This window comes from Methanobrevibacter sp. (assembly GCA_022775905.1).
Classification (GTDB): domain Archaea; phylum Methanobacteriota; class Methanobacteria; order Methanobacteriales; family Methanobacteriaceae; genus Methanocatella.
This window is the reverse complement of the sequence record JALFJX010000012.1, coordinates 1-57,671: the sequence shown is the minus strand read 5'-3', so window position 1 is coordinate 57,671 and position 57,671 is coordinate 1. Positions and strand designations below refer to the sequence as shown.

General features: G+C 29.9%; 65 protein-coding genes, 1 tRNA gene, 1 other RNA gene and 2 pseudogenes (1 of these 69 running past the window's edge). 49 read left to right on the top strand and 20 right to left on the bottom strand.

The genetic code is table 11. The annotated features are described in order from the left end of the window. The 5 genes and pseudogenes from MR875_04325 to MR875_04305 form a co-directional block, all read left to right on the top strand. Window positions 1–261, top strand: the end of a protein-coding gene (locus MR875_04325) for a DUF2117 domain-containing protein (protein MCI6994067.1). Its footprint begins 858 nt before the window's first position; only the last 261 of its 1,119 coding nucleotides appear in the window; its start codon lies off the left edge, out of view; it ends in the stop codon at window positions 259–261. A gap of 17 nt (window positions 262–278) precedes the next feature. Then, the gene (locus tag MR875_04320) at window positions 279–1,253 is read left to right on the top strand and encodes a methanogenesis marker 2 protein (protein MCI6994066.1); all 975 of its coding nucleotides are present in this window, start codon (window positions 279–281) and stop codon (window positions 1,251–1,253) included. Window positions 1,254–1,296: 43 nt separating this feature from the next. Then, on the top strand, window positions 1,297–1,791 hold the full coding sequence (locus tag MR875_04315; protein MCI6994065.1) for a CDP-alcohol phosphatidyltransferase family protein: 495 nt from the start codon (window positions 1,297–1,299) through the stop codon (window positions 1,789–1,791). Window positions 1,792–1,890: 99 nt separating this feature from the next. Beyond that, window positions 1,891–2,661, top strand: a pseudogene (locus MR875_04310) (carbon-nitrogen hydrolase family protein). A gap of 104 nt (window positions 2,662–2,765) precedes the next feature. After that, the gene (locus tag MR875_04305) at window positions 2,766–3,383 is read left to right on the top strand and encodes a CPBP family glutamic-type intramembrane protease (GenBank protein ID MCI6994064.1); all 618 of its coding nucleotides are present in this window, start codon (window positions 2,766–2,768) and stop codon (window positions 3,381–3,383) included. A gap of 115 nt (window positions 3,384–3,498) precedes the next feature. Here the strand turns inward: MR875_04305 and MR875_04300 are convergent, their stop codons facing one another. Continuing rightward, the gene (locus tag MR875_04300; protein ID MCI6994063.1) at window positions 3,499–4,245 is read right to left on the bottom strand and encodes a thermonuclease family protein; all 747 of its coding nucleotides are present in this window, start codon (window positions 4,243–4,245) and stop codon (window positions 3,499–3,501) included. A gap of 126 nt (window positions 4,246–4,371) precedes the next feature. Between MR875_04300 and MR875_04295 the strand changes: the two genes are divergently transcribed. The 9 genes from MR875_04295 to MR875_04255 all read left to right on the top strand — a co-directional run bounded on the left by MR875_04295 (window position 4,372) and on the right by MR875_04255 (window position 12,389). After that, window positions 4,372–5,919: a methanogenesis marker 3 protein gene (locus MR875_04295; protein ID MCI6994062.1), complete on the top strand. Its 1,548-nt coding sequence runs from the start codon at window positions 4,372–4,374 to the stop codon at window positions 5,917–5,919. Continuing rightward, window positions 5,891–6,361, top strand: a complete 471-nt coding sequence (locus MR875_04290) for a methanogenesis marker 6 protein (protein ID MCI6994061.1) — start codon at window positions 5,891–5,893, stop codon at window positions 6,359–6,361. Before MR875_04295 ends, MR875_04290 begins: the two co-directional genes overlap by 29 nt. Before the next feature lie 8 nt (window positions 6,362–6,369). Beyond that, a complete protein-coding gene (locus MR875_04285; GenBank protein ID MCI6994060.1) occupies window positions 6,370–6,825 on the top strand; it encodes a methanogenesis marker 5 protein in 456 nt (151 codons plus the stop codon). A 2-nt stretch (window positions 6,826–6,827) separates the two neighbouring features. After that, window positions 6,828–8,069: a methanogenesis marker 15 protein gene (locus MR875_04280; protein ID MCI6994059.1), complete on the top strand. Its 1,242-nt coding sequence runs from the start codon at window positions 6,828–6,830 to the stop codon at window positions 8,067–8,069. A gap of 23 nt (window positions 8,070–8,092) precedes the next feature. Then, window positions 8,093–8,653 (top strand): methanogenesis marker 17 protein, encoded by a 561-nt coding sequence (locus MR875_04275; protein ID MCI6994058.1) that lies wholly within the window; start codon window positions 8,093–8,095, stop codon window positions 8,651–8,653. Between the two features lie 72 nt (window positions 8,654–8,725). Then, a complete protein-coding gene (locus MR875_04270; protein MCI6994057.1) occupies window positions 8,726–9,592 on the top strand; it encodes a radical SAM protein in 867 nt (288 codons plus the stop codon). A gap of 127 nt (window positions 9,593–9,719) precedes the next feature. Continuing rightward, complete coding sequence (locus tag MR875_04265) at window positions 9,720–10,640, top strand: manganese-dependent inorganic pyrophosphatase (GenBank protein MCI6994056.1); 921 nt, start codon at window positions 9,720–9,722, stop codon at window positions 10,638–10,640. A gap of 254 nt (window positions 10,641–10,894) precedes the next feature. Then, on the top strand, window positions 10,895–11,824 hold the full coding sequence (gene mtnA, locus MR875_04260) for an S-methyl-5-thioribose-1-phosphate isomerase (protein MCI6994055.1): 930 nt from the start codon (window positions 10,895–10,897) through the stop codon (window positions 11,822–11,824). Window positions 11,825–11,942: 118 nt separating this feature from the next. Further along, window positions 11,943–12,389: a hypothetical protein gene (locus tag MR875_04255; protein MCI6994054.1), complete on the top strand. Its 447-nt coding sequence runs from the start codon at window positions 11,943–11,945 to the stop codon at window positions 12,387–12,389. A 33-nt stretch (window positions 12,390–12,422) separates the two neighbouring features. On the opposite strand, the gene MR875_04250 is transcribed toward MR875_04255, so the two are convergent. Continuing rightward, complete coding sequence (locus tag MR875_04250) at window positions 12,423–13,421, bottom strand: class I SAM-dependent methyltransferase family protein (GenBank protein ID MCI6994053.1); 999 nt, start codon at window positions 13,419–13,421, stop codon at window positions 12,423–12,425. Between the two features lie 35 nt (window positions 13,422–13,456). Between MR875_04250 and dph5 the strand changes: the two genes are divergently transcribed. Next, the gene (dph5, locus tag MR875_04245) at window positions 13,457–14,251 is read left to right on the top strand and encodes a diphthine synthase (GenBank protein MCI6994052.1); all 795 of its coding nucleotides are present in this window, start codon (window positions 13,457–13,459) and stop codon (window positions 14,249–14,251) included. Window positions 14,252–14,696: 445 nt separating this feature from the next. Next, window positions 14,697–15,164 carry a MarR family transcriptional regulator gene (locus MR875_04240; GenBank protein MCI6994051.1) on the top strand — a complete coding sequence of 156 codons (468 nt, stop codon included), beginning with the start codon at window positions 14,697–14,699 and terminating at the stop codon, window positions 15,162–15,164. On the opposite strand, the pseudogene MR875_04235 reads toward MR875_04240, so the two are convergent. After that, window positions 15,161–16,095: pseudogene (locus MR875_04235) on the bottom strand (3-hydroxyacyl-CoA dehydrogenase). The gene MR875_04240 and the pseudogene MR875_04235 sit on opposite strands and share 4 nt — an antisense overlap. A gap of 98 nt (window positions 16,096–16,193) precedes the next feature. Between MR875_04235 and MR875_04230 the strand changes: the two are divergent. The 6 genes from MR875_04230 (at window position 16,194) to MR875_04205 (ending at window position 19,235) form a co-directional block, all read left to right on the top strand. After that, window positions 16,194–16,649 carry a hypothetical protein gene (locus tag MR875_04230; GenBank protein MCI6994050.1) on the top strand — a complete coding sequence of 152 codons (456 nt, stop codon included), beginning with the start codon at window positions 16,194–16,196 and terminating at the stop codon, window positions 16,647–16,649. A 282-nt stretch (window positions 16,650–16,931) separates the two neighbouring features. Next, complete coding sequence (locus MR875_04225; GenBank protein MCI6994049.1) at window positions 16,932–17,126, top strand: hypothetical protein; 195 nt, start codon at window positions 16,932–16,934, stop codon at window positions 17,124–17,126. A gap of 116 nt (window positions 17,127–17,242) precedes the next feature. Further along, window positions 17,243–17,410: a hypothetical protein gene (locus tag MR875_04220; protein ID MCI6994048.1), complete on the top strand. Its 168-nt coding sequence runs from the start codon at window positions 17,243–17,245 to the stop codon at window positions 17,408–17,410. A 250-nt stretch (window positions 17,411–17,660) separates the two neighbouring features. Next, on the top strand, window positions 17,661–17,819 hold the full coding sequence (locus tag MR875_04215) for a hypothetical protein (GenBank protein ID MCI6994047.1): 159 nt from the start codon (window positions 17,661–17,663) through the stop codon (window positions 17,817–17,819). An 81-nt stretch (window positions 17,820–17,900) separates the two neighbouring features. Beyond that, complete coding sequence (locus tag MR875_04210; protein ID MCI6994046.1) at window positions 17,901–18,815, top strand: hypothetical protein; 915 nt, start codon at window positions 17,901–17,903, stop codon at window positions 18,813–18,815. Between the two features lie 3 nt (window positions 18,816–18,818). Next, the gene (locus tag MR875_04205; GenBank protein MCI6994045.1) at window positions 18,819–19,235 is read left to right on the top strand and encodes a hypothetical protein; all 417 of its coding nucleotides are present in this window, start codon (window positions 18,819–18,821) and stop codon (window positions 19,233–19,235) included. Here MR875_04205 and MR875_04200 read toward each other — a convergent pair. After that, the gene (locus MR875_04200) at window positions 19,232–19,975 is read right to left on the bottom strand and encodes an archaeosine tRNA-ribosyltransferase (protein ID MCI6994044.1); all 744 of its coding nucleotides are present in this window, start codon (window positions 19,973–19,975) and stop codon (window positions 19,232–19,234) included. The genes MR875_04205 and MR875_04200 overlap by 4 nt on opposite strands. A gap of 184 nt (window positions 19,976–20,159) precedes the next feature. On the opposite strand from MR875_04200, the gene hdrC reads away from it, so the two are divergent. The 9 genes from hdrC to MR875_04155 all read left to right on the top strand — a co-directional run bounded on the left by hdrC (window position 20,160) and on the right by MR875_04155 (window position 25,735). Next, the gene (gene hdrC, locus MR875_04195) at window positions 20,160–21,116 is read left to right on the top strand and encodes a CoB--CoM heterodisulfide reductase subunit C (GenBank protein ID MCI6994043.1); all 957 of its coding nucleotides are present in this window, start codon (window positions 20,160–20,162) and stop codon (window positions 21,114–21,116) included. An 18-nt stretch (window positions 21,117–21,134) separates the two neighbouring features. Continuing rightward, window positions 21,135–22,022 carry a CoB--CoM heterodisulfide reductase subunit B gene (gene hdrB, locus MR875_04190; GenBank protein MCI6994042.1) on the top strand — a complete coding sequence of 296 codons (888 nt, stop codon included), beginning with the start codon at window positions 21,135–21,137 and terminating at the stop codon, window positions 22,020–22,022. Window positions 22,023–22,215: 193 nt separating this feature from the next. After that, window positions 22,216–22,482, top strand: coding sequence for a DUF749 domain-containing protein (locus MR875_04185; protein ID MCI6994041.1), 267 nt, complete (start codon window positions 22,216–22,218; stop codon window positions 22,480–22,482). Next, complete coding sequence (locus tag MR875_04180; protein MCI6994040.1) at window positions 22,479–23,012, top strand: DUF2096 domain-containing protein; 534 nt, start codon at window positions 22,479–22,481, stop codon at window positions 23,010–23,012. The genes MR875_04185 and MR875_04180 overlap by 4 nt, the downstream gene beginning before the upstream one ends. A 4-nt stretch (window positions 23,013–23,016) precedes the next feature. Further along, window positions 23,017–23,706, top strand: a complete 690-nt coding sequence (locus MR875_04175) for a metallophosphoesterase (GenBank protein ID MCI6994039.1) — start codon at window positions 23,017–23,019, stop codon at window positions 23,704–23,706. 137 nt (window positions 23,707–23,843) lie between these two features. Next, the gene (locus tag MR875_04170; protein ID MCI6994038.1) at window positions 23,844–24,743 is read left to right on the top strand and encodes a 2-phosphoglycerate kinase; all 900 of its coding nucleotides are present in this window, start codon (window positions 23,844–23,846) and stop codon (window positions 24,741–24,743) included. After that, window positions 24,733–25,119, top strand: a complete 387-nt coding sequence (locus MR875_04165) for a CBS domain-containing protein (protein MCI6994037.1) — start codon at window positions 24,733–24,735, stop codon at window positions 25,117–25,119. Before MR875_04170 ends, MR875_04165 begins: the two co-directional genes overlap by 11 nt. Before the next feature lie 151 nt (window positions 25,120–25,270). Beyond that, window positions 25,271–25,586, top strand: an RNA gene (gene ffs / locus MR875_04160) — signal recognition particle sRNA. A 65-nt stretch (window positions 25,587–25,651) separates the two neighbouring features. Next, window positions 25,652–25,735: transfer RNA gene (locus MR875_04155), tRNA-Ser, on the top strand. Between the two features lie 9 nt (window positions 25,736–25,744). Here the strand turns inward: MR875_04155 and MR875_04150 are convergent. From MR875_04150 to MR875_04140, 3 genes are read right to left on the bottom strand one after another with little or no spacing between them, the layout of a single operon-like run. Further along, entirely contained in the window at window positions 25,745–26,653 is a 909-nt protein-coding gene (locus MR875_04150) for a cation diffusion facilitator family transporter (protein ID MCI6994036.1), read from the bottom strand. Next, a complete protein-coding gene (locus MR875_04145; GenBank protein ID MCI6994035.1) occupies window positions 26,646–27,767 on the bottom strand; it encodes a pyridoxal phosphate-dependent aminotransferase in 1,122 nt (373 codons plus the stop codon). The genes MR875_04150 and MR875_04145 overlap by 8 nt, the downstream gene beginning before the upstream one ends. Before the next feature lie 58 nt (window positions 27,768–27,825). Then, entirely contained in the window at window positions 27,826–29,376 is a 1,551-nt protein-coding gene (locus MR875_04140) for a radical SAM protein (protein MCI6994034.1), read from the bottom strand. 506 nt (window positions 29,377–29,882) lie between these two features. Here MR875_04140 and MR875_04135 point away from each other — a divergent pair. From MR875_04135 to MR875_04120, 4 genes are all read left to right on the top strand, one after another. Further along, the gene (locus MR875_04135) at window positions 29,883–32,720 is read left to right on the top strand and encodes an Ig-like domain-containing protein (GenBank protein ID MCI6994033.1); all 2,838 of its coding nucleotides are present in this window, start codon (window positions 29,883–29,885) and stop codon (window positions 32,718–32,720) included. A 103-nt stretch (window positions 32,721–32,823) separates the two neighbouring features. After that, entirely contained in the window at window positions 32,824–33,282 is a 459-nt protein-coding gene (locus tag MR875_04130; GenBank protein ID MCI6994032.1) for a phosphopantetheine adenylyltransferase, read from the top strand. Window positions 33,283–33,369: 87 nt separating this feature from the next. Beyond that, entirely contained in the window at window positions 33,370–33,561 is a 192-nt protein-coding gene (locus tag MR875_04125; protein MCI6994031.1) for a 4Fe-4S binding protein, read from the top strand. Window positions 33,562–33,569: 8 nt separating this feature from the next. Continuing rightward, window positions 33,570–34,580, top strand: a complete 1,011-nt coding sequence (locus MR875_04120; GenBank protein ID MCI6994030.1) for a 4Fe-4S binding protein — start codon at window positions 33,570–33,572, stop codon at window positions 34,578–34,580. 17 nt (window positions 34,581–34,597) lie between these two features. Here MR875_04120 and MR875_04115 read toward each other — a convergent pair whose 3' ends face one another. Together MR875_04115 and MR875_04110 are read right to left on the bottom strand one after the other, a co-directional pair. After that, on the bottom strand, window positions 34,598–34,780 hold the full coding sequence (locus MR875_04115; protein MCI6994029.1) for a class III signal peptide-containing protein: 183 nt from the start codon (window positions 34,778–34,780) through the stop codon (window positions 34,598–34,600). Further along, on the bottom strand, window positions 34,773–34,979 hold the full coding sequence (locus MR875_04110; GenBank protein ID MCI6994028.1) for a class III signal peptide-containing protein: 207 nt from the start codon (window positions 34,977–34,979) through the stop codon (window positions 34,773–34,775). Before MR875_04110 ends, MR875_04115 begins: the two co-directional genes overlap by 8 nt. Window positions 34,980–35,175: 196 nt before the next feature. Between MR875_04110 and MR875_04105 the strand changes: the two genes are divergently transcribed. Both MR875_04105 and MR875_04100 read left to right on the top strand, forming a co-directional pair. Next, on the top strand, window positions 35,176–36,330 hold the full coding sequence (locus tag MR875_04105) for a hypothetical protein (protein ID MCI6994027.1): 1,155 nt from the start codon (window positions 35,176–35,178) through the stop codon (window positions 36,328–36,330). Continuing rightward, the gene (locus tag MR875_04100; GenBank protein ID MCI6994026.1) at window positions 36,330–37,049 is read left to right on the top strand and encodes a metal-dependent hydrolase; all 720 of its coding nucleotides are present in this window, start codon (window positions 36,330–36,332) and stop codon (window positions 37,047–37,049) included. Before MR875_04105 ends, MR875_04100 begins: the two co-directional genes overlap by 1 nt. Here the strand turns inward: MR875_04100 and MR875_04095 are convergent. Further along, window positions 37,046–39,055, bottom strand: a complete 2,010-nt coding sequence (locus MR875_04095; protein MCI6994025.1) for an NFACT family protein — start codon at window positions 39,053–39,055, stop codon at window positions 37,046–37,048. The two genes, MR875_04100 and MR875_04095, sit on opposite strands and share 4 nt — an antisense overlap. Before the next feature lie 84 nt (window positions 39,056–39,139). Between MR875_04095 and MR875_04090 the strand changes: the two genes are divergently transcribed. After that, window positions 39,140–39,412 (top strand): hypothetical protein, encoded by a 273-nt coding sequence (locus tag MR875_04090; protein ID MCI6994024.1) that lies wholly within the window; start codon window positions 39,140–39,142, stop codon window positions 39,410–39,412. On the opposite strand, the gene MR875_04085 is transcribed toward MR875_04090, so the two are convergent. Then, window positions 39,407–41,224: a DUF2070 family protein gene (locus MR875_04085; protein ID MCI6994023.1), complete on the bottom strand. Its 1,818-nt coding sequence runs from the start codon at window positions 41,222–41,224 to the stop codon at window positions 39,407–39,409. The genes MR875_04090 and MR875_04085 overlap by 6 nt on opposite strands. Before the next feature lie 542 nt (window positions 41,225–41,766). On the opposite strand from MR875_04085, the gene MR875_04080 reads away from it, so the two are divergent. The 9 genes from MR875_04080 to MR875_04040 all read left to right on the top strand — a co-directional run bounded on the left by MR875_04080 (window position 41,767) and on the right by MR875_04040 (window position 48,585). Beyond that, on the top strand, window positions 41,767–42,816 hold the full coding sequence (locus tag MR875_04080; GenBank protein ID MCI6994022.1) for a hypothetical protein: 1,050 nt from the start codon (window positions 41,767–41,769) through the stop codon (window positions 42,814–42,816). Window positions 42,817–42,843: 27 nt separating this feature from the next. Beyond that, window positions 42,844–43,569 carry a zinc ribbon domain-containing protein gene (locus MR875_04075; GenBank protein ID MCI6994021.1) on the top strand — a complete coding sequence of 242 codons (726 nt, stop codon included), beginning with the start codon at window positions 42,844–42,846 and terminating at the stop codon, window positions 43,567–43,569. Between the two features lie 59 nt (window positions 43,570–43,628). Next, window positions 43,629–43,841, top strand: coding sequence for a nitroreductase family protein (locus tag MR875_04070; GenBank protein ID MCI6994020.1), 213 nt, complete (start codon window positions 43,629–43,631; stop codon window positions 43,839–43,841). Between the two features lie 162 nt (window positions 43,842–44,003). Beyond that, window positions 44,004–44,291 carry a hypothetical protein gene (locus MR875_04065; GenBank protein MCI6994019.1) on the top strand — a complete coding sequence of 96 codons (288 nt, stop codon included), beginning with the start codon at window positions 44,004–44,006 and terminating at the stop codon, window positions 44,289–44,291. Between the two features lie 305 nt (window positions 44,292–44,596). Further along, window positions 44,597–44,812: a hypothetical protein gene (locus tag MR875_04060; protein MCI6994018.1), complete on the top strand. Its 216-nt coding sequence runs from the start codon at window positions 44,597–44,599 to the stop codon at window positions 44,810–44,812. 9 nt (window positions 44,813–44,821) lie between these two features. Further along, window positions 44,822–45,241, top strand: coding sequence for an exodeoxyribonuclease III (locus MR875_04055; protein MCI6994017.1), 420 nt, complete (start codon window positions 44,822–44,824; stop codon window positions 45,239–45,241). Between the two features lie 244 nt (window positions 45,242–45,485). Beyond that, the gene (locus MR875_04050; protein MCI6994016.1) at window positions 45,486–45,842 is read left to right on the top strand and encodes a hypothetical protein; all 357 of its coding nucleotides are present in this window, start codon (window positions 45,486–45,488) and stop codon (window positions 45,840–45,842) included. 462 nt (window positions 45,843–46,304) lie between these two features. After that, complete coding sequence (locus tag MR875_04045) at window positions 46,305–47,579, top strand: DUF4143 domain-containing protein (GenBank protein ID MCI6994015.1); 1,275 nt, start codon at window positions 46,305–46,307, stop codon at window positions 47,577–47,579. Between the two features lie 703 nt (window positions 47,580–48,282). Continuing rightward, window positions 48,283–48,585, top strand: coding sequence for a hypothetical protein (locus MR875_04040; protein ID MCI6994014.1), 303 nt, complete (start codon window positions 48,283–48,285; stop codon window positions 48,583–48,585). Between the two features lie 358 nt (window positions 48,586–48,943). Here the strand turns inward: MR875_04040 and MR875_04035 are convergent, their stop codons facing one another. Continuing rightward, the gene (locus MR875_04035) at window positions 48,944–49,381 is read right to left on the bottom strand and encodes a type II toxin-antitoxin system VapC family toxin (GenBank protein ID MCI6994013.1); all 438 of its coding nucleotides are present in this window, start codon (window positions 49,379–49,381) and stop codon (window positions 48,944–48,946) included. Further along, a complete protein-coding gene (locus MR875_04030; GenBank protein ID MCI6994012.1) occupies window positions 49,378–49,611 on the bottom strand; it encodes an AbrB/MazE/SpoVT family DNA-binding domain-containing protein in 234 nt (77 codons plus the stop codon). The genes MR875_04035 and MR875_04030 overlap by 4 nt, the downstream gene beginning before the upstream one ends. A 347-nt stretch (window positions 49,612–49,958) precedes the next feature. On the opposite strand from MR875_04030, the gene MR875_04025 reads away from it, so the two are divergent. Continuing rightward, window positions 49,959–50,252: a hypothetical protein gene (locus MR875_04025; GenBank protein ID MCI6994011.1), complete on the top strand. Its 294-nt coding sequence runs from the start codon at window positions 49,959–49,961 to the stop codon at window positions 50,250–50,252. 533 nt (window positions 50,253–50,785) lie between these two features. Here the strand turns inward: MR875_04025 and MR875_04020 are convergent. The 7 genes from MR875_04020 to MR875_03990 all read right to left on the bottom strand — a co-directional run bounded on the left by MR875_04020 (window position 50,786) and on the right by MR875_03990 (window position 56,670). Then, window positions 50,786–51,640, bottom strand: a complete 855-nt coding sequence (locus MR875_04020) for a tyrosine-type recombinase/integrase (protein MCI6994010.1) — start codon at window positions 51,638–51,640, stop codon at window positions 50,786–50,788. A 602-nt stretch (window positions 51,641–52,242) separates the two neighbouring features. Further along, window positions 52,243–52,392 (bottom strand): hypothetical protein, encoded by a 150-nt coding sequence (locus MR875_04015; protein MCI6994009.1) that lies wholly within the window; start codon window positions 52,390–52,392, stop codon window positions 52,243–52,245. A 99-nt stretch (window positions 52,393–52,491) separates the two neighbouring features. Beyond that, window positions 52,492–52,671 carry a hypothetical protein gene (locus MR875_04010; protein ID MCI6994008.1) on the bottom strand — a complete coding sequence of 60 codons (180 nt, stop codon included), beginning with the start codon at window positions 52,669–52,671 and terminating at the stop codon, window positions 52,492–52,494. 197 nt (window positions 52,672–52,868) lie between these two features. Further along, window positions 52,869–54,266: a B12-binding domain-containing radical SAM protein gene (locus tag MR875_04005; GenBank protein MCI6994007.1), complete on the bottom strand. Its 1,398-nt coding sequence runs from the start codon at window positions 54,264–54,266 to the stop codon at window positions 52,869–52,871. 757 nt (window positions 54,267–55,023) lie between these two features. Then, window positions 55,024–55,458 (bottom strand): MarR family transcriptional regulator, encoded by a 435-nt coding sequence (locus tag MR875_04000; GenBank protein MCI6994006.1) that lies wholly within the window; start codon window positions 55,456–55,458, stop codon window positions 55,024–55,026. Between the two features lie 41 nt (window positions 55,459–55,499). Beyond that, on the bottom strand, window positions 55,500–55,805 hold the full coding sequence (locus MR875_03995; GenBank protein ID MCI6994005.1) for a hypothetical protein: 306 nt from the start codon (window positions 55,803–55,805) through the stop codon (window positions 55,500–55,502). Continuing rightward, the gene (locus MR875_03990; GenBank protein ID MCI6994004.1) at window positions 55,798–56,670 is read right to left on the bottom strand and encodes an MATE family efflux transporter; all 873 of its coding nucleotides are present in this window, start codon (window positions 56,668–56,670) and stop codon (window positions 55,798–55,800) included. Before MR875_03990 ends, MR875_03995 begins: the two co-directional genes overlap by 8 nt. Before the next feature lie 535 nt (window positions 56,671–57,205). On the opposite strand from MR875_03990, the gene MR875_03985 reads away from it, so the two are divergent. Next, the gene (locus MR875_03985) at window positions 57,206–57,475 is read left to right on the top strand and encodes a hypothetical protein (protein MCI6994003.1); all 270 of its coding nucleotides are present in this window, start codon (window positions 57,206–57,208) and stop codon (window positions 57,473–57,475) included. Window positions 57,476–57,671 lie beyond the last annotated feature (196 nt).

The window sequence follows — 57,671 nt, the reverse complement described above, 5'->3', positions numbered from 1 at the left end:
TATCGGTTTGATATACCTATAATTGGAATAACTGATGGGGATTTAGATAAAGTTGTAGAAGATGGATTTAAAGTTAAAGATTCCATCATTTTTGAAGTTGAAAGTGGTTTTGATGATGTCGTTGGTCGAGATATTAAAACCATAATGTTTGACGGTAAAAAGGAATCATTGAACTTTTCAAGCATTGATGAAGTCAGGGATAAAATAATTGAAATAATAAATAATATTAATTGTAAATACAAAATTAGTTATATTAATTAAAGTAGGAAGTGTAATTTTTGGATTTTAAAAATCTTGTTAAGGAAATTCAAGAGTTTAAAGGAGTATCTCGTAAAAGTTCTATTAATAATGTAATTTCTCTTTTAGAAGAATCATACAATGTTTCAGGAGATGTTGTAATTGACATTGGTGATGATGCTTCAGCTATTGATATTGGAAATAATCAGGTGATGCTTATTGCTGCTGATGGTATATGGGGAGATATCATGAATGTAAATCCTTACTGGGCAGGATACTGTTCTGTTTTGGTAAATGTAAATGATATTGCTGCAATGGGTGGAAAACCTTTGGCTATGGTTAATATTATGTCCATAAGCAATGATGACATCTATGAAGATTTGTTAAAAGGTATCAAAGATGGATGTTTAAAATTTGGAGTTCCAATGGTTGGAGGTCATTTGCATCCTGATGGTGAAGTTGACTCATTAGGGGTGGCTATTGTTGGAATTGCTCAAAAAGATAAAATTATAACCAGCTTTGGAGCTGAAGTTGGGGATAAAGTTATTGTTGCAATTGACCTTGATGGTAAACCTCATGAAATGTTCAGTTTAAATTGGGATACAACTTATGACAAAGATGCACAGCTTGTCAGGGATCAAATTACTGCTGTTCAATACTTGGCAGAGCAGGATTACATAAAATCTGGAAAAGACATTTCAAATCCTGGAATTTTAGGAACATTGGAAATGCTTTTAGAAACTTCCCGTAAAGGTGCTGTTGTTAATTTGGAGGATATTCCAAGAAATGAATCTCTCAGTTGGGCAGATTGGCTTAGGTCATATCCGGGTTCAGGTTTTGTTTTTACTGCAAGTGAAGACAAATGCGATTATATTAAAGAGTATCTTGCAAAGTACTCAATTGAAGCTGCTGTTGTTGGTGAAGTCACAGATTCCAACAGTCTTTATTTGAATTATAAAGATGAGCAAGCAGAAGTATTCAATCAAGAAAAAAATCCAGTTTTTATTTTTAGATAATTTGGGGAAATTTTATTCCTCTTAAACTACTTTTTTGATTTTCATGAAGAATTTGGCTAATTATATTTCAATTTCTAGGATTATTTTAGCTATTTTGCTTTTATTTACAGAACCATTGTCCATATATTTTTTTACAATTTTCATACTTTGTGGAATAAGCGATGTTCTTGATGGTTATATTGCAAGAAATCATGGTGAAAATACAAGTTTTGGGGATAAATTGGATTCATTTGGAGATATTGTTTTTTTCTTATCTTTTTTGATTGTAATAATTCCTGTTTTGAATATTAATTATATGATAATTCTATGGATTATAATTATATTTTTAATTAAAATTTCATCTATTTGCATAGGTTTTATGAAATTTGGAAAGTTTGTAATGTTTCACACTTATTTAAATAAATTAACTGGAGCTAGTTTGGTTTTACTTCCTTTCTTGCTGATCTTAACTGCATCAGACAATATTTTAATCATCTTATGTTTGATAGCTACTTTCGCATCTTTGGAAGAATTGAGTATCATGATTCTATGTAAATAATTAAATCTTGATTGTGATAGTATTTTAAGTTTAAATAATTAATTTTATAAAATATAATATGGATTTGATAATATGAAAATAGCTTTAGCGCAGATGAAAATGAGTGAAGATACTCAAGTTAATTATGAAAAATCTTTGGAGTTTATTCGTAGAGCATCTAATTGTGGGGTTGATTTAGTATTATTTCCTGAAATTCAATTAAATAGATTTTTTCCAAAATACTCTAAACTCAATAAAGATGATTACTCAATAACTATGGACTCTGACTATGTTCATGGAATCTGTGAGGAATGCAGAAAAAATGACATCTATGCAGTTCCTAATTTTCACATTAAAGAAAATGGCAATGAATAGGATATGTGTCTATTCATTGACAATAATGGTAAAATAATTGGCAATCAGAAAATGGTTCATATTGCTCGATTGGAATATTTCTATGAACAGGATTATTATACTCCCTCAGAAGAAGGATTTAATGTATTTGATACTGAATTTGGTAAAATTGGTATTGTAATCTGTTTTGATAGACATTATCCTGAAAGTATCAGAACTAGTGTATTGAAAGGTGCAGAACTAATTTTAATTCCTACTGCAAACACTATTGATGAACCTAAGGAATTGTTCCAATGGGAAATTAGGGTTCCTGCTTTCCAAAATAGTGTAAACATTGCAATGTGTAATCGTGTGGGTATTGAGGATAATATGACTTTTTCAGGTGAATCTATTGTTGTGGACTGTAATGGTGAAATAATTGATATTGCGGGCGATGGTGAAGAATTATTAATATGTGATGTTGACTTGTCTAATGCTATTGATGTTAGAAATGAGAAACCGTATACTGATTTACGTCGAAAGGAGTTATATTTATAGGGGATTTTATGAATAAATAAAATTGGTTTAGATTTAAAGAGAAGAATATTGATTTTCCATTCTATAATGGTGAACCTCAATTATCAATTGGGGATATTGGTGCGTTGATTGTTGGAATTTTGTTGTTTTTAATCATGACATTTATTCCGATTGATTACCATATTAAATCAGTATTATATTTTGTTGTAGGTATTGCTGTAGCATTATTCATAACCAAAGGAAAATTAAATTTATTGTTTAAAAAACCGAAACTTGCTGATATTAAAACAATTTTAATTTCTGTGATTGCTTATTTTGTTTTAAATGGTTTGATTCATAATATTGTATCACTTATTCCTCATCATCAGGATGCTGGTGTTAATGTTGCTTTGACAAATATTCCATTACTGGTTGTCACTGCATTGCAGATTTTTGGTGAAGAGGTATTTAGATTCATGCCATTTATATTGGTGGCATATTTTGTTTATAAATCCACTCAAAATAGAAAACATGCAGTTTTACTTGGTGCTGTAGCTTCTTTGATCATATTTGGAGCATTACATACTTCTGCATATGGAAGTTTTCTTTTTGCAGTGGTGGGTATAACTATTCCAGCAATTGCATTGGCATATTCTTATTTAAAAACTAAAAATATATTTGTATCATATTTGGTACATCTTATTATTGATTTTTCATTAATAATGCTTTTTAATTTGGCTCCGCTTGTTCATGTGGCTACATAAAAAAAGTAAATGATATAATTTTAGTTTTAATTTTTTAGAAGTGACATGAATGTCACTTATTTTTTTATTTTATTTTTCATATTACTATTTCATAATTCAAAAAAAGAAAAAAAGATTAAGGATTACACCTTTTACAAGGTTGATACCCTTGATTTACTGCATCATCTCGGCTTGAAAAAAACACTTTATTTCCAGAAGAAATGTCTTTAACACTAGAGCAGCTTGCTTCGTGGAATTTCCCGGTATTGGAATTGCCTACATAATTAGCAGAATCAGATGAACTTGTTGATTTTGCACTTGTATGTGTTGGGCTTGTTGCAGATGAACTGTGGGTTGTATCTACGTGTGTGTTGTTGGTTCCCCAATCAAATGGGTTAAATTCACTAGGTGGCATGTACATGATTTCTGCAAGACCTTCCTTTAAAAGCATTTCATTAACATTTTTCCCGTCAACAATAACTACGGCCAATGTTCTTCCGTATCTATCAGTACCTTTTGAATCATCAATGTCAATGTCTACTTTTTTATTTAAACATAACTTCTGAACAAAATTCTTTGAAGTAATGTATCCTTCAACACCTCTTTCGGGAGTATTAACTCCAACGAAACGTATTTTTTTACCATTATCCAAGTATATTGTATCTCCATCAACAACTTTTGTACAAACACTGCTTTCTTCAACATGGCAGCTAGTTTTATTATATTTATTCAAAATATCTGAAGCTGAGAGATCATGGTATTTTGAAGTAGGAATGCTATGTGAAAATCCTGTTCCTGTATATGCGCTGGCTATTGAAATAGCACTTATTGCAATTATTAAAATTATCAGTAAAGAAAAAACATGTTTTTTATTAATTCCCATAATTTCTTCCTCCTTAAAATATTGTTATCATTGTGTGTTAATATAATTTTTGTATGTACAAATAAGTTTAATATATAATGAGATTAAAAATATAAAATATTGTAAAATTTTTAATTAGGAGATTGTATGTTAATTAAAATTAATGGAGAAGAAATTGATGTAGCAGAAGCTTCTACAATTCAAGATGTAATTGATGAAACTGATGCTCCATATACTCCTGGTAGTATTGTTTGTTTAATCAAGGGTAAAAAAGAACTTGAAAAAAACATTAGTAAATATAAAATTAAAACTAATAAAGGTTCTATTGTTATCCAATTAGATGAATCTGATGAAGCTAAACCTCTTGTAGATGTCTGGAAAAATCAATATGATGAATTCGTTGATTTGAATATTAGATGGTCAACTACAACTGAAGTGGCTATTGGTCCTATTGTAACAGATTTGGAACCAACTTCAGAGGAATACAAATATGATGAAGGAGATGTAGTTTTAAGTTTGTCTAGTTTTAGTAATGAGTCTACTCATTTAATATTACTTAAAGAGAATACAACCAATGTTTACAGTGTACCTCCATACAATAAAGGTATTTTTGCTCAAGTCATTGGTGGTAGAAAAACTTTAGAAAACTTGACAGATGATGACTTGGTAACTGGTATTGAACCAATTATTGAGAGAAGCACAACAACTGATATAGAATCAATATCTGATTTAACTACTGTTTTGGAAGAAGGTAATGAGTTATACACTTATATATCTTTTGAAGTTGATGAAGAGTCCCCAGTTTGTGTGGAACATTTGTTTGCACTCATTAAAGATGGTAAAATGCAAGTTTCATATGAAAGTGAATCATTTTTAGGGTTCTATGAACTTGCATGTCTTGAAAAACCTAAAGAACATACCACTAAAAGAAATAGGGGAACAATCACTGTTAGAAATGATGGTGTGGGTGTTGGAAAACTTTTCATCTATCGTGAAAATCGGGTCTTATCCCCAAATCACACCACTGTTGGAAAAATAGTGAAAGGTATGGAACTTGTTGATGCTGCAAAAGAAAGTGAATTTATTACAGTTAAAGCAGAACAAGAAAGATTAATGTTATTGAACAAAACTCAAGTTGAAGCTACTAGAATGTTGGTTGAAGCGGGTGTTGAACATATGATTGATGGACTTGTTGATGATGATGCTATTATTGTTGAGCAAAACCCTCAACATACAATCGATATCCTAAGAGAGGGTAAGGTTATTACTAAAGCCATTAACAAAGATGAGTTATGTACAATTAATTTCGTTGACAATGCTCCAAGATCTGTAAGGTACTTTAAGTTATTGAGTGGCCTTTTAGAAAATCCTGTGGGTCAACTTAAAATTCACTTTGCAGTACCGGGTATGCATATTGTTATCTTTGAAGGGGATAAAAAAGCAGCTAAAGGTTTAGTTCCTGAAAATAACCCTGTTGATAAAGTAGTAAGAGGTCAAATAGGAATTACTAATATGGCTTCAAAAAGTGCTGGGTTAATTGGTATCAGATTTGAAGATAATACTGACTTTGGACCTACTGCTGAAACTTTTGAAGCGACAAATATAATTGGAGAGATTACTTCTGATTATGATTATCTTGAAAAATTAAAAGAAGGAGTTGTGGTGTATGTTGCCGAATCTAACAATGAGTCCTGATTTAGGTACAGAAGATTGGGATCCTGATGTAATTACTCGTATGATTTTTATCGGGCCTGGAGCTCATGTAAGTGAACAGCAAGTTGTCAGTGAGTTTCACATGCTTGGCTTACCACTTACTATTAAGAATACTTGTTATGGTTCTATGATTAGTGGAAAAAGTGAAGATGTTTACAAAGCTATTAAAGAGATTAGAAAACTTGATCCTAATCACATTTTCACAAAAGAAAGAGGATTTGCTCCAGGTGACCCTAGAAGATGTAGAGGTCATAGATTTGGTCCTAGAGAAGGTTTCCACCAAATGGAAAAAGAATATAGAATACTTGGTTATGTTTCAGAAGCTTTAGAAAATCCTAAAGAAGTTGAAATCGAAGAGAAAAAACCAATTGCTGTTGACGAATTTAAGAAAATCATGAATGAATGTTTAGATAAAAAAGAATAGGTGAAATTATGGTTAAAATCGCTGTTTATCCTCCAAATTCATTAATCTTAGCAGATTTAATTGAAAGAAAAGGTCACACTCCTTTAGTTCTTCAAAAACAAATTAGACAAAAAATTAAAGACCCGGAGATTGATTCTCCACCAATGAATATTACAGAAGAAGATCCGCTCAACGGACTTAAATATGCTGCAATCGAAGTTCCTTCCGGTGTACGTGGAAGAATGTCCATTATTGGACCTCTTATAGATGATGCAGAAGCAGCTATCGTTGTTGATGGTGCTCCATACGGCTTCGGTTGTATTGGATGTGCAAGAACTAATGAATTATCAATATTTTTACTTAGAAACAAAGGTATTCCAGTTTTAGAACTTAAATACCCTGATAATCAAGATGAAACTTATGTAATGGTGAATGCAATCAATGAATTTATTGATTCACTTGAAGAAACTAGCGAGGAGGAATAATAATGGTAAAAATTGCTTTAGTTTCATGTGGAACCGAATATAGTGGAATTCAAAAAGAAATTGAAAAAGCAGCAAATAAGTTTGGTGCTGAAATTATTCTTCCAGAAATCGATTTAGATTACATTGATGAATCTTACGTTAAATTTGGATTTTCAGCTCAAAGTTCAAGCTTAAAATTAATGATTGCAAGGGCAATGGCAATTGTGGAAGGTAGATGTAAACCTGATGCAGTATTTATTGCAACTTGTTTTAGATGTGCAGAAGCAGCATTGGTAAGAAATGAAGTAAGGAGATTTATTCAGAACAACACTCGTATTCCAGTAGTTACTTATTCATTTACTGAAAGGACAAAAGCTGATGAATTATTCATCCGTATGGAAGCATTAGCTACTACAGTAACTCGTAGAAACATTCTTGCTCGTGAAAAACAAGAAGGACTTACTCTTGGTTTAGATTCAGGTTCAACTACTACAAAAGCAGTGCTTATGGAAAACAATAAAGTTATTGGAACTGGTTGGACATCTACTAAGGACATTATTGAATCTGCAAATATTGCTGCTGCTGAAGCATTTGAAGGCACTGGTTACACTTGGGATGATATTGACGGTCTTGGAACAACTGGTTATGGTAGATTCACTATGGGTGAAAAATTTGGTGCTGAACTTGTCCAAGAAGAATTGTCTGTTAACGCAAAAGGTGCAGTATACTTAGCTGATTGTCAAAAAGGGGAAGCTACTGTATTAGATATTGGTGGTATGGATAATAAGGTAATTACAGTAAACAATGGTATTCCTGATAACTTCACTATGGGTGGTATTTGTGCAGGTGCATCCGGAAGATTCTTGGATATGACTTCACGTAGGTTAGATGTGGATATTACTGAATTAGGTCCTCTTGCTGTTCAAGGTAACTGGAGAAATGCTATGTTGAATTCTTACTGTATTGTATTTGGTATTCAGGACCTTGTTACTACATTGGCTGCTGGAGGTTCTAAAGCGGATGTTGCTGCTGCAGCATGTCACTCCGTATCAGAGCAAGTTTATGAACAACAACTTCAAGAAATCGATATTCGTGAACCATTAATCCAAGTAGGTGGAACAAGTTTAATTTCTGGTCTTGTTGAAGCAGTAAGTGAAACTTTAGGTGGAATTGAAGTTATTGTACCTGAATATTCTCAACATATTGGTGCTGTAGGCTGTGCACTTTTAGTATCTGGTATGGGACATAGACAAGATGATAAATAAATATAATTAAAAGGGTTGATTTGATGTTAGTTGAATGTTATGATGAGAGAGGCGCAGAAGTTTATGAAATCATCATTAAACAGATTTTCCAAGATTTAGTTTTAGGTTCTTCTGTTGATGATTTAAAAGCTTATGTAAATCCTGATGACCCTGTATTTGTTTTAGCTATTAAAATGAGAAAAACTTCAAATGTTATTAAATTCGAAGATGTGGCTAACTTAACTTATAATAAACAAAATGATGTCACTATGATTTTAATTGATAATGAAAATTATCTTCCAAACATTCTTAGGGAATTATGGAAAAGATTTTCTAGAGATGAAATCTATCAACCAAATAGGTATCAACTTGAAATCAAAGGTGATTTCACTGAATTAGGATCTGTTGTAGTGGATGATCCTCATTCTAATTTACAAAGACGTATCTATGATGCAGTATTTAGAATATTGCCTGAAGGATTTAAAATCATTAAAGATTTGTCTACTGAAGATATTATTACTGTCGTAGCTACTGATGAGTTAATCAAAGATGCTTGGATTGATAAAGCTCATGAGTTCATTGATGAGTTGAACAAAGGAATTTAGAAAACTTTATATATTTGTTCGTATCAATACAAAATAACAGGAGTTATATTATAAAAAGGGGGTAATGATATTATGAAAGAACACAAAGGTTCAAGATTTGCACATATTACAAAAGCACACCCATGTTTTAATGAAAAAATGCATGATAAAGTCGGAAGAGCACATGTACCTGTCGCACCAAAATGTAATATCTTTTGTAACTTCTGTACAAGAGATATTAACAATGACGAAGACAGGCCGGGTGTAACAAGTTGTATTATGAAACCGGATGATGCAATTAATCATGTTAATAATGTTACTGCAGATGGTCCAATTTCAGTTGTTGGAGTAGCTGGACCTGGTGATTCACTTGCTAACGAAGAAACATTCGAATTCTTTGAAAAATTAGCAAAAGAACAACAGGATTTAATCAAATGTATGAGTACAAACGGACTTTTACTTCCAAAATATGCAGATAAACTTGCGGAACTTGGAGTAAATTCTGTTACTGTTACAATCAATGCAATAGATCCTGATATTGGAATGGAAATTTATTCTTTCATTAATTATGAGGGAAAAATATACAAAGGTTATGAGGCTGCAAAAATCTTAATTGAAAATCAACTGGAAGGTGTTGAAAAAGCAGCTGCTAATGGTTTGGTTGTTAAAGTCAATTCAGTTTTAATTCCTGGAGTAAATGATGAACATATTGTTGAAATTGCTCGTGAAGTTGAAAAACGCGGTGCAGCTTTAATGAATGTATTACCATTGATTCCATTGGCAAAAATGAAACATTTACGTAAACCTGACTGTTCTATGATGGAAAAAGTCAGAGAAGAAGTTGAAGAAATCATACCTGTATTCAGAGCATGTACTCAATGTAGAGCAGATGCTTATGGTGTTCCAGGTAAGAAAAGCGAAGATCATCATTTAGGAATGACTCCAAATAGTCATTACTAAATACTTTTTTTTATTTTACTATTTTTTTTATAAAAATCCTATTTTATAGCAATATTAAATATGGATGAACTATATACATTAATTATTGATATTAATTTTATTTTATTAATTAATGAGGAAAGATAATATGGTTAAAACTTATGTTTTTGGACATAAAAGTCCAGATAGTGATTCAATTACTTCAAGTTTAGTAATGGCTAACTTAGAAAAAGAATTAGGTAATTCAGAAGCTCAAGCTTACAGATTAGGAAACATCAATAAAGAAACTGAATTTATTTTAAATTATTTGGGTATTGATGCACCTGAACTTTTAGAAAGTGTTGAGGATGATGCTAATGTTATTTTGGTAGATCACAACTCTCCATCTGAATCTGTTGATAATTTAGAAAATGCAAATATTTTAAAAGTTGTTGACCACCATAAATTAGCTTTAGAAACTTCATATCCTTTATTTTTAAGATTTGAACCAGTTGGATGTACTGAAACTATCTTATGTAAATTATATGAAGAAAATGATGTTGAAATCACTAAAGAAATGGCTACATTAATGGTATCAGCTATTATTTCAGATACATTACTTTTAAAATCTCCAACTACAACTGAAGATGATAAGAAAGCAGTTGCAAAACTTGCAGAAATTGCTGAAATTGATGCAGAAGAGTATGGTTTAGAAATGCTTAAAGCAGGAACTGATTTAAGCAGTTTTTCTATTGAAGAAATCTTAGCATTAGATGCAAAACAAATTGACTTTAAAGATGTTAAATCCATTGTTAATCAAGTAAACACTGCTAGCATTCCTGATGTTTTAGAAATGAAAGATGAATTGGAAGCAGGTATAAACAAAATTATTGAAGATGAAAACTTGGATTTATTCATGCTTTTAATCACTGACATTGTAAACAGCAACTCACAAGTCATTGCACTTGGTAAAAATGCAGACCTTGTTGAAAAAGCATATGGTGTAAAATTAAACGATAATATGGTTTTACTTGAAGGTGTTGTATCACGTAAGAAACAAGTTGTTCCAATAATGACTGACAATGCATAAATTTTGAATATTATTAAACAAATGGATTTTCTAGCATTTTTTATAAAAATTTATAAATGATAATGTAAAGAATATTAAATAATGTATTTCTAATACATTTCTAATCAATCCATTTCGGATATTAAATTAGATGGGAGCATAATTATAAAACAACCTTTAATTGTATTTTTATACATTTAAAAAAAGAATTAGAAACTAACATTAATTATGCTTTCTCTTTTTAATGAAACTTTTTTTTAAAACAAGGTGTTAATATGAAAACACTTGAATGGGAAGATAATAAATTAAAACTTATTGATCAAACAAAGCTTCCTGATGAATTAACTTATGTTTACTGTGAAAATTATCAGGATGTAATTGTAGCAATTAGGGATATGATTGTTCGTGGCGCTCCAGCTATTGGGGTTTCAGCTGCTTTTGGAATGGTACTTGCAGATATTGAAGGTGTTGACTTAAACAAGGCTGCTTTAGAAATTAAAGCTGCAAGACCAACTGCCGTAAATCTATTTTGGGCAGTTGATAGAGTTTTAAATAGTGATGATGCTCTTGCTGAAGCATTAAAAATGTATGAAGAGGATATGGAAACCAATAGGGCTATCGGAAAATTTGGTGCTGAAGTCATTGATGAGGGGGACACTATATTAACTCACTGTAATGCTGGTGCTCTTGCATGTGTCGATTATGGAACTGCATTGGGTGTAATTAGAGCTGCACATGAACAAGGAAAGAATATTAATGTAATATGTGATGAAACTCGTCCACGTGGACAAGGAGCAAGTTTAAGTGTCTGGGAAATGCAACAAGAAAACATTCCTGTTAAATTGATTCCTGATGTGGCATCTGGATTTTTAATGTCACAAGGAAAAATAGATAAAGTTGTAATTGGTGCAGATAGGATTGCTCGTGGTGGTGTTGTAAATAAAGTAGGTTCATTTATGGTTGCACTTGCTGCAAAACATCATAATATTCCATTTTATGTTGCTGCTCCATATTCTACATTTGATAATGAAATATCTATTTTTGATACTGTCATTGAAGAAAGAGATGGTGATGAAGTAAGATATTATGGTGGGGCAAGAATCTGTCCTGATGGAACTGAAGTAATTAATCCTGCTTTTGACATTACTCCAAAAGAATTAATTACTGGTATTATAACTGAAAAAGGAATTATTGATCCTATTTAAATAATAATTCCCTATTTTTTACTTTTTTTAACTAATTTTTATATTTTATTCAATGTATATACTATTTATATAAGTTGTTGTAAAATTATAAACAATATATTTTTTGGATGGTATTTAATTGAATAAAAAAATAGTAATATTAATTATTGTTGTAATTATCTCTATTTTAGGATTGTTTTTAGTTTCTGCTGAGAATGACTCTTCAAGTAATTTAAATAGAACAACTTTAAATGTGTCCTCTGAAGGTCCAATTGAACTTTCTAAAATAACAGAAGATATCAAAAACAATTCATATTATGAAGGTTATGATAATGGGAATTTAAAATGGATGGAATCTTTAGGTGATAAGTATGTTTTCACATCTTCTGATGAAATTGTAATTATGGATAAATTGGATGCAGATAAAATTCCTTCTGCTTATGTTTGTGATGCGTATTTTCAAGAGATATTCTCATGTAATGTTTTAGAGAATCGTTCTTTAGGTGCTGGTGATCATTTTAAAGATATTTTGCTAATTAAAAATGTGGAATTCATTGATGAAGAGGTCCATTATACTCAAATTTAATATTTTAGATGTTTGGAGCAACATCTAATTTTTTTAGTTTATTTTTCCATCAATGGCTACATGCCATTCTCCGGGGGATGTTGATTTTACTTTGCGGCAATTAATTATTTCAACTTCTTTTCCAACTGCACTTGCCGCATCATTTAAACGTTTTATTCCTTGTTCATATGAATCAGAAAACTCATAATAATTAATTATTCCACCATCTTCAATTAAATCAATTGCAACATCAAGGAAAGTATATGCAAGGCCGGGTAGGTTCATAATTATTCTATCAAACTTCATGTTAAAGCCAGCACTTACTTGTCTCACGTCGCCACAATATGTTTTGATGTTTCCTTTCAATTTATTTAACTTGATATTTTCATCTAAATATTTGATTGCAGATTCATTGATGTCAACCGCTGTGATGTCAACATTTTTGTTTCGTGCTATTACAATTGGAAATGGTCCGATTCCACAGAACATGTCCAATATTTTTTCACCATTTTCAACGCTTTGCATCACACGTTTTCTTTCGGTTGCAAGTCTTGGTGAGAAATAAACTTCACGAACATCTAACTTTAATCTAGCACTATGTTCTTTATGGATTGTTACTGAATCATCAACTCCTGATAAGAATTCTAAATCTCGAACACGTGTTGTTCCCTTGACTGCACTTTTTTTCATGTAAATTGATCTTCTTTTTGTAAATTTAAGTGCGGCATCTCCGATAATCTGTTTTTTATCCTGTAGGTTTTCAGGAATTTCAAGAATTACAACATCACCTATGGTGTCAAATGATGTTCTTAAATTTTCAATTTCGTCTGGAGTTAACTCTTCTTCGAGCAATTCTGCAAAATTGTGTGGAACTTTCTTCATTGGTTCTAATTCCATATCAACAATTTCATAATCATTAACATCTTCATTTATTGGAATATATCCAAACTCGGTATCGGCTTTTATTTTATATTCCATATTCATCAAATCATTTTCCATTAATTTTATACGGGTATCATTTAATTGTCTTAATGGAACTTTTACACATTTCATAAAGTTTTTTATGTTTAAATTATTATATAATATATATGTTTTATTTAGTGGGTTTAGGATTATTTGATGAAAAGGATATATCTTTAAAAGGATTAGAATGTTTGAGAAATGTTGATAAGATTTATGCTGAATTTTTCACTTCAAGATTATTTGGTTCAAGTTTTGAAGCTATTGAAGAGTTGATAGGTCAAAAAATAGAAGTTTTAGTCAGAGGTGAAGTTGAAGAAGAAAGCAAATTTCTTGAAGAAGCAAAAACACAGGATGTTGCTTTAATCACAGGAGGGGATCCTTTAATTGCGACTACTCACAGTGATTTCTTGGTTCGCTGCTCTAAAAAAGGTATTGACTATGAAGTTATTCATGGTTCTTCTATTTTGTCTTCAGCACCAGCTATTTCTGGCCTTCAGGGATATAAATTCGGTAAAGTAACAACAATCCCTTTCCCTGATTATAATTTCTATCCAAAATCTCCTTACGAAGCTATTGAAGAAAATTTAAAAATGGATTTACATACTCTTGTCTTACTTGATATTCAAGCTCATAAAGACCGTTACATGACTGTTAATCAAGGGTTGGAATATTTAATGAATATTCATGATTCCTTGGAAGATCGTGATGGTTTAGTTAATGAAGATACATTGGCTATGGGGATTGCACGTGTTGGTTCAAAGGATGTATGTGTTAAGGCAGGAACAATCAAAGAGTTGATTGACTTTGATTTTGGAGGGCCTCTTCATTGTGTTGTAATTCCTTCAAAACTCCATATTGTTGAAGCAGAATATCTTGTTGAAATTGCTGGAGCAGACCCAAAAATACTTGATGATGTATAACTTTAAAATTAGGGAGATTAGAAGTAGTACTGTTTTTCCTACTTCTTTTGGGTACTTTTTCGGCGTTTCAGTGATTAAAAAAGAGATTGGCTGATGCCATTGATATGTATATTATGTCATATCGATTATTAGTTTATTTTTTTGTATATATAAATCTTTTTATTATTAATAAAATATTATTTTTTAAAAAAATTAAAGTATTATAAAAGCTAATTTTAGAAAATAAAGGTGGGAGAGGAAGTAGTCCTCATTTCTACTTCCAGTAATGAAATATATTCTAACATTTTGGAGATTATAAAATGATTGATGTTTTCATTAAAATATATGAATTATATTTCACATCGTATAATACTTATATTTTAATTTTATTTAAATATTGTTATTTGATTTTAATTTGTGTAGTTGCTACACTATTTATATGCGGGTTTCTATAAACTATATTTTAATGAAATTCGAAAAAACAATGGGTTTTTATGATTCAAATAGGTTGGGAGATATATTATTTATTTTTCATAAGAATCATAAAACATATCTTAATGATGAACTTTCTAAATATGATCTCAGTTTGATATCTGCTTTATGTATATTGATGATTCATGAAAGCGAAGAATTGAACCAAAAAGATTTGTCTGATGGATTGTATTTAACTAAAGGTGCTATTACAAAATCCGTTAAGAAATTGGAACGTGATGGGTGGATTTTGCGTGAAAGATCTGAGAATGATAAACGTCATTTTATTTTAAAATTAACTAGTAAAGGCAATAATTTCATTCCAATCATGAAGGAAGTAAACGATAAATGGGAGTCTGAAATGGGATTGGATGGATTAAATTATAACTTTAGGAAAACTTTCATCGAGTTAACTCACAGAGCTATTGATTTAAATTTAAAAAAAGAAAATGAAAAGGATTAATATTCGTAAAATCCTTTTCCCGCATTAATACCAGTTTCACCAGCATCTATTTTTTCCTTAAGCATTTTAGCAATTTTTCCAGGGGTAGTTTCAGGGTCTTTTGACTCTGGATTCATAATGACAATATTGTATGCTGTTTCAAGTCCAACAATGTCTAAAATATGGAATGGTCCTGCTGGGGCTCCTGTTGCTAAAATCCAAGTTTTATCAATTGTTTCATGATCTGCAACATCATTTGCAAGTAATGCTTGACCTGCATTTAGGAATGGAACTAAAAGGGAGTTTAGGATATAACCTGGTTGTTCCTTTTTGAGTTTTAAAGGAATCATGTTTATATCTTCAGCAAATTTGACTACTTCATCGTAGTATTCTTGCTCAGTTCCGGGATGTCCCATAACTTCAGCAGTGTTGTTTGCCCAGATTGTGTTTGCAAAGTGTAATGAAAGGTATTTTTCAGGTCTTCCAGTATATTCTGCAAACATTGATGGAAGTAATGTTGATGAGTTTGTTATAAGTATTGTTTTGTCTTCCATGTATTTTGCTAATTCCTGATAGAATGCAATTTTCTGTTCTGAGTTTTCGGCAATAGCTTCAATTATCAAATCAGCATCTTTAGCAGCTTCTTCATAACTGTTTGTTAATTTTAAGTTATCATATGCATCTTGGGCTTGCTGTTTAAGCAAGTCTAATTCATCAGAACTTAAGTCTGGTGTTTTTGATAATCTCTGCAGTATGCACTTGCATCTGTTTTCATTTTCTCAAGAGTGTCAACATAGATGTTTTTAAATCTTTCAAGTTTTGGTTGAGCTCTTTCAATTGATCCTTCACTTCTAAGCCAGATTGTAACATCAAATCCGCAATATGCAGTTTGAAGTGCAATTTGACTACCGAGTACTCCTCCGCCTGTGACAACGACTTTTTTTATACTCATTTCAAAAACCTCTATTAGTTTACTTGTATACTAATTTATTTACTTTTTAATAAATAATATGTTAATATTATTAATGGTTAAAAACAAAAATGGTATTGATGAATGTATTAAATAGTTTACAAATAAGGAATAATTCTTTAAAATCAAAATTAAGGCATGAACAATTGAAACATGGGAATTATTCATTTAAAAGTTTTGATAATGATCAATTGAAAGTTATTGAAGCATATAAAACATATAATTCTATTTTTAGGGCAGCATCTATTGTTGGGATTGATAAGGATATTGTAATGGATTGGTTTGTAAAGGGTTTAAAGGGAAATTCTAATTTTAGAAATTTTTACTTGGCAATACATAAAATTGATATGCTGGCAATTCAGAAAAAGGAGATTCTTGCTTTGCATAATGCTGAAATAAGAAATGATGGTCATTTCTCTCATTTTGAAAATGCATGGATTTATACTGCTGAAATTGATGGTGAAAAAATTTCAATTATTTCCGGAAATTTGAATAATCTGAAGGCAAAAGTCAAATCCAAAAATCTCCCTTTATAATTATTTTTAAAATTTCAATATTAAAAATTATACATTAATGTGTTCTTAAACTGCATTAAATCATTGAAAAAGGCAATATTATTATATTGGGGATATTAAAAATTTTATAGTGGTCTGAATGCGAGTTTTTTAAGAATTATTCAAAAAATGGTTGAAATATTTAAAAAGATGTTTTTTGAGTTTTACTGGTGCTCTGTAAATTTTGTACAATAAATTCAAATAGTTTGTATATTATAGAACAATATAAGACTTAATAAGATTAAGTCATTAATTGGTGATATTATGGCCGATAAAGAAAAAACTATTGAAACTTTACAATTTCTTGTAACTGGATTAGCAGCAAATTCATTTGGACACAGAATTCAAGGTAAAATCTTCGCAGGATTAGGATTTCAATCCCTTGGAGATAAATATGCTGCTCATGCAACTGAAGAATTAGATTTTGTTGAACAATTCATGGATCGTATATTGGATTAGGTGGAGAAATCAAACAAGAAGCAGCTCCTGAAGCTCCAATATTTACTGATATTGTAGAATTCATTGAACATGATTATGACGTATCTGTTGAAGGAATTGCATTAGTCAATGAATTTATGGAATCTGGAATTTTTGATGCAACAACCTATGACTTAATGAAAGTATATCTTAAAGATGAAGAAGATGATATGGGTTGGAGTGAGCAACAATTGGAATTATGTAAAATGATTGGAAAACAAAATTACTTAACTCAATTATTAATTAATGATCAAACTGTAGAATAATCTTTTTTTTTTTAATGAGTATGATTTGTAAAGTTATTTATTATGGATATTAGTATTATATCCATTTTAATAATTTTTATATTATATTTTTATTATTTTAAATCACTGTCTTTTTATAATATTTGTGATGTTATTGATGAACTGATAATTCATTGAATTGGATATATAATTTCAATATTAAAAATTATACATTAAATTGTCCTTAAACTGCACTAAAACATTTATTAACTTGTATAAACTATCTATTTGTATGACTCGAAACAGGCGTGTTACAATTAGTATCAATAATGATGTTGATTTGGTATTTCGCAAAATTGCATCCAGTAAGATGCTTTTCAAAACTGGCTGGTATTCAAAAGCGATTGAAGAAGCAATGTTGTTATGGATTGAAAGGGAAAAAATTAAATAATTTTTTTCTTTTTTTCTTTTTTTTAGCATTAACTATTTAAATTAAACTAATCTACTTATTATTATAGAGTGGGTGTCAATAATGGAAAATGAGGAATTTAGAACTGTTAGAGTTTATACTAAAAAATATACTAGTAAAGATAAAGAGGGAAATACTGTTGAAAAAGAATCTCAACAGAAACAGGTAAGTCTTAAAAAAGAAGATCCTTTTGAAGATAATGACCTTGTAAAAGTATTGGCTCAAAGTGAATACGAGGCATTAATTGATAATCAATTTTCTGATTCTAAACTTGATGAATTTTATCACAGGCTTGAAGCAAAAGATGCAGAAATCGATAAATTAAATGAACAGATTCAAGCTCTCAAAGGATCATTTTTTGATGATGTTGATTCTCTTAAGGAACAACTCACTGATAAGGATGAACTTTTAAAAGCAAAAGATGAAATTCATGAACTAAACAAAAAGATTACCAGAATCGATGATGAGAGAGTGGCTATTTTCAAAGAATTGGATTACAAGAACAAAATGATTTTAGCATATAATGTTGAATTGAATAAATCTATTCTTAATGCTATTAATGTTGTCATTGATGAAGCAAGAGAAAACATCAACAGAAGAAATGCTCAGCTAGTTGAGGACTTGGAAAAATCCATTGAAAAGTCTAAACTTGAAGTAAATGAGAAAAATAAAGCTATAGCATATGATATAAAAAGTGCTGTTGAAGATATGAATGAACAAATAAGAAACACTAGTACTCTTAAAATGATATTGAACAAAAAAAGAATTAATTTAAGAGTCCCTACTGATGATTTACTTAAACCATTTGAGTTCGGATTTGATGTGGAGCAATTGCTTTCAGGACAAGCATTAGAACTTGATGCTGCCGAAATCCTAAAAGAAGTAATGCCAAAACTTCCTGAACCATTTTCTAAATATATTGACACTATTGAAGAAGAACCTGAAACTATTGAAGTTTCATCAAAAAAAGAGGAATAATTCATGAGAACATTTGATACAGGAAAGATTATTTTTGAATATCCTGACAGTTGGGAAGTTGAAAAAGCAGATATTCTATCAAATCCAGATTGCATAGCAACATTGTCAAAAGGCCAAGGTAATTTGATTAATGCAGTAAGTTTTCCGACTGCTACAAACCTTGATGACTATAAAATATTCATGGAAGATGCAATTTCAAATGATGGTGGTAATGTTTTAGCTTCTGATTTTGTTCAGATTGCAGAAAAAGATGCCATTAAACTTCATGCTAACATAGATACTCCAGATATTAACTTTGACATCCATACTTATGTCTTTGTTGAAAATGGTGAAATATATATTTTCGAACTAAGGACATTAGACGTTTCTGGTGAATCTGAAAGCGAGTTCAAAAATATTATTTCTTCATTAAAATTTTAGAATAATTGTGTATACTCTAATAAGTAATTCATATGATTCTTATCAAGTATTTTTAAGGTTGAGATATTTTGTGGTGTGGTACCTGAGCGTTCCTCTACAAGATTTCTCAAAGATCTGTTTTTCATGTGTGCATGGATTTCTTTTATTACAAATTCCATATTTTCAAGATTCTTTTTTTCCAAATCTTCTTGGGTAATGTCTTCATAAATAGGATAGTTATTCAAATCATATGATTTTGTTGGTGTTTGCAAGACATTCAAGTAACTATAATAGTTTGCAGAGTCTGCTAAAAATCCATCAATTCCCATATATGTCAATATCGGCATGAAGGATAATTCTGCAAATGGGAATATGAAATAACTTGTTTTTTTAGCTTCTTTTTTAAGTGATACAATAACATCAACAAGTTCTCTTGAATTTGTTAGTAATGAATCACCATTAGCTATTATGAATCCGTTGTATCCGATTTCTTCTAATTTTTTCATGCATTCGATTCTTAAATCAATGTATTTAGAACCTTGAATTACTGCAATATCGCATATATCTACATTTTCTTCAGCAAGTCTTAAAGTTTCTTTTACATTGAACTCTGCAATTTCACGGTCAATGTTGTGTGCTGATCCTTGGTTAGGTGCAATTTTCAATTCCTCTTTGAAAAATATTCTTGGTGTGAGTTCACCATCAACTTTTCCAACTCTTCCAGGTCCGTCATGTGATTTGATTTCGAATTGTTTTATCATTTATTTCTTTCCTATTTGCTTTTTATTTTTAATTTGTATCTTTAGGTTTATAAAAATTTTTCATAAGATGTAATCTTTTTGATTACACTATCAAAAAATTTAGTAACCTTTATATATGGTTTTTTAAAGAGTATAATTAAGGATTTGAGGAAATAGTCCAATGATTATCCGAGGTGTGTTTTTAATGTCTATAATAAATCGTCTTAAATCCTTGTTCAAAGGAGATATAGATAAAGAAGAAACAGACATCAATAATGATGTATCAAACACATCTAATGATGTCGAAGTTACATCTTCACAAATGGAAGAAACTATCGTTCCTGAAGTGGAAGATAGTGAAAAAGATTTAACTTTCAAAAAAGACATCGAAATTGTAGAAGATTCATCTGAAGAAATTGTGGAAGAAGCTGAAACTATTGAAGAAGTGGCTCCTGAGGAAGTTGAAGTTGTTGAAGAAGCAACTCCAGAAGAACCAGAAGTTGTTGAAGAAGTTGAAGTTGTTGAAGATGAAGAAGAAACAACAGAAGATGTTGTTGAGGAAGTTGAAGAAAATTCAAATGATAAAGATAAAAAGAGAGATACTATGACTTTATTAACTGATAAAGAATTATTAAATGATAGTAATCGTGATCCAGATTTCACCGCTGAGTTCATTGATGCTGGAATTGAAACTGTAAAACACTGTTTCCAATGTGGTACCTGTAGTGGAGGATGCCCATCTGGAAGAAGAACTCCTTATAAAGTAAGACAAATTGTCAGAAAATGTTTATTAGGATTAAAAGAAGAAGTTATTTCTGATGAATCTTTATGGATGTGTACTACCTGTTACACTTGCCAAGAAAGATGTTTAAGAAGTGTTAAAATCGTAGAAATCATCAAAAAAGCACGTAACATCGCAGCTCACGCTGGATACATGGCTAAAGCTCACAAAATGACTGGTGTGTTCGTATTAAATACTGGTCATGCAGTACCTATTAATGACAATGTTAAAGCTTTAAGATCAAAAATTGGTCTTCCTGAAGTGCCACCTACAACTCATGCTTATCCTGAAGCATTAGCTGAAGTACAAAAATTATGTAAAATTACCGCTTTTGATGAATTAATTGGTTACGATGAAGCAACCGGCGGATTAAAAGAATAGATTGAGGAGAGTTATAATATGGAAATTGCATACTTCTTAGGTTGTATTATGAACAACCGTTATCCTGGTGTTGAAAAAGCTACCAGAAAATTATTTGAAGCATTAGATATTGAATTAAAAGATATGGAAGGAGCTTCTTGTTGTCCTGCTCCTGGTGTATTCGGTTCTTTTGATGAAGAAACTTGGGCTACTGTAGCAGCTCGTAACTTAACTCTTGCTGAAGATATGGGTGCAGACATTATGACCGAATGTAATGGATGTTTCGGATCATTATTTGAATGTAATCACATCTTACAAGAAGATGAAGATAAAAAAGCTAAAATCAACGCTAACTTAGCTGAAATTGGCAGAGAATACAAAGGAACTATTAATGTAAAACACTTCGCTCAAATTTTAAGAGATGATGTTGGATTTGAAAAATTAGCTTCATTAATCGAAAAACCTTTAGATTTAAATGTTGCTGTTCACTATGGATGCCACTTCTTAAAACCTACCAAAACTATTGGTATTGAAGATCAAGCAGAAAACCCATCTATTTTAGATGACCTTGTAGAAATTACTGGTGCTAAATCTGTAGACTACAAAGACAAAATGATGTGCTGCGGTGCAGGTGGAGGTTTAAGAGCTAGAGATAAAGATGTAACTACTAGTTACACCAAAGAAAAACTCGACCATATGACAGCTGCTGGTGTAGATGCAATTGTTAACGTATGTCCTTTCTGTCACATGCAATTTGATGTAGGTCAAGTTGAAGTAAACGAAAAATACGGAACTGACTTTGCACTTCCTGTATTCCACTTAGCTCAATTATATGGATTAGCTATGGGATTATCAGCTGATGACTTAACCTTCGATGCTCAACAAATTGATGCAACCCCTGCTATCAAAAAAGCATTAGGTGAATAGATTTAAGGATTTCTATCCTTTTATCTTATTTTTTTTAGACATTAAAAACACATTTTGGATATTGATTATCAGCATTGGTAATCATTTTTTTATTTTAAATTTTTTTGTTTGTATTTATGCGAATTATTCGTAAGCATGTTTATATATGAGTAGTTAGATATCAATAAATGTTAAAAAATAAGAGGTGAAGATTATGTTTGTTGCAACATTAGATGGAATCTTTAAATATTCCGACCTTCCAGAAGAATATGAACCTTATGTTCAATTTAAAGCAACTATTGATAAAAGAGAACTTAAATCTACTGATGAAATGGCTATTTTAAACATTGCAGGTACTTCTACCCACCATGTTTTGTTCTTAGATGCTTATTCAAGCACTGCAGAAATCGAAGCTGAATTAAAAGAAGCAGATGCAAAAATTAACCATACTACTTTAAAAATTATAGGTGGCCATTTATGAGTTTACCATCTGAACAAAATTGGTTAGTTCTTCAACGTCTTATAACTGATTTGGCAAAAAAAGGTTATGAAATACCTAAGGGAATTAACCCTGAGATGGGCTTAATCAGGTCTTCTATTAGTTCATACAGAAGAGACCCTTCCCATCCTGAATTGATCAATGGTTTAGCTAAAGCAGAGATGGCTTTAAATAATATTCAAGGAACTCTTTTAACTATTGCTGAAGAAGAAGGTGAAGAGTATGTTGATCAATGGATTGATTTATTAAAAAGAGTCATGAGAGGAGAAGAAGTATTTGAATTTGCAAAATCCCGATCAAAATTCTTAGTTAATACTCCTCCTGGTTTAACTACTGGTAGAATCAACTTAAAAGTTCCTTTAGCTGAAGAAAGAGTTCAAGAAATTGCAGAATGGAATGGTTTAATCATTGAATTTGATGATGATGTAACTGTTCAATTACATGGAGACCAAGAAGACCTCAAATCTGGTTTAAAAGAAATGGGATCTTTCTTTTTTGATGAGATTAGGTGATTTTATGACAAAAATTTTAGCAATAAGTGATATTCACGGTGAAGAAAACGAAAATTTATACACTTATTTAGGCAATAATGATATTGATTTAGTTTTAATCCTTGGAGATATTACTGACTTCGGACCTTTGGATTTTGTAGAAACATTCATTAATAAAATATATGAATATGATGTGGATGTTATTGCTCTTCCAGGTAACTGTGATCCAAATGGAATATGTAATGCGATTAATGATGTAGCATTTTGTCTTCACAATAATATTGTTGCATATGGTGATGCAATATTATTCGGTTATGGAGGATCTAACCCAACTCCATTCAATACACCTGGTGAAACAGATGATGATCATATTTACAGATCAGTTTATGATTTATTAGCTAATTATGATTATGTCTACAATACTGAAGTTCCTAAAGTAAGAATTTTAGCAACTCATGCTCCACCATTCAATACTGACGCTGACAGAGTTTCCAATGGTGAACATGTAGGTAGTTCTGGAATTCAGAAATCTATTCATGAATTTGAACCTGAAATTAATGTTTGCGGCCATATCCATGAAGCTAAATCTCTCAGTAAGATTGGAACAACTACTGATGTGGCAAATCCAGGTATGCTTAAAGATAATGGTGCTGTCTTGATTGATATTAAAGATGGCTCAAATTATGACATAAGTATTATTTCTTTAGACGAATAACTCGCCTATTCTCTCTTTTTTTATTTTTTATTTAATTTTAATTAGTTACTGTAAATTTATTTTTTTTCTAGAAAATCAAATAACAAATTTTATTTAAGATTAATTTTATAAATTTAACCATATTTAATGTGATTTTCATGATTTGGGTTACTAGTAATGTTGATGGTACTGAATATAAAGAACCATTTTCCAAAGGAATCATGTCTCGTTCACTGAATGTTTCTTACATTGGGTCTAAAAGAGCATATGAAATTGCTAGTGAAATCGAAGATGAGCTAATTAAAAATGAGTTATTTATCATTTCTCGTGAAGAATTGGCAGATATTGTATTAGATCATTTGATTAGTATGGATTCGAAAATTGCAGAAAAATATAAAAATCTAAAATTACTTAGGAAATCTAAAAAGCCATTAATCATTCTCATGGGTGGTTCATCTGGTGTGGGTACATCTTCAATGGCATTTGAATTGGCTAATCGATTAAGATTAAAGAATATCATAAGTACGGACATGATTCGTGAAGTAATGCGAAAGGTTGTTTCAAAGGAATTAAGTCCAGTTATTCATAAATCTAGTTTCAATGCTTATGAAAGTATAAAAAATCCTTCTGTTAAAATGGATAGAGTTATTGAAGGTTTTATTGCTCATGCTGATGTTGTTAATGTGGGAATTGAAGCAATCATTGAAAGGTCTATTAAAGAGGGGATTAGTACTATTATCGAAGGAGTTCATGTAGTTCCAGGATTTATTAGCAAAGATCTACTTGAAAACAATAATATTATTATGTTTACTTTGATGATTGAAAATGAAGAGTCTCATAAACAGCGTTTTTATTCAAGATGCACTCAACCTTGGGTAAAAAGATCTCTTGGAAATTATATGGAAAATTTTGAATCAATTAGAAAAACTCAAGATTTTTTAGTTGAACAAGCAAAAATTTATGATTCTCATATAATTAACAATATTGATATTAATGAAACAATAGATTTGATGGTAAATAATATTTTGGAAAAATTTGTAGGTGTTAATGATGAATAGGAAAGTTAAAGAAATAATGACCACTGATGTAATCACTACTACATCTGATGTTGATGTAGTATTTGCATTTGAAAAATTAATGGAAAATAAAATTAGTTCTCTTCCTGTTGTTGAGAATGATAAATTAATTGGAATTATTACTGCAACTGATGTTGGTCATAATTTAATTTTAGATAAATATGAATTAGGAACTAGTGTTGAAGAAATAATGATAACTTCTGTAGTTACTGTTTCTCCAGATAATACTATTGAAGAAGCTGTTAACATAATGAAAGAAAATGTTTCTTCAGGTATTTTAAACCAACTTCCTGTTGTTGAAGATGGAAAATTATTGGGTATTGTCTCTGATGGGGATATTATTCAAGAGGTATTCTAATTTAGTCCATCCATTTTTCTTTTTTTTAAATTATAATCATTTTAAATTAGTTGCTATAATTCTATTTTTTTCTAGAAATTCTTTTTACAGTATTTTTTCAAGTTTTTGCTTTATTTTTACTAACATTTATATAATATTACTATCATATATTATTATGGCTAGACTGGAGGGTTAGGGGTCCTCTGTAAGCACATACCCCCTTTGGTGCAGTTGAAGTCTAGGAGGCGGCTTTTTAAGGGGATATAAGCCTATTAAAAACAACGCAGAAACCTCGTCCTACAGGATTGGTGGTGATGAAGTTTTTACTGGAGGGTAAAAATTAGTCATCTTCGATATGGAAATGGGTCAGGCCCGGAAGGGAGCAGCTTTACTGTTAACATTCAATGCTTGTAGAATCCCGGGGTGGAGTTGGGTTTTTTAGATCACTTATATTTTTGAGATTAGTCCACTCCTTGACATGCCATTTAAAAAAATAATTAAGTTTATAAGTAAGTTTAAACATATAATTTATTATACTTGTTTTGTTATAAATGTCGGGATGGCCCAGCCTGGTACGGCGTCGGACTGCTAATCCGATGGTCTTATGACCACCCGGGTTCGAATCCCGGTCCCGGCGTTTTTATTATTATTCATCTATTTCTTGGTCATGGTTGTACTTTAATCCAGCAGGGCAAGCATGTACTGTTACATATTTTATATCGGGTATTTTTTCAATGATATTATTTTGAACAACATGCACAATCTTATGTGAATCATTCAAGGTCATGTTTTTATCCATTTCAATATGCAATGTCACTGTTGCATATGATCCTAGATAATCTACTTTTATGTCATGAGCATTTTTAGCGTATTCGCTGCTTTCATTAGCTACTTTTTTAATTTCGTTAACAAACTCCTGTGATGGAATTCTGCCCATAATATTGTCAATATTTTCTTTACCGATGCCGTATGCTGTTTTTAAGATTAAAAATCCTATAACTAATCCTATAATTGGATCTAATATGGGGTAACCTAGGTTTGACACAATTACTCCAACTAGGATTGCAATTGATGAGAATATATCTGTCTTTTGATGTTTTCCATCAGCTACAATTGCTGGGCTATTGATTTGTTTACCTAATCTGATGATATATTCACTGATTATGTAATTGATGAATATTCCAAAAATAGCCATTCCTGCAGCATATATGTCTGGTGTTGTAATTGTTGAAGGATTAATCAATTTGTCAACTGCTCCACTCATGATTTCATAAGCGACCATTGTTAAAAATAGCATAATTACTAATCCACTTATTGCCTCAGCACGGCCGTGTCCAAGTGGATGCTCTTTATCTGCAGGTTTTTGACCAATTTTAAATCCGATATAAGCAATTATTGTTGTTGTGATGTCTGATAAAGTATGTCCTCCTTCAGAGATTAATGCATAACTTCCAGACAGCATTCCCACAATAATGTTAAAAATGGTTAAAAAGGTGTTTGCAACTATTGCTACAATTGCTGCTTTTCTACCACCTTTATTTCTTAATTCATCCATTAACTACACTCTCTTCTAAAATATCCATTGCTTTTTCGATGTTTTCGTATGAATTTGCATAGGACATACGTACATGATTATCTCCGTTGGATCCAAATGCAATTCCCGGAACTGTAATTACACCTGCTTTTGCAGCTTTCATTACAAATTCTTTATCTTCAATTCTTGGGAATACGTAGAATGCACCTTCTGCATTTACTGTTTCATATCCCATTCCGTTTAAACGGCTGACGATGAGGTCACGTCTTCTTTGGAATTCAGAAACCATTTTTTCAACTTCATTTTGAGGTCCAGTTAATGCTTCATATGCTCCTCTTTGTGCTGTTGTATTTGCACATGCAATGTTATATTGATGTATTTTAAGCAACTGTTCTGTATAATAGTCATTTGTTGTTGCTAAATAACCTATTCTAAGTCCAGTCATTGCATATGTTTTTGAAAATCCATTTAAAGTAATTACATTGTCGCCGTATTTTGCAGGAGAATAATTCTTTTTACCATAAATGATTTTTTCATATATTTCATCAGAAATTATTAGGAAATCATTATCCATGGATAAATCTGCAATCGCTTTTATGTCTTCTTTATCCATTACAGCACCAGTTGGATTTGATGGTGAATTTAATATTATTGCTTTTGTTTTATCAGTTATTTTTTCTTGTACGTCTTCTGCTTTTAATTTAAATTCATTTTCCATAGTGCAGTCAACTGGTACAATATTTCCATCAGCTAATTTCACGCATGCTTCATATGAAAGGAAACTTGGATTTGGAAGCAACACCTCATCTCCTTTTTCAATGAATGCTTGAGTACACATGAACAATCCTTCACTAGCACCTACTGTAACAATAATGTCATCCGGATTAGTATTTATCTCATTTTCTTTTTTAAACTTTTTAGAAATTTCTTCTCTTAATTCAATATATCCTTTATTTGGAGTATAATGAGTATCATTTTCATCAATTGATTGTTTCATAGCATTTTTGATATTTTCTGGAACATCAAAATCAGGCTCACCGATTCCTAAGTTTATTGCATTAGGATTTGTAACTTCAAACATTTTTCTGATTAATGATAATTCAATTGATTTTGTTCTACTTGCTGGATTTATCATATTTTTGCCTCTATTTAATTAATATATTATTTATTGTAAATTAATTTTTTTCTAAGAATTATTTTTCACATGATCCACAATTGTAACATGGACTTTCTTCACACCATGGTGTTTGCTTTAAATTTCTTAATCGTTTATTTTCTATTTTTAAAAATCTTTTATTTACGCCAACGTCAATATTGTCCCAAGGCAATGAATCATCAATATCATATTCAGGTAATAATTCTCTCCATTCTTTTAATGTTGGCTGTTTTGTTAAAGATTTCTCAATAATTGCACCAATGCCCCTATTTCCACAAGATAATATATATTGAATTAGCCCTTTTTTAGGACTTTCGCACTTAATATTATATTTCCTCATTTCTTTGTTGATATATCTAGTTTTCTTTTTAATATCCTTAAAATCGTAAGGTTCCCATTGTAATGGTGTGTGTGGTTTTGGAATGAGGGGATTTACACTAAATTTTACATTTTTAATGCTATTGTGCATTTCCGCAATATTTTTCATGTATTGGCAAAGTTCTTTTATATCATCCATAGTTTCTCCAGGAATGCCAATCAAGAAATATAATTTTATCTTAAAGTCAAGTTCAACAGCATTTTTTATTACTGTAAAAATTTTTTCTTCCAGTATCTCTTTATTGATTACTTTTCGTAATTCTTCAGTTGATTCTGGTGCAAGAGTAATTGTTTTCAATCCACTTTTTTTCAATGATGCTAAAGTTTCCTTTGTTATTGATTCAATTCTAAGTGAAGGTGTTGAAATTTGAAAACCTTCTTTTTCCAAACCACTAATCAAATTTTCCAAATTATGGTAATCTGAAACTGCAGCACCAATTAATGTGATTTTATTTATGTCGGTATTTTCACGATTTTTAATTGCAATGTCAATTAGTTTTTTGTATTCAGTTTCTCTCATGGGTCTGTATAAATATCCTGACATACAGAATCTGCAACCTCTAGTACATCCTCGAGAAACATTTAACATTATTGAATTATTGAAAATTGTCTGATAATTTTCATCATCACTTTTACTCACGATTGGTTCTGTAATGTGATATGCATCATCCATATTTTGTATGATATTTATTTTTGTATTATTGTTATACTTGGGAATGTAGATGCTTTCTATTTCTAAATATTTTTCTAAATTTTTGCCATGATTTTGATATGTATCTAAAATATTATCAATCACTGTTTCTCCTTCACCAATTACAAAAAGATCAATATAATCAGATATTGGCATTGGGTTTGCAGTTGTACATGGTCCTCCCGCAATAATCAATGGATCACTTTCATTTCTATCTTCTCTTTTAAGTGGTATTTCAGCATTTTTTAGCATGTTTAATACGTTAAAATAATCTTCTTCAAACTGGATAGTAAAGCTTATAATATCAAAATACTTGCTCGGTGTATTTGATTCTATTGATTTTGGGTTTGGAAAAATTATCCGTTCACACCAGCAGTCCTCACGCTCATTAATTTGATTGTATAAGATGTTATATCCTAATGAAGACATTGCAGTTTTATAAATGTTTGGATAAGCTAATCCCATGCGAATATCTATGCTTTTGATATTTTTTTGGAAGATATTTTTTTCATACAACATACAATCATCTATTTTTCTGTTTTTTGTGTTTTTCTGTTTTCTGATTTAAATCAGTTATTTTTGATTTATTAATCTCTTAATGAGTTATTTTTCATTATTAATTTAATGAATTTTTGAATTCCGTTATAATTAAATAATTCTTTTTGATTTTCATTGTAAATTAACATGCAATTTAAATTCTATTTTTCATGCGATTGTTTAAAATTTAAATTAAATTTAAGTTATTTAATCTTATCTTTGATTATTTCAACTTAATTGTTCTTTTATTTTAAATTAATATATGATTTCTATCTATTTTAACCTATTTAATTAATTTAAATCCGTTTTTTACTTTTTAAAGTTTTAAAAACATTTATATAATATTAAACTATATAGAGTTATCTACTCATTATGAAATATACTATATTTTAGTATAATCATATTTTACTATAAAATTTTCGTAATGAGAACCAAGAGGTGGAAAAATTTCGATAAAAAATAAAGCCTTATTTATCTCACTTGTATTGATGTTCTTCTTTATTGTAGGAGCAATTAGTGCAGCTGAATTAAATAATGCTTCAAATACAGAAGATTCAAATTTAATGACAGATGATGTTAATTCATTATCCGTTGAAAATAATTTAGAAGTTTCTAACGAGGATTCTATCTCAGAGACTAATATAGTTAATTCTCATGATGATGATTTGAATAATGAAAATGTTCAAACTTCTAATTATAATGAATCAGGTAATAATAACACCGATGGTGATGTTTTATCTGTTTCTAATGATAATACAGTATCTGCTACTCCTGCTAAAACATCTACAAAGTTAACTGTGGAGGATACTCATTATGGAAAATCCGCTACATATTTTAAAGTAACCTTGAAAGATGCAAATGGCAATGGTATCAGCAATCAAAAAATTTCTTTAAAAGTGAATGGAGTGACTTACACTGCTACTACCAATAGTAATGGTATTGCATCAGTAAAAATCACTGCTTTATCTAAAGGCACATATGATGCTGTCGTCAAATATGCTGGTAGTTCAAATTATGCAGATGTATCTCTTTCAAAGAAAGTTAAAGTATTATCTTCAGTAAGTGGAAGTGATCTTACTAAATACTATGGAAATGTTGTCCAGTATGAAGTAACATTTTGGAAAAATTATAATGCATTAGCAAATACAAAAGTATCATTTAAAGTTAATGGGATAACTTATACAAAAACTACTGATTCAAATGGAGTTGCAAGATTACCTGTTAATATTGCACCTGGAAAATACGTCATCACTACAACTAACCCATATTCTGGTGAAAAGTTGTCTAGAAATTGTATTTCCTTAAAAGATGCTACAACATTAACTCATGGTTCAACTGCTACTTACATTAAACCAAAAACAAAGTATTCTTTTACTGTAACTTTAAAATCCAAACATGGTGTTTTAATTAAAGATAAAAGTGTAGTATTCAAATATAACAATAAAAAAGTAACCGTTAAAACCAATGCGTACGGAAAAGCTACTTTATATCTTCCGACTCTTGCTAAAGGTACTTATTCTATTAGTTATTCATATTCTGGAGACAAATATTATTCAGGTTCCTCAGAATCTGGAAAATTATATGTCAAAAACCCTACTACTAAACTTACATCTTCAAAATTATCCATGCAATATAAAGATGGATCTAAATTTAAAGTTAAATTAACAAAAAGCGGTAAAGCTTTAGCCAATAAAACTGTGAAAGTCACATTTTATGGAAAAACTTATTCAATTAAGACTAATTCCAATGGTAATGCTTATTTAACTGTCCCTACAGTAAAACCAGGTACTTATGCTGTTAAATATCAGTATTTAACTTCAAGCTCTTTCGATTACTGTTATGGATCTAATAAAATAGTTGTTTCTAAACAAACTGCTAAAGTTTCAGCAGGGGATTTAGTAATGAACTATAAAGATGGTTCTGTTTATTCAGTTAGTGTAAAGAATAAATTTGGAAACCCTCTTAAAGATATTACTGTCAAACTTGTATTCAATGGAAAAACTTTTACTAAAACTACTGATTCAAAAGGTATTGCTAAATTAGCAATTGGTACTACAGGTATAGGTTATTATACTATTAAAACTACTATTTCCAGCAGTTATTATGCACATAGTGCTATATCTAAACATGTTTCAATTAAAGGAACTAAATTTGTAGGTAGTACTGTTTATGTCTCAACTGGTAAGAGTGCATCTTATTCCGTGAAATTATTGGATTACAAAAAGAATCCAATTAAAAGTACTAAAGTTACTTTCACAGTTGATAGTAAACAATATAATGCTACTACTGATTCATATGGTGTTGCTAAAGTAAAACTTGGTGTTTTATCTGATGGTGATCATAAAATTAAATATTCTCAAGGAGTATATTCAGGTTCCTCTACAATACATGTTGTAAATAGTGTAACTATTAACCAACTTATTGATGCATCAACAAAAATGCAAAAGTATATTGAGAAAAATCATAAGTTACCATCTACTGTTAAAATTGGAAGTATCAGCTATAAAACTAGTGATTATTTATATTTAGTTTCCAAAGCTATTGTACAGTTAAAATCTGGTGACAAATCTAAGATTTATGTTAAACATATTTCTGACCCAAGTAGTCCTTCATCAACATATCATGCAGGTAAATTATCTGATTACTTATCTGTTGCAAAAAATGTTGTTAAAATTGCAGAAGAAAATGGTAAAATGCCGAATTCTGTAAGTTCTAAAGTAGGTACTATTGGTTATAAAAGTTTAGTTTATGCATTTGCTCGTGTTGTTGGATTCTGTGATGATAATGGTAGATTGCCAGTGTTTGTTGAAATTAAATCTATCAAAACATCTAGTTCAAGTACTAGTATAAATTCCAAAAACACTATTAAAAGTTTAGAAGCATATCTTAAAGCAACTGCAAATTGCCAAGTGGGTAATGCTAAAATTAAAAAGTTAGTTGATAAATTAACTAAAGGATTAAAAACTCAGAAAGCTAAGGCTAATGCAATTTTCAAGTATGTTAGAGACACTTTATCATATAGTTTCTATTATGATACTAAGTATGGTGCTGTCGGTACTTTGAATGCTAAAAAAGGAAATTGTGTGGATCATTCTCATTTACTTGCAGCTATGTTTAGAACTGCTAAACTTCCAACTAGATATGTTCATGGTACATGTAAGTTTACCAGTGGAAGCACTTATGGACACGTGTGGGTTCAAGTATTGATTGATGGTACTTGGACTGTTGCTGATGCAACAAGTTCTAAAAACTCGTTAGGAAAGATAGGTAATTGGAATACTAAGACTTATAAACTTAATGGATATTATTCCAGTCTTTCATTCTAATTAACTATTTTTATTTTTTTTTTTAAAATTTTATTTTTTTATAGCCATCATTTTTTATAATAGTTCTGATAAATAGTTATTTACAAACTATTAGGACAATATTATGAATTCTAAGAAATATGATAAAGTGGCTGTTGGTGGAACTTTTGATAAATTTCACGATGGACACAAAAAATTATTATCAACTGCTTTTGAATTAGGTAACAGGGTTGAGATTGGTGTTACTTCTGATGCTTTTGGGGGATTGAAGGGAGATATTGATTCTTGTAAAGAGAGAATGAGTAATTTAAGGTCTTTTTTTGCTGATAAATCTGATTTTGTTGTGATTCCATTAAATGATCCATATGGGACCACAATTCATGATGCTGAATTTGAAGCTATTGTTGTCAGTGAAGAAACTGAACCTACTGCAGTTGAAATTAATAAGATTAGAGTTTCAAAAGGCATGGATCCTATTGATATTGTTGTAGTAAGTTTTGTACTAGCTTATGATGGAAATCCTATATCTTCAACACGAATTAGGCGTGGTGAGATTAATCAAAATGGGAATGTTGTTGAATAATCGAAAATCATATCGATATGTTTATTAATACATGTCGATATATAATTAATTACATAACATATTTATGTATATTTTTGAGGTGATTATATGGCAGTAAAAATTGATTCTGATTTATGTGGACATATCCAAGATTGTCCAGTACAAGGATTATGTATTAAACTTTGTGAGCAAGGTGCAATCATTGAAAAAGATGGGGATGTAGCAATTGTCCCTGAAAACTGTGATGAATGTGACCTTTGTATCCAAAACTGTCCAAATCAAGCTATATCTAAAGCATGAGGGATATTATGTTTAATATAGAAAGAAATGGTGAAGAACATCGTAATTTATCATATAATGATGTAAATTGTGTTGGTTGTGGAATTTGTGCGGATGTTTGTCCAACTTCTTCTTTAAGATTAGGGCCTATTGTTCCTATTGCACGTGGATTAATTGAAATGGATTTAATTTCTGTTAAAGCAGATTCATGTGTGTTCTGTGGATTATGTTCTATTGCTTGTCCGTTTGATGCATTATCATTATCTGTTGATGGGGAAGATATCAAAAAAGTAGACTCTTATCCTGTTTGGAATAAAGGAACTGTTGTTGATGATGAAGAATGTATGTATTGTGGAAAATGTCATCGTGTTTGCCCTAGTGATGCAATAATTTTCGAAAGAACTCTTCCTAAACCTGCTGATTTGGTTAGAGGTGAAATTGAAATAAATGAGGATGATTGTATATATTGTTCTTTTTGTGCAGATATGTGTCCTGCTGAAGCGATTACAATTAAAAATATTCCTACTTCATCTGTAGATAAATTAAATAACTTTATTGATGTGGATACTTCTAAATGTATCTTCTGTGGCGTTTGTAAAAGAGTTTGTCCTGAAGGTGCTATTAAACAAATTTGTTCTACTTGTATGTTAAGAGAAGAAATTGAAGTTCCAGAAATTACTGGAGATGTAATGATTTTAGAAGGTTCATGTGTATATTGTTCATGGTGTTCTGAGGTTTGTCCAGTTGATGCAATTGATATAACTAAACCATTTAATGGTAAATTAGAATTAGTTGAAACTGAAGATAAATTATGTAAAGGAGATTCTTGTCATGCTTGTCAAGATGTCTGTCCATGTAATGCAGTTTCAATTGTTGATGGAAAATCTGTAACTGATTTATCTTTCTGTAATTTATGTGGTGCTTGTGTAAAAGCATGTCCACAGAATATTAGAATTTTAACAAGAACTGATTTGAATTTAGAAAATATTAACTCCGAATCTTGGAATGAAATTTTGAATTCAACATTAGTTGGAAAATAGAGAGTTTGTCTCTCTATTTATATTTTATTTATTAAAAACTCTCTTTCTATTTTTAACAAATTATGTAAATTTGTTTGTGTTTTTTCGGTTATATTGGAAATGTAACCTGATATTATTAGTACAATAACTATTAAACCTCCTATTATTAAAATTAACTCGGCACTCCCTTGTCCTTTATTGTCAATTTCTTTTTTAAACATGTGTTCTATTGTCAAGTATTGTGTTTCTAACATCTATTATGTCATCTTTAGCTTTTAGGCTGACGTCACTTGTTTCCATATATGATCTGTATATGGTTAAAGCTAGCAATGCAATTACAAGTACTCCTCCGAAGAGCAAAATATATTCTGCTGCTCCTTGTCCTGAATTTTCGTTAATGAATTGTTTCATAATTTGCATGTTTTTTCACCAGTTTTTAAGTTAGATTTTTTACTATATTAATATTACTATTTTATAAAAAAGTAATACAGAGTTCTTTTTTTCATTTTTTCTCGAACCATTTTCGTGTTTTTTTCCATTAGGTTTATAAATAGTTATTTAGATAATTATATAATAGTTAAATATAGAGTGATTAAAAATTTATAAGGGTGAAATCGTGGGAAATACAATAAAATTAGTTTCAGGTTTTATTTTACTTGTAGTTGGTGTTCTCATAGCGTATGAGACAAGTGTGTATAATTTAGTAGATATTTTATTAGTAGTTGGTTTAATCATTGCGGTTGTTGGGATAATCATGATTATCAGCTATTTTGTTGAATCTAATGCGGATAGGACAACAAATAAAATTAAAGAATTTTTAGAGTCTAAAGAAGGTAATTCCAGTTTTGATAAAAGAAATACTGGTAATGAAGGACCATTAAAAATTCGTCGTGATTATAATGATTTTAATGATGATGAGTATGAAGATTTAGTCATTGAAGACTATGATGATTCAACTCCTAGTGAATATTATGGTAGTTCTTTAGAAGATAATCCTAAAGCAGTATTGAGAGTGGTTCCAAGAGAAGAAAAAGAAGTGGACTTGGATAAACAATTGGTTTTCACTCCAAATTATGGAAGACCATTGAAAGTTACTAGAGCTCCTAAAAAACGTCAATCTGATTATTTTGATGAAGAAGTTCCACCATTTGTTGTGGAAACTGATAAATCTGATGAAATTAGACGTGCTTTAGAAGAGCCAACTCCTATCGAAGAAGAAGTTATTGCTGCTCCTAGATTAGTTACTCCTGAAGTTTCCGCTCCTAGGGATATTAAAATTGACATTAATGATCCTGAAAGCTTGCCTGTACCAAAATCACTTAACAGTCATATTATTTGCAATGATGAAGTGATAACTTCACAAGAAGCTTTTGATCAATTAGCAGTTAATGTTAATAAAGAGATGATGTTGGAAATCCCTTCCTTATCTGTTTTATCAGATAGGTTTTTATCTCATGTTCCTACTAGTTATTCTAGAGTAATTATTGATGAATTTGATACATCAGACATGTCTTACATGTTCTTGATTTCATCTCTCTTAAAACAAGGAGTTCACATTAAAACTGTGCCTAAAGTTCACACAGTCAATTTGATTACTGATGATTCTCATGCAATGATTATTTCTGAAGGTCAAAATGATGTTGAATATGGTGCAATATATGATGATAGAAATTCCATTTCAAATATTCGTGCTAGTTTCGAAAAAACTTGGAATATTGCATCTAATCTGGATGAAAATATTATTATGGGATCTGTTGGGGGATCTGCTTAATGGAAATAAGATGGTTAGGTCATTCAGCATTTGAAATAATCAGTGATGATAATGTTAGAATTTTAATTGATCCATTCATTAGTAATAATCCGGTTTGTCAAGTTCCTGTGGAAGAATTAAATCCAGATATCATCTTGCTTACTCATGGTCATTCTGACCATTTTGGTGATGCTCTAGAAATATCCAATAGTACTAATGCTCCTATTGCATGTATTCACGAAATTTCACTCTTTTTAGCAAAACAAGGAATTAGGAATATTGGTGTTAATATCGGTGGTTCTTTCATATATAGAAACATTAAATTCACAATGCTTGAAGCTAAACATTCTTCTGACATTGATATTGTTGAAGAAACTGTTCCTGGTGGAACTGCTGCAAGCTTTTTAATAACTTTTGAAGATGGAACTAAAATATATCATTGTGGTGATACTGGGTTATTTGGTGATATGAAAGATATTATTGGTGCATTATATAAACCTGATGTGGTAATGGTGCCTATTGGTGATAAATTTACTATGGGTCCTTTTGAAGCGGCTTTAGCTACTATGTGGATGAATCCAAAAGTAGTTATTCCGATGCATTACAATACATTTCCACCAATAGAACAAGATCCGGCAATTTTTGCCAATTTTGTAAGTCAGTTTAACCCTAATATTGATATTGTGGTTATGAATCCTGATGAATATTTTGAATATAATCCTGAAGATTATCAGGATTAATTATTTTTTTCATATTTTTTTCTTAGATGATATTCCTCGTCGATATCGCATTTTCCAGATGGTAATACTCTTATGATATCATCAAGGGTTAGTAAATCATCTTCATTTATTTTATGCAATATTTTTTTAGCTATTGCTTCTTTTTTTGTAAAACCTGGTTTTAACACAACATAATTTTCGCAATGTGCTTCAAGTGCTTCAACTGGTCCTGCCATTATTCTTTTACCTTCATAATCAACAATACCAATTGCTAATTTTACTCTTGCACTTCTTATGTAGTTGCGGTGACCCCTTATTACAAATGACCCTTTTGCTAAAAATTCCCCTGCTTCAGGTGTCTTTGTAACTTGGTCTGGATTGACCCAAAATACGTCCTGTGTTGTGAATCCCATTGACCAAGCAGATGAAAATGAAGCTGCAAATTCACCTGATTCTTTAATGACATTTTCAGTTAATTCTCCACCATTTAATTTTATTGTTGTTGAACTTGCACCATGTATATCTGCGTGTAAGTAAATGTCATTTGGCTCTAAATATTTTTTCACAACCATTTCGTTACTGTTTGCATCACGTCCGCCAACAACTAGAATATTATCTGAGCTAATGAACCATCTAAGTTTTTCATACCATTTAAGATTTTTCTTAACTCTTTTTTTAGGTACTGAAACTTGTTCCATAGCTATGTCTTTTTTAGATCTGATTTTTTCAAGTTGTTTTTTGGTATTTTCAATAGCTATTAATGCACCTTTTGTTTTTCTTTTTGCTTTTTTAGCTTTTTCATAGTATGCTTCAGCATTTTCTGGTATTGTTAATTTTGGGTCCATGATTAATGAAGTATCATCAATATTTAAAGTTAAAACACCTAATTTATCAATTGATTCATAAATTTGAGCTTCCGCCATACCATCTTTTTTAGCTTTTTTCAATATTTTTCCAATATCTTTGAAAGAGTAGTCCTTATTCCTTGCTGAGTTAACAACATTTAGGATGTTTTCAATGGAAGAGTAATTAGAATAAATAACCTCTCCTTTATGTTGACTATCTTCAATTGTCTTTGCAAAATTATCGAGTGTTTCTTGTTGTAAATTTAATCTTTTTTCAAACTTCTTAACCTTTTTATTCCAAGCCGCTTCTTTTACATTTTTTATGCTGGTGTTTACTTTTTTGGAATAGAATTCATCACAGGCTTCATTGAAATCTTTGTATAATGTTTTTTCGAAGTCATTGTAGTTAACAAGGTCTAATGGAATAACATCTTCTTTGGTATCCTTTTTTACAATTTGAGGTTTTATTGATCCTTCTTTAAGATTATCAAATAAATCTCTAAGGCTTTTGTAGATTTCTGTGATTTGATTATCAGTTAATTGTGAAGTAGGTGTATTTTTATCAATGTCAATAGTGTTATTTGCTCTTTGAATAATTTCTTCTGCATATAAGCTTCCAAGTCCATTCATTGCAAGTGTTCTTACAACATCACTTTCAGTATTTTCAAATAATTCCTTTAATTCTTCTTCAGTAACTGTGATAGGATTCATTCCTCGCTCTTCGGGGAATTTGTATTCTTTTTTAGAACTAATATCTCTTGCACTTAATTGCTTTCTTTTTAATGGTTGGATAATATTATTTTCATCATCTAAAAGAATTATATTTCCTTTATCAAATAATTCAACAATTATTGTGTAATATTTATCCTTTTTAACTTTAATTTCAATTACACGATCAAAATTATGTTGTTTAATGCTTTCAACATGTGCTCCTTTAATTCTTTTTCTTAAAAGCATTGGAAATGACGGTGGTGTAGTTGGATTTTCAAGAGGATATTGGCTAGTGTGTATTCTAGAACCGCATTGCATTACTAAATCGATTCTACCAGTTCCAGGAACATGGAATCTCATTACTACAATATCACTTGTAGGTTGGAATGATTTATCTACTCTAGCACCACTTAATAAATTATTTAATTCATCACTTATTGTATAAATGTCTACATTGGACATAGATTTCATTATTAACACCTTTTTTATCAATACCTTAATATATTATAACTCACTAAAATTATATTAATATATTTAATTTAACGGAGGATATCAATGGACACAACTATTAAAATCACAAGTATTCATGTTGTCGCAGCTTTATTTGCTTCTCTTATTTCTGCCGCTTTATCATTAGGTTGGTTCGGATTTAAGAATGATGTTTTTGCATTCTTCATTGCACTAATCGTATTGTATTTCATTGGCCAAGCTTGTCAAAAAATGGCTGGTGATGAGATTTCAGGATTTTCCCAATGGTTATGGGATGGAATCGCACCATTCTATTTTGTATGGGTTATAGCATATACTCTTTTTACAGTTTATTTATAAACCACCAAAGAATATCCATATAAATGCGATTAATAATGCTGTAATCAATAATACTGGAGCTATAATTTTACTCACGGCAACTACTGAACTAATTGTTGAAATTAATTCAGTTGAATTTTTTGGTCCGAATGTGTTAAGATTTTTAATTTTTTCAGTTCCAGTTCCAACTTCTACTTTTTCTAAATCTTTTATTGCTTCTTTTATACTTATTCTAACATACTCTATGATTTCTGGTCTTTTTGAAATTCCAACAGGATTATATCCTCTTGAAAGTGTATTTACTGTATGTGTATCAGTTGTCATTACTTCGATTTCATCTATTTCTAAATCACTAACTGCATCAATGATTTCTTGTCTGAATCCCATTTCCATATTATTTGAGTCAAAAAGCACATATGCTGTTCTTTGATTATCAACTTCAATAATCATTGTTTTTATACCACTATCTCCGATACCTTCATGTTTATCTAGTGTTTCCATTTTATCTTCATAGCAGCCTACTTTTACTTCGTGTTTTTCTTGATTTGGATCGATTGTATCAATAACCTCAATTATTTGGAAAACTTCTGAATTTCCAGGTAAAATTTCTCCACTTTCAGGAGTAAATGAATTATTACAATCTACAATTATGGAATCTTTAACATTACAATGGCTTCTACTTTGAGTCATCATTGTTAATCCCACACCAAATTCAATATCATCAACTGCATCTGGAGCAAAAGTTGATAAAATAACCATACCTTCATTAAATAATTGAACACCAATTTTTGCTTTTTGAGAAGTATGTCTCACAAATTTACTTGCATTTGGGCCGTATTCTACTTTTTCTAATCCTTCTTTCACGGATTTTTCAATTTTATCAATTTCAGATACTGCAATTGGGTTAAAATCATGTGTAGATGGTCCATGAGCAACCATTGTAAAATGATCAAATTTGTTTGCTAAAATAGTCGGCATATTTGAACCTCCAAGATCTCCTAAAGGTCCTGGATGAACAGAAGGTGATATGAATAATGCTTTTATCCCATTTTCAGTTTTAAAACTAACAAAGGTAACAATGGTATCAATAGCTTCACTCATATTTTCAAATAATCCTTCAAGAGAATTTGATCCTTCATTCATATGGGCAATAAATAGACTTAATAAATCTAAAACACCTATTCCTAAATTTTTCTTAAATGGAGATGCAATAACCTTAATAAATGCATATATTGCCATAACAAATATTATTGCAGCAATCATTGCTTTTATGGTAATTTGTAAAATAACAGAACCTAAAAAGCTTGTATCAATGAATAAAAATGTAATTAAAGTATACATTGCAAGTATGAGTAATGGTTGAATTAAACCTGTAATTGCAGCAGTTATGAATCTAACTTTAGAGGTAGTCCAGAATACTAATGTGTTGAATCCATAGATTAAAACACAACCAAATAGCATTGAGTTTAAAAAGAGGTTTACTTGTAATATTTGAGAGATTACGCCTGTGATAATTATAATTATTCCAAGTATAGTCATTGAAAGAGCAGATAAAAACATTGAATGTTTGATTTTTAAGTTAATTCCATGAACAACACTAATTGTTTGTTGATTCAATGCCCCACTCATGATGGATGAAATCCCAAATACAATTAAGCCAAATAGTCCTCCTGCAATAATATTTTCTAAAATACTCATTGAATTTAAATCTATTAGATAATATGTACTTCCAATGATAAAACTGATAATGAGCATGCCCATTATTGAGAACTTAGCTTTTGGTAAGGTTTTAATATATTTAGATAATCCTGCAACACTACTCATACTTGACATATTTGTTTACCTGACACTTTTTGTATAAAATGCTCATATAAAAATTGGTCAAAACGAATATATTAAATTTGTCAAATGTGAGTAAGTTTCCACCAATCAAGTAGAGCATATGATGATTTAATATATAATGTTTTGGTAATGAGACTATATTAAAGTAAGTATTGATTGCAGATTGTCAGACAAATAACGTTTAATATTTTTGGAATGTGATTTTCTTTTGACTTACATCAATTTCAAATTTATCATTAACTGTAAAAACATTCTTTCCATTAGTGAAGTGAACTTCATAATCTTCAGGTACATTTTCAATAATTTCTTTTAAAACTTTGATTACTAGAACTGCCAGGAATAAGAATATCCTTGGATTTAATACTTAAATCCCTCTTCCAAAGATATCCCAAACTTATTCCAAATTTATTCCAATGATTGTTATTCTTTCGATTAATTATAAATCTATAGACTAACATAAATTATTAATAACATATTAGTAATTGAGTGGTTTTGATGAAAATTATTTCATGGAATGTTAATGGGGTAGATAAATGTCAGATAAAATAATGTGTCCTAACTGCCATAAGATGAATGATGTTCATAAATTTTGTGTTTACTGCGGCAAAAAGTTGCCTGTTGATGATGATATGATTAAACAGATGAATGACAATTGCGAACCCTATTGCCTTAACTGTGGAAGAGCATATAAAAAGGGTCAGATTAAATGCAAATGCAGGTATCTATTCAGAGATATAAAATGTCATGAATGCAATGCAAAAAACTCGTATGCAAACAGATTCTGCACTTCCTGTGGCAAAAAGCTTTGGACTTCCTATGTATTTGACTACAAATATCCCCAACGCACTTTTGAGGGGCATTTTTTTAAGGTAGTGTTGCCTAATGCGTTACGCAATACGTCCATGAATAAACGTCATAATAAGGGTGTCGCAGTCAATTCCAAGTCAGATATTATTACTATGGATGATGACGTATATAGTCTCAAATTAAAGAATTTTAAAATAGATGAGAATCTATCTGAAATAGGTTCAAGATGGAAAATTGCCTCTCCCAACCGTTGCATTAATTGTTTTGGAATAATAAAACCTGATGATTTATTATGCAAAACATGTGGGACACGTTTTTCAGATGATAAAAAAAGGGTTGAAGCTATTCAAAATAAAAAATATGAAAAACCTGAATTCAGGGATGTTGAACTGAAATGGGTTCCCAAAAATTATCCGGAGTATTTGGGTTCTTTAGCTCCTGCAGTCGGAGAATCTCAATTTGAATACAGGGAAAGGCTAAAATGGGAATTTGCAGAAAATAATTATCTTAAAATAAAGATATTGAATGCAATTGAGTTTAAAAAAGAGGAAGCGAAACGTGTAAGACAGGTACAGGAACGCAGAAGACAAGAAGCGGAATATATAAGACGATTCGGTGGGGGTTATTGTGGCTTGAGTTGTAAGTACTGCTACGAAGAGTTCTTTGATAGTGGGGGAGCCATTACTGCTGATTTTGATGGTGGAGGTTATACTGAGTATTACTGTAGTTTAGGACATACTGTATCCCTTGGGAGTTTCTGTAAAGATTATGAATAAATTTAAGTTGATGGATGGTTAAAAAAAATGGCAAATAAGATATGTCCGCAATGCGGATGCGAACAGGACGAGGAATTTAAATACTGTAAAAATTGCGGAGCTTTACTTTACAGTGAAAATAATAATTCACAATCCGATATGGATGAACATTTCCACAATAGGGATATAAAAATCTGTCCCGAGTGCGGAACTCAGCAGAAATCATTTGCTAAATTCTGCAGGAATTGTGGAGCTTCATTTTTAAAAGAAAACAACAATGATAACGAGATTAACGCAACTACAAAGTGCAGCCATTGTGGTGCCGAGTTAAATATGGAAGAATTCTGTCCCGACTGCGGAAACCCGACAGGCATAAAGATCTGTCCGAATTGCAGGCAAAAGACAGTAAATGAGGATTTCTGTTCTTTTTGTGGATACAGAATCAATCCAAATATTAAAAAATGCCATAATTGCGGAAGCAAAATCGATGCAAAGGCCAAAGTATGTGCACATTGCGGTGCGGCAGTAATCCATAAGAGTCCTCTCGTGGCATTGGTGCTGTCCATGATTTTTCCGGGAATGGGTCAGATATATAATGAGCAGAATCATAAGGGGGTCATGCTTATTGCAGGTTACATAATATCAGGGATATTATGTCTGATATTTATCGGTGTGGTATTTGCACTGCTGATATGGATATATGGAATGTTTGATGCATTCGTATCTGCAAAATCCATAAACAATGGAGAACCGGTTGAAGACAAGCTTTTTTAAATAATATTAAAGGTGAGATTATGTAGGATTTTTTAAAGCTAGCATGTGAGAGATATTCTGTGAGAAAATATCCGGATAGAGAGATTGAAAGTGAAAAGTTGGATAAGATTTTAAAGGCATCACAGCTCAGTCCAACTGCAAACAATTCTCAGCCACAGCGCGTTTTTGTAATCAGAAGCAAACAATCCCTTGAAAAAATCAGGTCTTTTACACCATATTGTTTCAATGCTCCGATTGTATTGATGGTATGTTATGAAGAAATTAAAACTTAAGAATATTGATTATAAGAAAATGGATAAGTATTTTGAAAAAAAATTTGTTTAAACAAAAGAAAATTTATACATATACCAGTAAGTCAGTTTCAAGAGATGACAAAAAATCATATATGACCAGATTATTATGATTCTAGGGGCGAAGTAACATTTGCAAATAAATTGGAGATAGATAATAGAATTACATTCTATGCAAAACTACCTAATTGGTTTAAAATAGATACTTCTTATGGAACATATAATTCTGATTGGTCTATTTGTGTGAAAAACAATCCTGAAAAGAATTCATATTATATAATTGAAACCAAATCTAATATAGATCGTGATAAATTGAGGGGCGAAGAGTGCTATAAAATTGAATGCACTAAAAAACATTTTAAAGAATTAAATGTTGATTATCATCCTGTTGATAGTTATGAAACATTTGAAGAGATTTTCAATTCAAAATAATGAGATTGAACTGCACTATTTTAAAATGAGATAATAAACAATTGCAGGACTTTTTATTACACTTACTGTAAAAATTATTCACCTTAAAATAAATCTAAATGAGAGATATGGTACATTGACACTATCTTTCATGAAATCAATTAAGACAATGATTAATTTTATATAAAGTTTTGTCATGAAAGTATATTAATTCGTTGGATTGATTTGGGTGTTGGTGTTGTTAGCTATTGTAATGTTTCACATTAATTATAAATTTATAGACTAACATAACTTATTAATAACGTATTACTAAATGAGTGGTTTTGATGAAAATTATATCATGGAATGTTAACGGACTTAAATCTATAATTGAAAATGGTTTTTTAGAAGAGATAATATCTCAAGGTCCCGACATATTATGTCTGCAAGAAGTCAAATCAACAGAAATACCTGAAATCGAAAATTACATTTCTTATAATTATCCTGCATCTGAATTTATATGGAACAGCTATTTATACAAAGGTCGAACCGCTTTCTGTTAGGAAAAGGTTTTGGAGATAAGGAGTGATGCTGAAGGTAGAGTAATCAGAATGGAGTTTGAAAACTTTTATCTGTATGATGTTTATTGCCCATCAGGTGCCAGCTCACCTGAAAGACTTGATCGCAAATACAGATTTTATGATGAGTTCACAAAATATGTTTACAAATCAAATAAGCCATCAATAATCTGTGGAGATTTCAACAGAATCTCTCAAGAGATTGATGCTAAAAACCCTAAGAACATCAAAGGCAAATCAGGATTCATGCCAGAAGAGCAGGAATGGTTTAATGAAATCTTAACCAAGTATGTTGATGCATTCAGAAAGTTCCATCCAGAAGGAGACAATTTCTCATGGTGGCCAAACAGAAAAGGATACAGGGAAGAAAACAAAGTATACAGATTTGACTACTTCTTAGTCTCAAACACGTGAAAAATTTTGCCCTAACTGCAATTTTAAAAATGAACATGAAGATAATTTTGTCAAGAGTGTGGTTCCGCTCTGGATTTGCCAGAATATATTGAATCAAAGAAGCTAGATAAAACTTTCACCCATAAAGTCAAGTCATTTTTTTGGAAATAAACGTATAGATGAAATTAACAAAGAAATTGAAGAATTCATAAACCTTTCATATGATTTAAGAGATTATTATGATGATTTAACTAAGTTAACAAGTTTGAAATTAAACAAAACAGAATTTAAAGAAAAATATTCCAAAATATCCATAGATGATTTCAAATATTTAGATGAAATTAATGAAGATGAAGTCCTAAATAAAAAAATATTATCATTAAAATCAATTAAAACTTTCATTACTAATTTTGATGATGAAATAGAAAAGCTAAATAAGCTAATTAAAGATATTGATGTTTTCAACGATGATTTAAATGAATTATTGAATTCAGATGAGAAATTAGATGTTTCTGATAAAAATACTTTAATACAAGTCCACAAGAATACTTATGATTTTTTTGACAGAGACAAAGTTAAAAACCTAAATATTGATTCTAAAAACATAACGTCAATAATTTAATAGCTACTTTTTTTTAGATTTAATTTAATTAATTGACATTAACATCAATGGGCGTGTTTTCTAAAATAGAGTTTGTTTTCCACTGTGATATATATGAAAGAGTTTCAGAAGAAGTTTTGAATAGCTAATGGCAGAGATTATCAAATGACCTAGTTTGAGATTATTTATTCCTTCAATTAAAATAGATAAATATATAAATATCAGTTTTGATACCTAAAGTTTTCAAAATATTATTGATTGCAGTAATGTTTTTTATATAAATTTTCTTCAAAATTCCTAATTTCATGTTACAACAATTATTATCAAGTATTGTTAAATTGTTCTCATTTAAAATCAAAATTACTTAAAAATAGAAACATAATCTTAATTTGTAGCTAAATTTTAGAATTTTTAAAACTATAAATTACGGTATCAAAAAATAGTTAAATATATTATTAAAAAATAGTTAAAGGAGGTGCTTCTATGGAGTATATGGCTAGATATTTGGATGATGAATTAAAGCAATGGATGAATGTAATTGGTGCTGTACTTATTGTTGGCCCTAAATGGTGTGGCAAAACAACTACAGCTGAACGATACTCTAAAAGTGTTTTAAAACTTCAAGATATTGATAAACAAGAAGAATACCAAATGTGGTTGGATATTAAGCCCTCCAAATTATTAGAAGGTGAAAAACCTCGATTGATTGATGAGTGGCAAATGGCACCAATTTTGTGGGATGGTGTTAGAAATAGTGTTGATGAACTTAAAGGTGAAGGATTATATATACTAACTGGTTCTACTGTAGTTGATGAGTCTAAGATAATGCATTCGGGAACTGGTAGAATTCATAGACTATTTATGAGGCCTATGAGTTTATATGAAAGTGGTGAATCAAATGGAAATATTTCTATTGAAGAATTATTTGATAATCCCAATATGAATATTGATGGTATTGAATCTAATTTAACAATGGATGATTTAATTTTTGCAGCATGTCGTGGAGGTTGGCCAGATTCTATAAACAAAAAGGATGATAAAGATAAATTATTAATTGCTTATAATTATTTAGATAACATAGCTGAAAGTGATATTTCCAAGGTTGATGGTGTTAAACGTGACCCTGATAGAGTTAAAGTCATTTTAAAGGCTATTGCTAGAAACAATTCTACTTTGGCTAAGGACACAACAATAATAGCGGATATTTCCGCTAATTTTGGGGATATTAGCAAACCAACATATTATTCATATATTGATTCATTGAAACGTTTATTCGTCATTGAAGATTTAAGGGGATGGGCTCCAAACATCAGATCCAAATCATCAATGAGATCAGGTAATAAAAAAGTCTTTATTGATCCTTCAATTTCAGTAGCTGCTTTAAACATGGGGCCTGAAGCTTTTAATACACTTGATGGTCTGAAAACTTTTGGTTTTATTTTTGAAAATTTATGCATTCGTGATTTAAGTGTATACACTTCTAAATTCGGAGGCTCAATATCTTATTATCATGATAATTCTGATGTTGAGGTTGATTGTGTTGTACATCTCAATGACGGAAGATATGCTTTAATCGAATGCAAATTAGGAAAAACTAAAATAGAAGAAGGTGCTCAAAATTTACTAAAGGTAAATAAATTAATTGAAGCTAATGATGAAATTAGAAATCCTAGTTTTTTAGCGGTTTTAACTGGAGGAGAAATAGCACATACCAGAAAAGATGGAGTTAAAGTTATTCCAATTGGCTGTTTAAAATAGATTGTTTAAAGTTTTTGGCAGTGTAAACTCTTTGGTATTGAAATTATATGATTTATGTGGTTTTATTATTTTAAATAATGGGGTATTTTCAATCTCATAAAAGGTAATTAAATATAAACAAGTCAATAAGGACTTTGAAAACTAATGTTTTCGCTAGGCTTTTTCCCTGAGACAGTTACTATTTAATTGCCTATTTTTTCGGAAATTAGTTAAGTTTATACATGTTTTTTAAAAATAGGGTTATACAAGGGATTTACTTTTAAGTAAACCTCTATTATGATGCAAAAAATGTTTTTAATCAATGTCAATGTAGGGTATTGTAGAGATTTTTTTCTCTGCAATAAGACATTAATATTGTTTTTTAAAACCGGATAATATCAATAGGACTATTATATTTTAAAATATATTTTTTCATTAAAAGATTAATCATCAACCAATTTTAATAAATCTCTGATTCATTTTTCACAGTCAAATAGATAGATAAATATAAGTTTGTAAATGTTTATAAAATTTATATTAAATCCTTTTCAAAGCATTTAATTAAATACTTGACATTAAAATTATTTTTTTCATAATTTAATTTTGCATATTGAAGTGATTGATAAATATCCAATGATAATGTTAAGAGATTATGTTTCCATTAAAGTATATAATGACATTTCAATGAAAACTATTTGAAAGTAGTGAGTTATATAAATTATATATGGAATTAATTGGATTGCAAGATGAGGATTTATCTGAATTTAAAAGGTTGCTTCAGGAATCATTCCAATATGGTTATGAAAATGTTTATGGTAAATGTGAAGAATTAGTTTTGCCTGAAAAGGACATTGACGAATGCTTGAAAAAAGAAAACACTCATGCTTATGTAATGAAAAATACTGGGATTATTTTAGGTGGAGTGATCGTTGAAACAAATGAAAAAACACAACACAACCACCTGGATTTTCCTGTTTGTAAGCGCAACCACTCAAAACAAAGGCATAGGACAGAAGATATGGAATGAAATAGAAATTTTATATCCGAATACAAAAATATGGGAAACCTGCACTCCCTACTTCGATAAAAGGAATATTCATTTTTACGTAAACAAATTGGGGTTTAGCATAGTGGAATTTTTCAATGAAAAGAATCCCGAACATGGTTGGGATAAAGACCATCCAATGAGAGATGAGGAAATGTTTCGATTTGAAAAGATAATGAAATAATACATTACATTCAGCTATTGCTCTATTATGATTCTCAATGTTTCCAGTTGGAACTGAATTTTGTATACTATTTTGGCTCTTGTAGGAATGTTTTTCATTTAATTTTATTTTTTAAATTCATATTAAATTTTTGGGTGTTTGGTATAGATTAATATGTTATAAGTAATTTGAGCCAATTAAATTTATTTCATCGAAATGTTTGAACTGTTGATCAAAACTAACCAAATCTGTTATATTTGATTCTTTCATAGTTAAAATTATGCTTGAATCTGTGAAGCTTAATTTTGTTTTTTTGCTGTTTGGTCCAACAACTCTTTTGAAAATATCAAAGGTTTTGCTGGTGTAGTTGACAATATTGTATTCATTTAATATTTCAAAACTATCAATTAAACCATAATATGTTTCTTCTGCCGCATTGATGTTAATTTTCCTACCAGTTAATGTTAAAACTTCATTTAACACGTTATTGTTTATATAACAGTCCTGTGACAATACATTTTCTGTCTCTTCCAATTTTATTGCATTTTCATGTAAATCATCATTGGAATTGACAAATCCCATTATGAATGAAGTGTCTAAAAATACTTTTCTCATTCGCATAAACTCCTTTTTAATTCTACAGCATTTGTTCGTTCATCGGATTTAAAAGCTCCAACTAAATCTTTAAAGTTTCTTTTTTTTCTGAAATTTATTTCTGGATTTCCATTATTGTTGATGGCCCATTCTACGACGGTATCATCATCAATATCATAGTTTTTTCTAATCTCTTTTGGGATTGTGGTTTGGTAATTACTTTGAATTTTACTTGTAGCTAATATAAGCATGTTTTCTCACCTCTTGGATAAATATTAGTTATGGATAATCTATTATATTATCTATCTGTAATAGGATATAAATGTATCTGATATTTGGTATCATATCCGAAACTTTTATATTATAGTAGTTTTATAATACCTAGTATATAGAATGTTATTCCAATCATGAGTATAAACCACACCAGATTAATTACTGTAATGTAGTTGATGTAAATGACCAACAACCTGACCCATTACGTATATTAATAGATAAAAAATGCAAATTATGATTTTAAAAATCATTTTGGATAATGAAAAATATAATAATCACTTTATGGTGAAAAATCATTGCTGTATTTATGTCAAAAGGTGATATTATGCAATTTTTAGATAAATTACGAAAAAATATTGAAGAAGTATCAGGAATAAACACTTACAAGTTAAGTGATATATTGAATACTGATTTTATACGAACAAACACTACATTTAGAAGTTATGATGATATGATTGATAAATATGGATTAGAACTGACTGAAACAACTGCTGAAGAGTTGTATTTAAATGAAGAACTAAATGCTTTTATTAAAGCAAACACTAAGTTTGAAAACTTCAAGGATATGGTTACTTTAGCTACTCAGGAATATGTGGCTAAAAGAGTGATGGATTTATAGTGTTACTTTTTGTTGGTTATTTTTATTGACTCATCAATAAATTTTTAAAAATAAAATTATGGTGAAACCATGTTTAATAAAAATGTAATATGTAATTTGGATTTAAACGATTTGGTTGATAAAAAATTAATTAATAATAAGAAGGTTAAAAATACTAATTATTATTATATTTAATCATATGGACGGTTTTCGCATTGATTAATTAAATACATTATATATGATTAAGTCATTATAATTATATTGTCTACTATTAATTAAATATGGAGTATTAATTTTCGTCCATAATTGATGTTGGGATAACTCCCATTTAAATTTCTTTATTTTTAAAAATAACTCATTTAAACATTTTTTTCAATTTATGTATTTAGTTTTATAGGTCATGTGATGGACGGTTTTTCTAAAATTAATTAAATAAATAGAACAATTAAGTAAATCATGTGATTTGAAGTTAACTGTTATTATTATTGTTTATAGTTTTAATTTAATGTTAGATTATTTTTTCCATCCATCACTCCCCACTTGGCTTCAAATGATTATTTCCCAATCATGCTTTTAAGACTGTCAATGTCAAATCTAAGACGATCCAGTTCCAGTATCAGTTCGTTTTTCTCGTTTTCTATTTTTACAAACTCCTGTGATTTGACGTGCAGTTTTTTGACTTCTGTGCTTATGGTTACTGCAGACATATGTTCAATATACTGGTATTTTAAATCCTCTGGGTTTATCATGAAGTATGCTTGATCAGTCTTGTTTTTGGCTTTACCATGCAAATCGTTTACATCATCCAGACTCATGCCGTCATTATATAATGCACTTGCATGGAATTTCCGCAGCATATGGTTTCTGAATCTGTTGTATGGGCCGATTTTTCCAAGACCCAAATCATCATGGATTTTTTGAAAATTGACCGTAAGATAATTAACGGCAATCTTAAACAGTTTGGACTCGTTAGTGACAGTATCTCTGCGGGACAATATATGTGCGTTTATTGCTTTAATGGCTTCGGGGCTGCAGTGGATTGTATAGTATTTGTTGGTCTTTTTTCGGCGAATGTTGAACGTGGGAATGATTGTCTTGTCATCATCGATTAAATCAATCACCTCAAAAATTGACAAATCATTTTTTGGCAAATATTCAGATAGTGCATCGATGTAGTCCTGAATTGTTAAACTTAGATATTCTGCTCGTCCACAGCCGCTGGAGCAGATAAACAGTATTATGGCCTTCATGACTGGATTTGCAATACCCAATGCATCCCTGATGATTTTTTTATCCGGCAGATTAGTGAAATAAATCGGCTGCGGCTTTTGAATGGATTTTTCATTGATTTTGGGTAACTCATAGATTTCAACATCATAGAACTTGTAGAATTTGATGTCATTTATCATGACTGATTTTACAGTGTTTAGAGTATAGTTTTCAAGCAGGTACTGTCTGAATTCCAGAAGTCTGAATTTGATTTTCCTGTGTTTTCATTTGATTCCTTCAGATTCCTTGATTTCTGCTTCTTTTAGAAGTTCATTAAGTTCCATTTCAAAATATGTTGTATATTTTTCCAGTGCATAAACGTATGCCCTTTGAGTGCCTTCAGAATGGTTGAATGTAATGAACAGGTTTTCAATAGTGCATTGTTTTTCATTTTTTCAGCTCCTTAAAAGTTGATTGTAAAAACATTTTTGAAAGAGCCAAAAGTAATAATTTAACATAGTATGCAAAATTTCAACTTTGATGTTTCCAACAACATGAGATTGATAATCCAATAATTACTCTTTTTGAATTTGATTTGATGAGGTGATATTCACATTAACATCATCGTTTTCACAAATCAATCCTTTTTTTCCAATGCGATATATCAAAGCATTCAAGAAAAGAAGTTTTTAATAGCTGAACCAATAGTTAATGTTAGTGAATTCTGAGGAATTGAATTTTAAAAATAGTTTGGACAATTGAGAATTATAATATATCCCCAATGCATCTTTGCCCTTTTCAGTTAATATAAACATCTTTTTATGCTCTCTTCAGTATTGACATATTCAAGATAACCTGTATTTAATAATCTAAGCATCATGTTAGACAGAAACTTTTCTTCAGTTGCATCATCCAATGTAGCATCAGGATATGCTCCTCTAACATCAGTCATGTTCTAATTTTCACGATTGATTTTTGAGTTTTGCCTGTAGATTTTTTTGCTGCATGTTAACTCAGAGATAAATCTCTTTCCAAGACTTGCTTAACATCATCAAAGGATACCACAAAAAAAGTGTGAACGGCTGGAAAAGAATCCGTATTTCTGAACCATTTCCTTTTGTGGAATAGACTGCAGGAATCTCCATGCATCTTTTTGTGTGCTATTCCATGTCAATGTTGAAGTGTTATTTTCATCAGTGGAATATAATACATAATTATAAATCCAATTCAATAAGTCTTTATTGTTTTTTTCGTATCATTGTCATGCACCATTAATGTTAATATTATATTTACAGAAAAGTGAGAACTCATTTGAAAAGTAAAAATAAAATATAAGTGGAATATTCAATTCCACTTTTTAATTTAGGAAAGTCAAAGGTCTTCATCGATATGCTGCATGATGAAATTAAGATTTACATTAAGTTCATGTTATTTTCCAGAGTTCTTATCATTATTCTTAGTTAATGCTGTTTTAATTACACCAAATATTGTTTTAATGAAATACGTTCCATCTTGTCTAAATTGACTTAAAAGATAATGTGGTCTTAAATAAAATTTTATAAATGCTTTAATCTGCATTTTCCTCAGATCCTTTAAAGAACAGTCTGCGGTCTCTAAAATTGGGCTAATTAATGTGTATTTAGACCAATCTTTTACTTTAATTAAATTTTTCTCAAAGGATTCTTTATAAAATCTTGTTCCAGGATATGGTGTAGATAAACTGTAAATAGCATAATTCGGTTTAAGTTTATGGACAAATTTAATTGTTTTATTCATAATCTTTTTAGTGTCACCAGGCATGCCTAAGGCAACAGAAGCTATTGTTCTAATTCCTAATTTTCTTGACATTTTAAATGCATTTTCAATTTTTGGAACTGTAATTCCTTTATCCATTGAATCAAGCTGGTTTTGATCTACAGATTCTACACCCATAAAGACAGTAATACATCCAGATTCCTTCATGTTTTTAAGTACTTCTTCATCTAAAGTATCAACACGAGCAGTACAGCCCCACATAATCTCATAATCTTTTTGCTTAAGTTTATCACAAAATTCCATTAATCTTGATTTTTTTAATGTGAATGTATCATCCATGAATGCAATAGTATTAATATCATATTTTTCACGTAAAAAATCAATTTCAGCTAAAATATTATCAACACTACGTTGTCTCATTTTTCTACCATGCATTGCAGCAGAAGAACAGAAGGAGCATTTCATAGGACATCCTCTTGTTGTAATCATAGTTGCCATGTGAGTATCCATGTCTAAAAGTTTATATTTGTCCATAGGCATTAAATCGAAAGCAGGGAATGGAAGAGCATCTAAATCATAAATCAAATCAGCATTTGGATTTAAAACAATGTTGTCATCTTCTTTAAAGACAATTCCTCTAACTTCCCTTAAATCGCCATTATTTTCAATAGTTTCAACTAAATCCCTAAGAACATATTCTCCTTCGCCACGAATAACAATATCAACAAAGTCATTTTTCAATGTTTCTTCAAAATCAAAAGTTGGATGATATCCTCCCATTACAATAATTGAATTAGGAAGCACTTCTTTTGCTGTTTTAGCTGTTTCTAAAGCTTTATTTATTGTTGGTGTAAGTGCAGATATTGAAATGATGTCAGGACTTCTATTTTTGATTTCTTCTGAAAATTCCTTAAAATCCATATCCTCTGCAGAAGCATCAAGAATATTAACATCAATTCCATTATCTCGCAAAACTGCGGCTATATAACCAATACCTAAAGGTGGTGCAATAACACCCATGAATTTATATTTAGATGCAGTTTGTGGTGGATTAACTAAAGTCACTTTCATAATAAAACATCCATAATTATAATATGTTAATTTTTGATTTCAAAATATAAATATGTTAATCAAATTTTAGTTTTTACATAAACTCAAACTCATCTGTCTATGATTGTTATGTTCCTGTTTACAAGCTAATTTTTGTTTTAAATGTTATATTCAAAACATTTTAAAAAAGGGTGAATAATTAGATGTTTTTTTTTAAGTTGGTAAATGATTAGTGAAAAGTTATATATGGCTTGCGCACAACAAGTGGTTTTATTATGAATTTTGAAAATATGAAATTTTCTCAATTAGGTACAAGGTCAATGAGTGGTAATGATTTTGAACTGAAAAATGATTATCTAAAAGCCATGACTATTGTAAATATTAATACCAAGATGGAGAGTTTATCAGCGAAGTTAATATGTATGAATGATAGATTTTTGTGTTCTAAAAATCGCAGAAGCTATTGGAATGAGTAACGAAGACAAGAAATATCTGAAGAAATGTTTCCAAAAAACACTAGATGAAATAATTATCTACTTCTCTTTTTATATAATACTTAATTCTAGTTTTAATCATATGCTTTAGTGATATTCAACAACAGAAGTAAGATTATTTAGATGTTGAAATTACTTGCTTATTGAAATTGATAATGCATGGTTAAAATTACTAGCTAAACAGTCACATGAAAAACAAGAAGAAAATCCACCAATACATATAAAATAAATATTTTTTTAGTACTGTTATTATAATAAAATTTTAGAAAATATAAATTGTGGGATTATTTGAAAATATAACTATTAAAATTATGAATTAACCTATTTAATAGTTTCTTGAATATTTCTCTTTCATTTTCTGTGAAATTATAAACTAAATCCTTTTCCAAGTCTTTTTTAAAACTATTTATTTCCTCTACAGCTTTTTGGCCTTTAGTAGTTAATATGATAATATTATTTTTTTTATTATTATCATCATGAATTCTTTCAACAAATCCTTTATTTTCCAATTTATCAATAGATCTGGTTATTGTACTTTGATTTCTATGGAATAACCTAGCTAAATCTTTTTGAATTACATTTTCATGATTATATATAAATTCTAAAGTCATATAATTATGAAAAGTTAAATCTAATTCATCAAATTTATCTAAACAAGCGATTTTAAAGTTTCTATCGATTATAGATATTAAAGAATCTAATGAATTATTATTTAACATCTCTTTATTAAACTGTGGTTACATAATATTAAATCTAGTGTTTAATTATTTTTAAGTTTATCTAAATACCAATTAAAGTAGAAATAACTAAATATGGAAGATACAATCATCCCAAGTATGATTCCTACATAAATTCCATAAACTCCGAAGTTTAATAGAATTCCCAATATATACGCAAAAATTGCTGATAATAAAAGATCTCTTAAAATAACTAAAGATAAAGAAGTAAATCCTTTTTGTGCTGATTGAAACATTGCGGTTGATGAAAGACCAAGTGGAACAAATATTATATAAATTCCAAATAATCTTATGATATTTACTATTAAGTAACCTATTGATTTATCCATTTAATAATGTGAATAAGTATGAAATTTGGTTTGCAAAAATAAATAGGATAATAGCTATTATGATTGAGATGGTTGTGGAAAATATAATTGAATATTTATATATGCTTTTAATTCTCTTATAATTTCCAGATCCAAAATAATATCCGGAAATAGTTAAAATAGCTGCTTCAACTCCTATTGCAGGTATCATTCCTAAGGACAGTATTTTCCAAGATCCTGTAAATGCTACAACATGGATGTCTCCACCAGCTACTATTAACATCATATTAACAAATATAAACAGAAAACTCATTACAAACCCTTCTAAAGTAGCTGGAATACTTAAAGATAGTATATTTTTTATATATTTCATATTAAATTTAAAATGAGACCATTTAGTTTGTAGGTATGTATCTTTCTTAACAAATAGCCAGTATATAACAACAATTGTTCCAATTAATGTGGATAGTATTGTTGCAGCACCAGCTCCCCAAATTCCAAAATTAAGGAAATATATTAAGAAGTAATCAAGAATTATATTCAAAACAAATCCAAAAATGGTAATATTTGATGCTTTTTTCATATCTCCTTCTGCTCTTAAAGATGAAATTGTTACAGTATTTAAAATTATTATAATACTTCCTGCAAATACTGTTTGAGCATAATCCATAGTAAGATCTATTACAGATTCTGCTCCCATGATAATTAATAGTTCTTTAAGACCAAAAAATGCAAATACAAAACAGATTATTGAAATTATAATGGATATTAAAATCCTCTGCCAAAAGACGTTATTTGCTTTTTCTTTTTCATTTGCTCCTATGTAATTGGACATTATGCTTATCATTCCTGTACTTAAACCTTGTCCGATTGATACAATCAGCATATAAACTGGAGAAAATATTCAAATTGCTGTTAATGCATTTGCACTGATCCCTGCTACGAATAGGGTGTCTATTGTATTATATAAAGAAATAGAAACCATTGAAGGGGTCATTGAATATAAAAAAAGAATGGAAAAACATTATTAAATTCGCAAAAGTAAATTATTTAATTAAAGGCATGGGTAGAGTTCCTCAAACTTTATTTTTTGAAATTTTAAATGAGAATAGTATATTCTATATATTTTTTTAAGTAGTGAAACTGGTAATTTTATTCAAACTGAAAAGTGTATGGCGTCCCTGTTTCGATTCAGGTTTTTGATGATGATAATCAATTCATAAGCGAAAAAATTAAAGAGTTATATAATTTTATGATTTCTGAGGAATGAGTAGGTAATAACTCAACCATATAAATATGCTATTATCAACTTTTAGGGTTTACTGTATTCTCATTAATCTTTCAGTTTTAAATATTACTTTAGAAAACATTCAGTAAATACATGATGCTGCTTGGAAAAATAGAGAAAAAGGGAAGGTATTATGGAGACAAAAGAAATAAATTATCCAATGTCTTTTGAAGAATTTAAGGAAAGAGTTACTTATTTATTTTTAAATAATGGATATGGGAATCCTGAAGAAAAATTAGAATATTTAAACACAGAAGAAGGGCAAGAAGTTTTAGAAAGTGCATATTCTGATACTTGTTTTAATTATGATGGTATGGAGGGTGTTAGGAGTCCTCGTAAAGATTCTTTCAATGATTTATTATTATCATCATCAGTAGTTTCTAATCTAGAATTGCTTTATTAAGATGGATTATAATTTATGGATGAAAAATGTTTTGCATCTTATGTTTTGGAGCAGGTTTTTGATGAGGATGATAAACTCATAAGTGAAGAACTTAAAGAATTATAATTTTTATCTCAACTTCTAGTTTTGAATAATTCTTAAGAAAACATTCGTTACTAACCTTAACTCTCCGAGAAATTCAGCAAATAAATCTTCT

Bases quoted from the DNA above. Each gene is read 5' to 3' on its own strand.
- MR875_04135 (MCI6994033.1), top strand. From the start codon at position 29,883: ATGTTCTTCTTTATTGTAGGAGCAATTAGTGCAGCTGAATTAAATAAT.
- MR875_04275 (MCI6994058.1), top strand. From the start codon at position 8,093: ATGTTAGTTGAATGTTATGATGAGAGAGGCGCAGAAGTTTATGAAATC.
- MR875_04075 (MCI6994021.1), top strand. From the start codon at position 42,844: ATGGCAAATAAGATATGTCCGCAATGCGGATGCGAACAGGACGAGGAA.
- MR875_04015 (MCI6994009.1), bottom strand. From the start codon at position 52,392: ATGACTGATGTTAGAGGAGCATATCCTGATGCTACATTGGATGATGCA.
- MR875_03985 (MCI6994003.1), top strand. From the start codon at position 57,206: ATGGAGACAAAAGAAATAAATTATCCAATGTCTTTTGAAGAATTTAAG.
- MR875_04205 (MCI6994045.1), top strand. From the start codon at position 18,819: ATGAGAACATTTGATACAGGAAAGATTATTTTTGAATATCCTGACAGT.
- MR875_04110 (MCI6994028.1), bottom strand. From the start codon at position 34,979: ATGCAAATTATGAAACAATTCATTAACGAAAATTCAGGACAAGGAGCA.
- MR875_04300 (MCI6994063.1), bottom strand. From the start codon at position 4,245: ATGGGAATTAATAAAAAACATGTTTTTTCTTTACTGATAATTTTAATA.
- MR875_04060 (MCI6994018.1), top strand. From the start codon at position 44,597: ATGAAAATTATATCATGGAATGTTAACGGACTTAAATCTATAATTGAA.
- MR875_04025 (MCI6994011.1), top strand. From the start codon at position 49,959: ATGCAATTTTTAGATAAATTACGAAAAAATATTGAAGAAGTATCAGGA.
- dph5 (MCI6994052.1), top strand. From the start codon at position 13,457: ATGTTTTATTTAGTGGGTTTAGGATTATTTGATGAAAAGGATATATCT.
- MR875_04140 (MCI6994034.1), bottom strand. From the start codon at position 29,376: ATGTTGTATGAAAAAAATATCTTCCAAAAAAATATCAAAAGCATAGAT.
- MR875_04210 (MCI6994046.1), top strand. From the start codon at position 17,901: ATGGAAAATGAGGAATTTAGAACTGTTAGAGTTTATACTAAAAAATAT.
- MR875_04150 (MCI6994036.1), bottom strand. From the start codon at position 26,653: ATGGATGAATTAAGAAATAAAGGTGGTAGAAAAGCAGCAATTGTAGCA.
- MR875_04130 (MCI6994032.1), top strand. From the start codon at position 32,824: ATGAATTCTAAGAAATATGATAAAGTGGCTGTTGGTGGAACTTTTGAT.
- MR875_04280 (MCI6994059.1), top strand. From the start codon at position 6,828: ATGGTAAAAATTGCTTTAGTTTCATGTGGAACCGAATATAGTGGAATT.
- MR875_04090 (MCI6994024.1), top strand. From the start codon at position 39,140: ATGGACACAACTATTAAAATCACAAGTATTCATGTTGTCGCAGCTTTA.
- MR875_04180 (MCI6994040.1), top strand. From the start codon at position 22,479: ATGAGTTTACCATCTGAACAAAATTGGTTAGTTCTTCAACGTCTTATA.
- mtnA (MCI6994055.1), top strand. From the start codon at position 10,895: ATGAAAACACTTGAATGGGAAGATAATAAATTAAAACTTATTGATCAA.
- MR875_03990 (MCI6994004.1), bottom strand. From the start codon at position 56,670: ATGCTGATTGTATCAATCGGACAAGGTTTAAGTACAGGAATGATAAGC.
- hdrC (MCI6994043.1), top strand. From the start codon at position 20,160: ATGTCTATAATAAATCGTCTTAAATCCTTGTTCAAAGGAGATATAGAT.
- MR875_04285 (MCI6994060.1), top strand. From the start codon at position 6,370: ATGGTTAAAATCGCTGTTTATCCTCCAAATTCATTAATCTTAGCAGAT.
- MR875_04295 (MCI6994062.1), top strand. From the start codon at position 4,372: ATGTTAATTAAAATTAATGGAGAAGAAATTGATGTAGCAGAAGCTTCT.
- MR875_04125 (MCI6994031.1), top strand. From the start codon at position 33,370: ATGGCAGTAAAAATTGATTCTGATTTATGTGGACATATCCAAGATTGT.
- MR875_04185 (MCI6994041.1), top strand. From the start codon at position 22,216: ATGTTTGTTGCAACATTAGATGGAATCTTTAAATATTCCGACCTTCCA.
- MR875_04020 (MCI6994010.1), bottom strand. From the start codon at position 51,640: ATGATAAATGACATCAAATTCTACAAGTTCTATGATGTTGAAATCTAT.
- MR875_04270 (MCI6994057.1), top strand. From the start codon at position 8,726: ATGAAAGAACACAAAGGTTCAAGATTTGCACATATTACAAAAGCACAC.
- MR875_04215 (MCI6994047.1), top strand. From the start codon at position 17,661: ATGACTCGAAACAGGCGTGTTACAATTAGTATCAATAATGATGTTGAT.
- MR875_04115 (MCI6994029.1), bottom strand. From the start codon at position 34,780: ATGTTTAAAAAAGAAATTGACAATAAAGGACAAGGGAGTGCCGAGTTA.
- MR875_04230 (MCI6994050.1), top strand. From the start codon at position 16,194: ATGAATGTATTAAATAGTTTACAAATAAGGAATAATTCTTTAAAATCA.
- MR875_04100 (MCI6994026.1), top strand. From the start codon at position 36,330: ATGGAAATAAGATGGTTAGGTCATTCAGCATTTGAAATAATCAGTGAT.
- MR875_04170 (MCI6994038.1), top strand. From the start codon at position 23,844: ATGATTTGGGTTACTAGTAATGTTGATGGTACTGAATATAAAGAACCA.
- MR875_04250 (MCI6994053.1), bottom strand. From the start codon at position 13,421: ATGAAATGTGTAAAAGTTCCATTAAGACAATTAAATGATACCCGTATA.
- MR875_04045 (MCI6994015.1), top strand. From the start codon at position 46,305: ATGGAGTATATGGCTAGATATTTGGATGATGAATTAAAGCAATGGATG.
- MR875_04145 (MCI6994035.1), bottom strand. From the start codon at position 27,767: ATGATAAATCCAGCAAGTAGAACAAAATCAATTGAATTATCATTAATC.
- MR875_04040 (MCI6994014.1), top strand. From the start codon at position 48,283: ATGGAATTAATTGGATTGCAAGATGAGGATTTATCTGAATTTAAAAGG.
- MR875_04085 (MCI6994023.1), bottom strand. From the start codon at position 41,224: ATGTCAAGTATGAGTAGTGTTGCAGGATTATCTAAATATATTAAAACC.
- MR875_04095 (MCI6994025.1), bottom strand. From the start codon at position 39,055: ATGAAATCTATGTCCAATGTAGACATTTATACAATAAGTGATGAATTA.
- MR875_04030 (MCI6994012.1), bottom strand. From the start codon at position 49,611: ATGCTTATATTAGCTACAAGTAAAATTCAAAGTAATTACCAAACCACA.
- MR875_04000 (MCI6994006.1), bottom strand. From the start codon at position 55,458: ATGTTAAATAATAATTCATTAGATTCTTTAATATCTATAATCGATAGA.
- MR875_04035 (MCI6994013.1), bottom strand. From the start codon at position 49,381: ATGAGAAAAGTATTTTTAGACACTTCATTCATAATGGGATTTGTCAAT.
- MR875_04225 (MCI6994049.1), top strand. From the start codon at position 16,932: ATGGCCGATAAAGAAAAAACTATTGAAACTTTACAATTTCTTGTAACT.
- MR875_03995 (MCI6994005.1), bottom strand. From the start codon at position 55,805: ATGGATAAATCAATAGGTTACTTAATAGTAAATATCATAAGATTATTT.
- MR875_04265 (MCI6994056.1), top strand. From the start codon at position 9,720: ATGGTTAAAACTTATGTTTTTGGACATAAAAGTCCAGATAGTGATTCA.
- MR875_04165 (MCI6994037.1), top strand. From the start codon at position 24,733: ATGATGAATAGGAAAGTTAAAGAAATAATGACCACTGATGTAATCACT.
- MR875_04175 (MCI6994039.1), top strand. From the start codon at position 23,017: ATGACAAAAATTTTAGCAATAAGTGATATTCACGGTGAAGAAAACGAA.
- MR875_04290 (MCI6994061.1), top strand. From the start codon at position 5,891: ATGTTGCCGAATCTAACAATGAGTCCTGATTTAGGTACAGAAGATTGG.
- MR875_04240 (MCI6994051.1), top strand. From the start codon at position 14,697: ATGAAATTCGAAAAAACAATGGGTTTTTATGATTCAAATAGGTTGGGA.
- MR875_04200 (MCI6994044.1), bottom strand. From the start codon at position 19,975: ATGATAAAACAATTCGAAATCAAATCACATGACGGACCTGGAAGAGTT.
- hdrB (MCI6994042.1), top strand. From the start codon at position 21,135: ATGGAAATTGCATACTTCTTAGGTTGTATTATGAACAACCGTTATCCT.
- MR875_04080 (MCI6994022.1), top strand. From the start codon at position 41,767: ATGTCAGATAAAATAATGTGTCCTAACTGCCATAAGATGAATGATGTT.
- MR875_04315 (MCI6994065.1), top strand. From the start codon at position 1,297: ATGAAGAATTTGGCTAATTATATTTCAATTTCTAGGATTATTTTAGCT.
- MR875_04120 (MCI6994030.1), top strand. From the start codon at position 33,570: ATGTTTAATATAGAAAGAAATGGTGAAGAACATCGTAATTTATCATAT.
- MR875_04220 (MCI6994048.1), top strand. From the start codon at position 17,243: ATGGAATCTGGAATTTTTGATGCAACAACCTATGACTTAATGAAAGTA.
- MR875_04005 (MCI6994007.1), bottom strand. From the start codon at position 54,266: ATGAAAGTGACTTTAGTTAATCCACCACAAACTGCATCTAAATATAAA.